Origin of the sequence: Bradyrhizobium elkanii WSM2783 (assembly GCF_000472865.1) — a bacterium.
GTDB classification, from domain to species: Bacteria; Pseudomonadota; Alphaproteobacteria; order Rhizobiales; family Xanthobacteraceae; genus Bradyrhizobium; species Bradyrhizobium elkanii_A.
On the sequence record NZ_AXAP01000004.1, the window covers coordinates 57,672 to 113,863 of the forward strand.

The 56,192-nt window shown below is 62.9% G+C and carries 53 protein-coding genes, 1 tRNA gene and 2 pseudogenes (2 of these 56 cut by a window edge); 22 read left to right on the forward strand and 34 right to left on the reverse strand.

Annotated features, from left to right (window positions below; all coding sequences use genetic code 11):
- Positions 1-1,903, forward strand: the 3' portion of a protein-coding gene (locus tag YY7_RS0105645; RefSeq protein WP_028162373.1) for a S9 family peptidase. It extends 212 nt beyond the left edge of the window; 1,903 of the gene's 2,115 nt are visible here — the last part of the coding sequence; its start codon lies off the left edge, out of view; its stop codon occupies positions 1,901-1,903.
- A gap of 298 nt (positions 1,904-2,201) precedes the next feature.
- Positions 2,202-2,762, forward strand: a complete 561-nt coding sequence (locus YY7_RS0105650) for a flavin reductase family protein (protein WP_028162374.1) — start codon at positions 2,202-2,204, stop codon at positions 2,760-2,762.
- 34 nt (positions 2,763-2,796) lie between these two features.
- Here the strand turns inward: YY7_RS0105650 and YY7_RS0105655 are convergent, their stop codons facing one another.
- The 6 genes from YY7_RS0105655 to YY7_RS0105680 all read right to left on the reverse strand — a co-directional run bounded on the left by YY7_RS0105655 (position 2,797) and on the right by YY7_RS0105680 (position 9,569).
- The gene (locus tag YY7_RS0105655) at positions 2,797-4,239 is read right to left on the reverse strand and encodes an aldehyde dehydrogenase family protein (protein WP_035689383.1); all 1,443 of its coding nucleotides are present in this window, start codon (positions 4,237-4,239) and stop codon (positions 2,797-2,799) included.
- Positions 4,240-4,291: 52 nt separating this feature from the next.
- The gene (locus tag YY7_RS0105660) at positions 4,292-5,011 is read right to left on the reverse strand and encodes a ribonuclease activity regulator RraA (protein ID WP_028162376.1); all 720 of its coding nucleotides are present in this window, start codon (positions 5,009-5,011) and stop codon (positions 4,292-4,294) included.
- A 164-nt stretch (positions 5,012-5,175) separates the two neighbouring features.
- The gene (gene araD / locus YY7_RS0105665; RefSeq protein WP_028162377.1) at positions 5,176-6,921 is read right to left on the reverse strand and encodes an L-arabinonate dehydratase; all 1,746 of its coding nucleotides are present in this window, start codon (positions 6,919-6,921) and stop codon (positions 5,176-5,178) included.
- Positions 6,918-7,781, reverse strand: coding sequence for an ABC transporter permease (locus YY7_RS0105670; RefSeq protein ID WP_028162378.1), 864 nt, complete (start codon positions 7,779-7,781; stop codon positions 6,918-6,920). The genes araD and YY7_RS0105670 overlap by 4 nt, the downstream gene beginning before the upstream one ends.
- Positions 7,782-7,792: 11 nt before the next feature.
- Complete coding sequence (locus YY7_RS0105675) at positions 7,793-8,557, reverse strand: ABC transporter ATP-binding protein (protein ID WP_028162379.1); 765 nt, start codon at positions 8,555-8,557, stop codon at positions 7,793-7,795.
- A 4-nt stretch (positions 8,558-8,561) separates the two neighbouring features.
- Entirely contained in the window at positions 8,562-9,569 is a 1,008-nt protein-coding gene (locus tag YY7_RS0105680; protein ID WP_051396567.1) for an ABC transporter substrate-binding protein, read from the reverse strand.
- A 330-nt stretch (positions 9,570-9,899) separates the two neighbouring features.
- Here YY7_RS0105680 and YY7_RS0105685 point away from each other — a divergent pair, with 330 nt between their 5' ends.
- Complete coding sequence (locus tag YY7_RS0105685) at positions 9,900-10,619, forward strand: GntR family transcriptional regulator (protein ID WP_035689386.1); 720 nt, start codon at positions 9,900-9,902, stop codon at positions 10,617-10,619.
- Positions 10,620-10,931: 312 nt separating this feature from the next.
- Entirely contained in the window at positions 10,932-14,060 is a 3,129-nt protein-coding gene (locus tag YY7_RS0105690) for a PAS domain S-box protein (protein WP_028162382.1), read from the forward strand.
- Positions 14,061-14,142: 82 nt separating this feature from the next.
- On the opposite strand, the gene YY7_RS0105695 is transcribed toward YY7_RS0105690, so the two are convergent.
- A complete protein-coding gene (locus YY7_RS0105695; protein ID WP_028162383.1) occupies positions 14,143-14,790 on the reverse strand; it encodes a response regulator transcription factor in 648 nt (215 codons plus the stop codon).
- Positions 14,791-14,940: 150 nt separating this feature from the next.
- Here YY7_RS0105695 and YY7_RS0105700 point away from each other — a divergent pair, with 150 nt between their 5' ends.
- Positions 14,941-15,252, forward strand: coding sequence for a hypothetical protein (locus YY7_RS0105700; RefSeq protein WP_028162384.1), 312 nt, complete (start codon positions 14,941-14,943; stop codon positions 15,250-15,252).
- A 98-nt stretch (positions 15,253-15,350) separates the two neighbouring features.
- On the opposite strand, the gene YY7_RS0105705 is transcribed toward YY7_RS0105700, so the two are convergent.
- From YY7_RS0105705 to YY7_RS0105725, 5 genes are all read right to left on the reverse strand, one after another.
- The gene (locus tag YY7_RS0105705) at positions 15,351-15,680 is read right to left on the reverse strand and encodes a hypothetical protein (protein ID WP_028162385.1); all 330 of its coding nucleotides are present in this window, start codon (positions 15,678-15,680) and stop codon (positions 15,351-15,353) included.
- Between the two features lie 2 nt (positions 15,681-15,682).
- Entirely contained in the window at positions 15,683-16,558 is an 876-nt protein-coding gene (locus YY7_RS0105710) for a CheR family methyltransferase (RefSeq protein ID WP_028162386.1), read from the reverse strand.
- Positions 16,559-16,591: 33 nt separating this feature from the next.
- Complete coding sequence (locus tag YY7_RS0105715; RefSeq protein ID WP_028162387.1) at positions 16,592-16,975, reverse strand: response regulator; 384 nt, start codon at positions 16,973-16,975, stop codon at positions 16,592-16,594.
- A gap of 244 nt (positions 16,976-17,219) precedes the next feature.
- Positions 17,220-17,600, reverse strand: a complete 381-nt coding sequence (gene flbT / locus YY7_RS0105720) for a flagellar biosynthesis repressor FlbT (protein WP_028162388.1) — start codon at positions 17,598-17,600, stop codon at positions 17,220-17,222.
- 169 nt (positions 17,601-17,769) lie between these two features.
- Entirely contained in the window at positions 17,770-19,350 is a 1,581-nt protein-coding gene (locus YY7_RS0105725; protein ID WP_028162389.1) for a flagellin, read from the reverse strand.
- Positions 19,351-19,957: 607 nt separating this feature from the next.
- Here YY7_RS0105725 and YY7_RS0105730 point away from each other — a divergent pair.
- The 3 genes from YY7_RS0105730 (at position 19,958) to YY7_RS0105740 (ending at position 22,039) form a co-directional block, all read left to right on the forward strand.
- Positions 19,958-20,665, forward strand: a complete 708-nt coding sequence (locus YY7_RS0105730) for a Crp/Fnr family transcriptional regulator (RefSeq protein WP_028162390.1) — start codon at positions 19,958-19,960, stop codon at positions 20,663-20,665.
- A 268-nt stretch (positions 20,666-20,933) separates the two neighbouring features.
- Positions 20,934-21,674 carry a Crp/Fnr family transcriptional regulator gene (locus YY7_RS0105735; RefSeq protein WP_155255055.1) on the forward strand — a complete coding sequence of 247 codons (741 nt, stop codon included), beginning with the start codon at positions 20,934-20,936 and terminating at the stop codon, positions 21,672-21,674.
- Between the two features lie 116 nt (positions 21,675-21,790).
- Positions 21,791-22,039, forward strand: coding sequence for a hypothetical protein (locus tag YY7_RS0105740; RefSeq protein WP_028162392.1), 249 nt, complete (start codon positions 21,791-21,793; stop codon positions 22,037-22,039).
- A 362-nt stretch (positions 22,040-22,401) separates the two neighbouring features.
- Here YY7_RS0105740 and YY7_RS0105745 read toward each other — a convergent pair whose 3' ends face one another.
- Entirely contained in the window at positions 22,402-23,022 is a 621-nt protein-coding gene (locus YY7_RS0105745; RefSeq protein ID WP_028162393.1) for a helix-turn-helix transcriptional regulator, read from the reverse strand.
- Positions 23,023-23,592: 570 nt separating this feature from the next.
- On the opposite strand from YY7_RS0105745, the gene YY7_RS0105760 reads away from it, so the two are divergent.
- Complete coding sequence (locus YY7_RS0105760; RefSeq protein ID WP_245287212.1) at positions 23,593-23,982, forward strand: hypothetical protein; 390 nt, start codon at positions 23,593-23,595, stop codon at positions 23,980-23,982.
- Positions 23,983-24,037: 55 nt separating this feature from the next.
- On the opposite strand, the gene YY7_RS0105765 is transcribed toward YY7_RS0105760, so the two are convergent.
- From YY7_RS0105765 to YY7_RS0105780, 4 genes are all read right to left on the reverse strand, one after another.
- Positions 24,038-24,238, reverse strand: a complete 201-nt coding sequence (locus tag YY7_RS0105765; RefSeq protein ID WP_155255056.1) for a hypothetical protein — start codon at positions 24,236-24,238, stop codon at positions 24,038-24,040.
- A gap of 23 nt (positions 24,239-24,261) precedes the next feature.
- Positions 24,262-24,579 (reverse strand): hypothetical protein, encoded by a 318-nt coding sequence (locus YY7_RS0105770; protein WP_028162396.1) that lies wholly within the window; start codon positions 24,577-24,579, stop codon positions 24,262-24,264.
- A gap of 89 nt (positions 24,580-24,668) precedes the next feature.
- Positions 24,669-25,124, reverse strand: a complete 456-nt coding sequence (locus tag YY7_RS0105775; RefSeq protein ID WP_028162397.1) for an Hsp20 family protein — start codon at positions 25,122-25,124, stop codon at positions 24,669-24,671.
- Between the two features lie 387 nt (positions 25,125-25,511).
- Positions 25,512-25,694, reverse strand: a complete 183-nt coding sequence (locus tag YY7_RS0105780; protein WP_028162398.1) for a hypothetical protein — start codon at positions 25,692-25,694, stop codon at positions 25,512-25,514.
- A 220-nt stretch (positions 25,695-25,914) separates the two neighbouring features.
- Between YY7_RS0105780 and YY7_RS0105785 the strand changes: the two genes are divergently transcribed.
- Together YY7_RS0105785 and YY7_RS0105790 are read left to right on the forward strand one after the other, a co-directional pair.
- Positions 25,915-27,810, forward strand: a complete 1,896-nt coding sequence (locus YY7_RS0105785; protein ID WP_035689390.1) for an alpha amylase C-terminal domain-containing protein — start codon at positions 25,915-25,917, stop codon at positions 27,808-27,810.
- A gap of 111 nt (positions 27,811-27,921) precedes the next feature.
- Positions 27,922-29,976: an acetoacetate--CoA ligase gene (locus YY7_RS0105790; protein ID WP_028162400.1), complete on the forward strand. Its 2,055-nt coding sequence runs from the start codon at positions 27,922-27,924 to the stop codon at positions 29,974-29,976.
- 78 nt (positions 29,977-30,054) lie between these two features.
- Here YY7_RS0105790 and YY7_RS0105795 read toward each other — a convergent pair whose 3' ends face one another.
- Together YY7_RS0105795 and YY7_RS0105800 are read right to left on the reverse strand one after the other, a co-directional pair.
- Positions 30,055-30,693: an alpha/beta hydrolase gene (locus YY7_RS0105795; protein ID WP_028162401.1), complete on the reverse strand. Its 639-nt coding sequence runs from the start codon at positions 30,691-30,693 to the stop codon at positions 30,055-30,057.
- On the reverse strand, positions 30,690-31,625 hold the full coding sequence (locus YY7_RS0105800) for a ring-cleaving dioxygenase (protein WP_028162402.1): 936 nt from the start codon (positions 31,623-31,625) through the stop codon (positions 30,690-30,692). Before YY7_RS0105800 ends, YY7_RS0105795 begins: the two co-directional genes overlap by 4 nt.
- A 131-nt stretch (positions 31,626-31,756) precedes the next feature.
- On the opposite strand from YY7_RS0105800, the gene YY7_RS0105805 reads away from it, so the two are divergent.
- Positions 31,757-32,650 carry a LysR family transcriptional regulator gene (locus YY7_RS0105805; protein ID WP_028162403.1) on the forward strand — a complete coding sequence of 298 codons (894 nt, stop codon included), beginning with the start codon at positions 31,757-31,759 and terminating at the stop codon, positions 32,648-32,650.
- Here YY7_RS0105805 and YY7_RS0105810 read toward each other — a convergent pair.
- Positions 32,647-33,195, reverse strand: a complete 549-nt coding sequence (locus tag YY7_RS0105810) for a cysteine hydrolase family protein (protein WP_028162404.1) — start codon at positions 33,193-33,195, stop codon at positions 32,647-32,649. The two genes, YY7_RS0105805 and YY7_RS0105810, sit on opposite strands and share 4 nt — an antisense overlap.
- Before the next feature lie 111 nt (positions 33,196-33,306).
- Between YY7_RS0105810 and YY7_RS0105815 the strand changes: the two genes are divergently transcribed.
- Positions 33,307-34,287 (forward strand): GlxA family transcriptional regulator, encoded by a 981-nt coding sequence (locus YY7_RS0105815; RefSeq protein WP_028162405.1) that lies wholly within the window; start codon positions 33,307-33,309, stop codon positions 34,285-34,287.
- Positions 34,288-34,391: 104 nt separating this feature from the next.
- Here the strand turns inward: YY7_RS0105815 and YY7_RS0105820 are convergent, their stop codons facing one another.
- Together YY7_RS0105820 and YY7_RS0105825 are read right to left on the reverse strand one after the other, a co-directional pair.
- Entirely contained in the window at positions 34,392-35,366 is a 975-nt protein-coding gene (locus YY7_RS0105820) for a quinone oxidoreductase family protein (RefSeq protein ID WP_028162406.1), read from the reverse strand.
- 208 nt (positions 35,367-35,574) lie between these two features.
- The gene (locus YY7_RS0105825; protein ID WP_028162407.1) at positions 35,575-36,564 is read right to left on the reverse strand and encodes an NADPH:quinone oxidoreductase family protein; all 990 of its coding nucleotides are present in this window, start codon (positions 36,562-36,564) and stop codon (positions 35,575-35,577) included.
- 144 nt (positions 36,565-36,708) lie between these two features.
- Here YY7_RS0105825 and YY7_RS50855 point away from each other — a divergent pair, with 144 nt between their 5' ends.
- The 3 genes from YY7_RS50855 (at position 36,709) to YY7_RS0105840 (ending at position 40,649) form a co-directional block, all read left to right on the forward strand.
- Positions 36,709-37,767, forward strand: coding sequence for an AraC family transcriptional regulator (locus YY7_RS50855; protein WP_051396555.1), 1,059 nt, complete (start codon positions 36,709-36,711; stop codon positions 37,765-37,767).
- Between the two features lie 108 nt (positions 37,768-37,875).
- A complete protein-coding gene (locus YY7_RS0105835; RefSeq protein WP_028162408.1) occupies positions 37,876-39,402 on the forward strand; it encodes an acyl-CoA synthetase in 1,527 nt (508 codons plus the stop codon).
- 35 nt (positions 39,403-39,437) lie between these two features.
- Positions 39,438-40,649: an ABC transporter substrate-binding protein gene (locus tag YY7_RS0105840; protein ID WP_028162409.1), complete on the forward strand. Its 1,212-nt coding sequence runs from the start codon at positions 39,438-39,440 to the stop codon at positions 40,647-40,649.
- A 204-nt stretch (positions 40,650-40,853) separates the two neighbouring features.
- Here YY7_RS0105840 and YY7_RS50860 read toward each other — a convergent pair whose 3' ends face one another.
- Positions 40,854-42,035, reverse strand: coding sequence for an acyl-CoA dehydrogenase family protein (locus tag YY7_RS50860; protein WP_196237227.1), 1,182 nt, complete (start codon positions 42,033-42,035; stop codon positions 40,854-40,856).
- Between the two features lie 198 nt (positions 42,036-42,233).
- The gene (locus tag YY7_RS57815; protein ID WP_080663596.1) at positions 42,234-42,476 is read right to left on the reverse strand and encodes a GDCCVxC domain-containing (seleno)protein; all 243 of its coding nucleotides are present in this window, start codon (positions 42,474-42,476) and stop codon (positions 42,234-42,236) included.
- 810 nt (positions 42,477-43,286) lie between these two features.
- On the opposite strand from YY7_RS57815, the gene YY7_RS0105855 reads away from it, so the two are divergent.
- The 3 genes from YY7_RS0105855 to YY7_RS0105875 all read left to right on the forward strand — a co-directional run bounded on the left by YY7_RS0105855 (position 43,287) and on the right by YY7_RS0105875 (position 46,745).
- Positions 43,287-44,051, forward strand: coding sequence for a response regulator transcription factor (locus tag YY7_RS0105855; RefSeq protein ID WP_028162410.1), 765 nt, complete (start codon positions 43,287-43,289; stop codon positions 44,049-44,051).
- Positions 44,052-44,654: 603 nt separating this feature from the next.
- Positions 44,655-45,236: a MarR family winged helix-turn-helix transcriptional regulator gene (locus YY7_RS0105860; RefSeq protein WP_028162411.1), complete on the forward strand. Its 582-nt coding sequence runs from the start codon at positions 44,655-44,657 to the stop codon at positions 45,234-45,236.
- Positions 45,237-45,599: 363 nt separating this feature from the next.
- Positions 45,600-46,745: a DUF2336 domain-containing protein gene (locus YY7_RS0105875; RefSeq protein WP_196237228.1), complete on the forward strand. Its 1,146-nt coding sequence runs from the start codon at positions 45,600-45,602 to the stop codon at positions 46,743-46,745.
- A 5-nt stretch (positions 46,746-46,750) separates the two neighbouring features.
- Here the strand turns inward: YY7_RS0105875 and YY7_RS0105880 are convergent, their stop codons facing one another.
- The 5 genes and pseudogenes from YY7_RS0105880 to YY7_RS0105900 all read right to left on the reverse strand — a co-directional run bounded on the left by YY7_RS0105880 (position 46,751) and on the right by YY7_RS0105900 (position 50,052).
- Positions 46,751-47,092 (reverse strand): tRNA-binding protein, encoded by a 342-nt coding sequence (locus YY7_RS0105880; protein ID WP_028162413.1) that lies wholly within the window; start codon positions 47,090-47,092, stop codon positions 46,751-46,753.
- 198 nt (positions 47,093-47,290) lie between these two features.
- Positions 47,291-47,677, reverse strand: a pseudogene (locus YY7_RS50865) (methyltransferase domain-containing protein); the annotation flags it as partial.
- A 55-nt stretch (positions 47,678-47,732) separates the two neighbouring features.
- Positions 47,733-48,566, reverse strand: a complete 834-nt coding sequence (locus YY7_RS0105890; RefSeq protein ID WP_028162414.1) for an alpha/beta fold hydrolase — start codon at positions 48,564-48,566, stop codon at positions 47,733-47,735.
- Positions 48,567-48,598: 32 nt separating this feature from the next.
- Entirely contained in the window at positions 48,599-49,243 is a 645-nt protein-coding gene (locus YY7_RS0105895; RefSeq protein ID WP_028162415.1) for a glutathione S-transferase family protein, read from the reverse strand.
- 62 nt (positions 49,244-49,305) lie between these two features.
- Positions 49,306-50,052 (reverse strand): SDR family NAD(P)-dependent oxidoreductase, encoded by a 747-nt coding sequence (locus YY7_RS0105900; protein WP_028162416.1) that lies wholly within the window; start codon positions 50,050-50,052, stop codon positions 49,306-49,308.
- A gap of 172 nt (positions 50,053-50,224) precedes the next feature.
- Between YY7_RS0105900 and YY7_RS62970 the strand changes: the two are divergent.
- Both YY7_RS62970 and YY7_RS0105905 read left to right on the forward strand, forming a co-directional pair.
- Positions 50,225-50,401, forward strand: a pseudogene (locus tag YY7_RS62970) (LysR family transcriptional regulator); the annotation flags it as partial.
- 33 nt (positions 50,402-50,434) lie between these two features.
- Positions 50,435-51,127, forward strand: a complete 693-nt coding sequence (locus tag YY7_RS0105905) for a LysR substrate-binding domain-containing protein (RefSeq protein ID WP_245287213.1) — start codon at positions 50,435-50,437, stop codon at positions 51,125-51,127.
- A gap of 154 nt (positions 51,128-51,281) precedes the next feature.
- Here YY7_RS0105905 and YY7_RS0105910 read toward each other — a convergent pair.
- Positions 51,282-51,371, reverse strand: a tRNA-Ser gene (locus YY7_RS0105910).
- Between the two features lie 122 nt (positions 51,372-51,493).
- Between YY7_RS0105910 and YY7_RS0105915 the strand changes: the two genes are divergently transcribed.
- Positions 51,494-52,357: an alpha/beta fold hydrolase gene (locus YY7_RS0105915; RefSeq protein WP_028162418.1), complete on the forward strand. Its 864-nt coding sequence runs from the start codon at positions 51,494-51,496 to the stop codon at positions 52,355-52,357.
- Between the two features lie 272 nt (positions 52,358-52,629).
- On the opposite strand, the gene YY7_RS0105920 is transcribed toward YY7_RS0105915, so the two are convergent.
- The 4 genes from YY7_RS0105920 to YY7_RS0105935 form a co-directional block, all read right to left on the reverse strand.
- Positions 52,630-53,763, reverse strand: coding sequence for an ROK family protein (locus tag YY7_RS0105920; RefSeq protein WP_028162419.1), 1,134 nt, complete (start codon positions 53,761-53,763; stop codon positions 52,630-52,632).
- Positions 53,764-53,901: 138 nt separating this feature from the next.
- The gene (locus tag YY7_RS0105925; protein ID WP_028162420.1) at positions 53,902-55,062 is read right to left on the reverse strand and encodes an iron-containing alcohol dehydrogenase; all 1,161 of its coding nucleotides are present in this window, start codon (positions 55,060-55,062) and stop codon (positions 53,902-53,904) included.
- A 31-nt stretch (positions 55,063-55,093) separates the two neighbouring features.
- Positions 55,094-55,870, reverse strand: a complete 777-nt coding sequence (locus tag YY7_RS0105930) for an enoyl-CoA hydratase-related protein (RefSeq protein ID WP_028162421.1) — start codon at positions 55,868-55,870, stop codon at positions 55,094-55,096.
- A 21-nt stretch (positions 55,871-55,891) separates the two neighbouring features.
- On the reverse strand, positions 55,892-56,192 hold the 3' end of the coding sequence (locus tag YY7_RS0105935; protein WP_028162422.1) for an SDR family oxidoreductase. It continues 437 nt past the right edge of the window; only the last 301 of its 738 coding nucleotides appear in the window; its start codon lies beyond the right edge, outside the window; it ends in the stop codon at positions 55,892-55,894.

Below are 56,192 nucleotides of genomic sequence, written 5' to 3' on the forward strand. Positions count from 1 at the left end.
CGGCCACACCGCACCGTTGCAGAAGAAGCTGGTTGCGGAGATGCGCGGGCGGATCAAGGAAGACGATTCCAGCGTCCCCTCGCCCGACGGCCCGTTCGCCTATTTCCGCAAATTCCGCGAGGGCGGACAGCACGAGATGTTCGGCCGCATGCCGCGCGACGGCGGCGAGGCGCATGTCGTGCTCGATGGCGACGAGCTGGCGAAAGCCACCGAATATTTCAGGTTCGGCGGCAGCCGGCATTCGCCCGACCACAGGCTGCATGCCTGGAGCGCCGACACCAAGGGCTCGGAATATTTCTCGATCCGCGTGCGCGACTGGGCAAGCGGCGCCGATCTCGACGACCTCGTCGAGGAGACCGATGGCGGTGTGGTCTGGAGCGCGGATTCCAGGAGCTTCTTCTACGTCAAGCTCGACGACAACCACCGCCCGATGCAGGTCTGGCGCCATCGGCTCGGCACCAAACAGGCGGACGACGTGCTGGTCTATGAAGAGCAGGATTCCGGCTGGTTCACCCATCTGCATGAGAGCGCGAGCGGGCGCTTCTGCGTGATCGCGGGCGGCGACCACGAGACTTCGGAACAGCGGTTGATCGACCTCCGAAATCCCGAGGCGGCGCCGCGGCTGATCGCCGAGCGCGAGGAAGGCGTACAATATTCGATCGCCGACCGCGGCGACGAGCTGTTCATCCTCACCAATGCCGATGACGCGATCGACTTCAAGGTGATGACGGCGCCGCTCGCCGCGCCGGAGCGCAAGAACTGGCGCGATCTGATCCCGCACCGCGAAGGCATCTACATCCTCGATCTCGAACTTTTCTCCGGCCACATGGTGCGGCTGGAGCGCGCCAACGCGCTGCCCGCGATCGTGATCCGCGATCTCGCCACGGGCGAGGAGCATGCGATCGCCTTCGACGAGGCGGCCTATTCGCTCGACACCATGGGCTCCTACGAATTCGAGACGACGAACCTGCGCTTCTCCTATTCGTCGATGACGACACCGTCGGAAGTCTACGACTACGACATGACGAAGCGGACACGGGTGCTGCGCAAGCGCCAGGAGATTCCCTCCGGCCACGACCCGGCCGATTACGTCACCACGCGCATCATGGCGACCTCGCATGACGGCGCAGAGGTGCCGGTCTCGATCCTGCACCGCAGGGATTTCGTCCGCGACGGCACAGCGCCGCTGCTGCTCTACGGCTACGGCTCCTACGGCATGGCGATGCCGGCCTCCTTCAGCACCAACCGCTTGTCGCTGGTCGACCGCGGCTTCGTCTACGCGATCGCACATATCCGCGGCGGCGCCGACAAAGGCTGGGGCTGGTATCTCGACGGCAAGCGCGAGAAGAAGACCAACAGCTTTGATGATTTCGCGGCCTCCGCCCGCGCGCTGATCGATGCAAAATACACGAGCACTAAACGCATCGTCGGCCATGGCGGCTCGGCCGGCGGCATGCTGATGGGAGCGGTCGCGAACCGCGCCGGCGAATTGTTCGGCGGCATCGTCGCCGAGGTGCCTTTCGTTGACGTGCTCAACACCATGCTCGACGACACGCTGCCGCTGACGCCGCCGGAATGGCCGGAATGGGGCAACCCGATCGAGAGCGAGAAGGACTTTCGCACCATCCTGTCCTATTCGCCCTACGACAATGTCGCGGCGAAGGACTATCCCGCGATCCTCGCCATGGGTGGATTGACCGATCCGCGCGTCACCTATTGGGAGCCGGCGAAATGGATCGCGCGATTGCGCGCCACCATGACCGGCGGCGGGCCGGTGCTTCTCCGCACCAACATGGGCGCTGGCCACGGCGGCGCATCGGGACGATTCAACCGGCTCGATGAAATCGCGATCGTCTATGCGTTCGCGCTGTGGGCAGTGGGATTGGCGGACGCGGCGGTGTAGATATCGTAGGGTGGGCAAAGCGCAGCGTGCCCACCTTCTCTTGCACCGAGCGTGGATGGTGGGCACGCTCCGCTTTGCCCACCCTACAGGCCTGAGATGAGCCCCACTCTCTCCCCAGATCGTCCCGGGCTTGACCCGGGACCCATCACCACCAAACATCGTTGTTGAACTACGCTGTAACTCCGAGTCTTCATCACCATAACTGCCTGCGGTTATGGGTCCCGGCTCGCGCTTCGCTTGGCCGGGACGACGGCGGAGTTTGAAGCGCAAACGAGGACGACGACTGAGAGGAGGCCCGATGCCGCGCTACACCAAGACGGATTTTCCTGTCGACAACGTCCGCCGCTTTCTCGAGCCGGGGCCGATCGTGCTGGTCTCCTCCGCGCACAGGAATGAGACCAACATCATGACCATGGGCTGGCACATGATCATGGAGTTTCAGCCCTCGCTGATCGGCTGCTACATCTGGGACGCCAACCATTCCTTCGAATTGATCCGGCGCAGCAAACAGTGCGTGATCAACGTGCCAACCGTCGAGCTGGCGCCGACGGTGGTCAAGATCGGCAACAGCTCCGGGCGCGACATCGACAAGTTCGCCGAGTTTGGCCTGACGCCCAGGTCCGGCGAGCAGGTGCGCGCGCCGTTGATCGAGGAGTGTTACGCCAATTTCGAATGCCGGCTGATCGATTCAAATCTGATCCGGAAATACAGCCTGTTCGTGCTGGAGGTGGTGAAGGCGCATGTCGCGACCTCGCCGAAATATCCGAAGACCATCCATTATCGCGGCGATGGCGAGTTCATGATCTCCGGCGAGAACACACGCAAATATCGCAAGCTGTTCAAGCCGGAGATGTTGTAGCGGCGGGACCGAGCCCCGCCGCCCGAATGCGTTCTTACGGATTCGTATAGGCGGTCTTCACCGTCGTGTAGAACTCGGCCGCGTATTTTCCCTGCTCGCGCGGGCCGTAGCTCGAGCCTTTTCTGCCGCCGAACGGGACGTGATAGTCGACGCCGGCGATCGGCAGGTTGACCATCACCATGCCGGCCTCGGCGTTGCGCTTGAAGTCGCTGGCGTATTTCAGGCTCGTGGTGCAGATGCCGGCCGACAGGCCGAACTCGGTATCGTTTGCAGTCGCCAGCGCCTCCGCATAGTCGTTGACGCGAATGACGCCGGCGACCGGTCCGAAGATCTCCTCGCGCGCGATCCGCATCTTGTTGGTCACCTCGGTGAACAGCGCCGGCTGCAGATAAAAGCCGGGCGCATCACGCTTCAGCCGTTCGCCGCCGAACACCAGCTTGGCTCCCTCGTCCTTGCCGATCGAAAGATATTTCAGGTCCTGATCGAGCTGGTTCTGGTCGACGACCGGGCCGATGTCGGTGCCGGCCTTCAAGGCGTCGTCGACCTTGAGGCCGCCCAGACGCTCGGTGAGCGCGGCGACGAATTTGTCGTGAATGCCCTTGGTGACGATCAGGCGCGAGGCTGCCGTGCAGCGTTGGCCCGTGGAGAAGAACGCGCTGTTGACGGCACATTCGACCGCGACCTTCAGGTCGGCATCGTCGAGAATGACCAGCGGATTCTTGCCGCCCATCTCGAGCTGGAATTTCTTCATCGGCCGCGATGCCACGCAGGCCGCAGCGACCTTCTGGCCGGTTGCCACCGATCCGGTGAAGCTGATCGCCGTGACATCGGGATGTTCGAGCAGCGCGGCGCCGACCTCCGAGCCGCGGCCGATCACGAGGTTAAGCACGCCCTTGGGCAGGCCGGCGCGCTGCAGGATATCGACCAGCGCCCAGGTCGAGCCCGGCACCAGGTCGGCCGGCTTGATCACGACCGTGTTGCCATAGGCGAGCGCGGGCGCGATTTTCCAGGCCGGAATCGCGATCGGGAAGTTCCAGGGCGTGATCAGGCCGACCACGCCGAGGGCCTCGCGGGTGATCTCGACGTCGATGCCAGGCCGCACGGAAGACAGCTTCTCGCCGGCCATGCGCAGGCACTCGCCGGCAAAGAACGCGAAAATCTGCCCCGCACGCGCGGCCTCGCCGATGCCCTCGGGCAGGGTCTTGCCTTCCTCGCGCGACAGCAGGCGGCCCAGTTCATCCTTGCGCGCCAGGATTTCATCCGACGCTTTCTTGAGGATGTCATAGCGGACCTGCGGCGTCGCGCGCGACCATGCCGGGAATGCCGCCTTGGCGGCCGCGACCGCGGCATCAAGCTCCGCGCGGGTGCCGCGCACGGCCTCGCCGACGATGTCGTTGGTATCGGACGGATTGACATTGGGCGAGCGCGCGCCGTCCGACATCCATTCGCCGTCGATCAGATTGTTGAACATCAGCATGGCTTTCCTCCGTCTTGATCGGGCTTGGCGCCGACCATATGCGTGAAGTGGATCAACGCCCGTTCTTTTTCCGCCATGCCGCGAAATCGGTCAATGTCTGCGGATCAGTGGCGGGATAGAGGCCGAAGATGCCGCGCCCGCTATGGACTTCCTCGGCGACGAAATCCTCGAATGCGGTCATCTCGAAGGTTTCCTCGGCGATCTCGTCGGCGAGATGCGCGGGGATGACGATGACACCGTCACTGTCCCCGAGGATCACATCGCCGGGGAACACCGGCGCGTCGCCGCAGCCGATCGGGACGTTAATCTCGATCGCGTGGTGCAGCGTCAAATTGGTCGGCGCGCTCGGCCGGTGATGATAGGCGGGAAAGCCGAGCCTGGCGATCTCGGCGGAGTCGCGAAAGCCGCCGTCGGTGACGACGCCGGCAACGCCGCGCTTCATCAGGCGCGTCACCAGGATGGCGCCGGCTGAGGCGGCGCGCGCATCCTTGCGGCTGTCCATCACCAGCACCGCGCCGGGCGGACAATCCTCGATCGCCTTGCGCTGCGGATGTGAACGGTCGCGGAAGACCTCGAGCTTGTTGAGGTCCTCGCGCGCCGGCATGTAGCGCAGCGTGAAGGCTTCGCCGACCATGGTCGGCCGGTCCGGGCTCAAGGGGTGGACGTCCTGGATGCACTGGATGCGGAAGCCGCGCTTGTACAGCGCGGTGGCGACGGTGGCCGTAGAGATGGCTTTCAGCTTGTTGCGGGTGGTGTCGCTGAGTTTGGACATGTGAACTGCTCCTTCGTCATTCCGGGAGAGATGCTGCGGCTCCCTCTCCCGCTTGCGGGAGAGGGCTGGGGTGAGGGTTCTCTCCACGAGTCCCCCAGCGGAGAGAGCCCTCACCCGGCGCTATGCGCCGACCTCTCCCGCAAGCGGGAGAGGTGAAAAAAGAGTTAATAAATCGACGGCTCATCGACCGGCTTGCCGAAGCCGGTTTCAAGAAAATCGAAATCGCAGCCTTCGTTGGCCTGCTTGATGTGGCGCGTGAACATCCAGCCATAGCCGCGCTCGTAGCGGCGCTCCGGCGGCTTCCAGGCGGCGCGGCGACGTACGAGCTCTTCCTGCGGCACATCGAGGGTGATGCTGCGGGCGGCGACGTCAAGGGTGATAAGATCGCCGTTCTGCACAAGCGCGAACGGACCGCCAATATAGGCTTCAGGCGCGACATGCAGGATGCAGGCGCCATAGCTGGTGCCGCTCATCCGCGCGTCCGAGATCCGCACCATGTCGCGCACGCCCTGCTTCACGAGTTTTGTGGGGATCGGCAGCATGCCCCATTCCGGCATGCCCGGACCGCCCTGCGGCCCCGCATTGCGCAGGATCAGCACATGATCGGCCGTCACATCCAGATCGGGATCGTCGACCGCCTTCTTCATGGAGGGGTAATCGTCGAACACCAGCGCCGGGCCGGAATGCTTCAGGAAGCGCGGATCGCAGGCGCTGGGCTTGATCACGCAGCCGTCGGGCGCGAGATTGCCCTTGAGCACCGCGAGCGCACCCTCCTTGTAGATCGGGTTGGCGACGCTGCGGATGACATCGTCGTTGTGGACTTCGGCGCGGGCGATATTCTCCCCCAGCGTCTTGCCGGTCACGGTCAGGCAGTCGAGATGCAGATGATCCTTGATCTGGCTCATCAGCGCCGGCAAGCCGCCGGCGTAGAAGAAATCCTCCATCAGATAGAGATCGCCACTCGGGCGGACATTGGCGATCACAGGCACCTCGCGGCTCGCCCTCTCGAAATCGTCGAGGGAGATGTCCTGGCCGGCGCGGCGGGCCTGCGCGATCAGATGGATGATCGCGTTGGTCGAGCAGCCCATCGCCATCGCCACCGTGATCGCGTTCTCGAACGCCTTCCGGGTCTGGATCTGTTGCGGGGTCAGATCCTCCCAGACCATCTCGACGACGCGGCGGCCGCATTCGGAGGCCATGCGGATGTGACCGGCATCCGCGGCCGGAATCGAGGAAGCGCCCGGCAGCGTCATGCCGATGGATTCGGCGATGGCGGTCATGGTGGAGGCGGTGCCCATGGTCATGCAGGTGCCGTAGCTGCGGGCGATGCCGGCTTCCATGTCGACCCAGTCATCATCGGAAATCTTGCCGGCACGCCGCTCATCCCAATATTTCCAGGCGTCCGATCCCGAGCCCAGCGTGCGGCCCTTCCAGTTGCCGCGCAGCATCGGACCGGCCGGAAGATAGATCGTGGGCAGGTTCATGGAGGTGGCGGCGAGCAACAGCGCCGGCGTGGTCTTGTCGCAGCCGCCCATCAGCACGACGCCGTCGACCGGATGGCCGCGCAGCAATTCTTCCGCGTCCATCGCCAGCATGTTGCGATAGAGCATGGTGGTCGGCTTCAGGAACGATTCCGACAGCGACAGCGCCGGCAGTTCCATCGGAAAGCCGCCGGCCATCAACACGCCGCGCTTGACGTCGTCGACGCGGCTCTTGAAATGCATGTGACAGGGCTGGGCGTCCGACCAGGTGTTGATGATCGCAATCACCGGCCGGTCCTTCCATTCCTCCGGCGCGTAGCCCATCTGCATGGCGCGCGAGCGGTGGCCGAAGGCCCTGAGATCATCGGGCGCGAACCAGCGCGCGCTGCGGAGCTGGTCGGGGCGCTTCTTCTTGCTTTTGTCGCTCATGTCTGGGTGCCCCACTTCTGGACCGTGTTCCGCTCGATGGTGCGGAAGATCAGGTTTTCGACGATCAGGCCGATGATGATCACCGTCAATAATCCGGCGAACACGGCGGGAATGTCGAGCAGGTTGCGGTTCTCAAAGATGTACCAGCCGAGCCCGCCCTGTCCCGACGACACGCCGAACACCAGTTCGGCGGCGATCAAGGTGCGCCAGGCAAAGGCCCAACCGATCTTCAGCCCGGTCAGGATCGAACTGAAAGCCGCGGGGATCAGGATGCGCGCCACATAGGGTAGTCCGCGCAGGCCATAATTGCGGCCGACCATGCGCAGCGTGTTGGATACGCTCTTGAAACCGGCATGGGTGTTGAGCGCCACCGGCCAGAGAACGGAATGAATCAGCACGAACACAAGACTGCCATTGCCAAGCCCGAACCAGATCAGTGCAAGCGGCAAGAGCGCAATCGCCGGCAACGGGTTGAACATCGCCGTAACAGTCTCGAGGAAATCCGTGCCGATGCGGGTCGAGATCGCGAGGATGGTCAAGATCGAGGCCAGGGCGATGCCAGCGGAATAACCCATGAACAGTACTTTTAGCGACGCCCAGGCCCGCATCGGGATGGTGCCGTCGCGCACCTTCTCGAACATGGTGACGACGGTGTCATGGAAGGTCGGGAACAACAGGGGATTGTCGAGCCACAGACCGTAAGCTTCCCACGCTGCCGCCAGGAAGACAATGATGAGCCCCTTGCGCACAAAGCCGTCGTCCCAGAGCAGCTCCCACACACTCAGCTTGCGCTCGACCTCGCCTGCGGCCGGCGCGGCCACTGCATTGCTCTCGCGCAGCAGGATCGTTGCTTCTCCCATCGCGCCTCTCCTCAGTGTGCGGTTGCCGGCTCAGCGAACAGCAGATCGTGGATCTGCTTCTCCAGCCGTGCAGCGCTGCCGTCTTCGCTGGAGACGCGGTCGACGTCAACGACTTCGGCCTTCACCCGCCCCGGATGCGGCGACAGCAGCAGGATGCGGTTGCCGATCTTGATAGCTTCCGCGATTGAATGGGTGACGAACAGCACGGTGAACTTGGTCTCAGACCAGAGCTGCAGCAATTCGTCCTGGCAAGTCCGACGCGTCAGCGCGTCGAGCGCCGCGAACGGCTCGTCCATCAGCAGAATGTCCGGCTCCATCGCCATGCCGCGCGCGATCGCGACGCGTTGCTTCATGCCGCCAGACAGCGTATGCGGATAGCTATCGACCACGCGAGTCAGCCCGACCTTCTCGATATAGGCCCGAGCCTTCTCCTCGGCTTTCTTGCGAGGCAGCCGCCGCGCGGTCAGGAGCGGAAACATCACATTCTCCAGCACGGTTTTCCACGGCAGGAGTTGATCGAACTCCTGGAAGATCATCATCCGATCGGCGCCCGGCTCGACGATCTCGCGGCCATCAATCCGCATCTTGCCCTCGCTGGGCCGCAAGTAGCCGCCGACCGCCTTCAGCAGCGTGGATTTGCCGCAGCCGGACGGCCCGAGCAGCACGAAGCGATCGGAGCGATCGACCGTGAAGGAGACGCGTTCGGTCGCTGTGATGACCGCGTTCGACGTCTTGTAGCGCAGCGTCACATCGGAGACGTCAAGGAGCGGCGCCATGGGATCAACTGCCCTTCAGGTCATGCGCGACCGGCAGGTAATAGTCGGTCCACGCCTTGGGCTGCGTCTTCAGCGTGCCCGCCTTGAAGAGATGGTTGGCGAATTTCATGGTGCCCTGCGGCTCCAGATTCCACTCCATCATGCCGGGCTCCTTCAGCCAGGCCAGCAGATCTTCAACTGACGTCTTGTCGCCAGTGATCTCCTTGTAGATTTCGACCGCGAGCTTGGGATCGCTTCGGATCAGGTCATGCGCTTCCTTGGTCGCCAGCCGCACGGCCTGGATGATTTTTGGATTGGCGTCGGCGAATTTCGTCGTGGTGAAGAATTGCGCCTGGCTAAGCGGGCCACCCATCACGTCAGGCGAGTTCAGCACGACATGCGCGCCCGGCACATTCTTCAGCTCAAGGAAGGTGTAGGGAGGGATCGAGAAATGACTGCGCACCTCATGCTGCGGATTGGACATTGCGGCATAGGCATCGGGGTGGCCGAGCTGCACGGTGTTGGAATCGAGCTTCGACCATTGATCCGAGCCGAACAACTCGCCGGCCGCGATCTGCAGCACGATGGCCTGCGTCGAGACCTTCACGGTCGGCAACGCGATTTTATCGTTCGGCCCAAAATCCTTCAGCGACTTGATGTTGGGATCGCGGCTGATCAGCGTCATCAGCTGCGCGGAAGTGGCGACAATGCCTTTCACGCCGCCGCGGGTCCGATCCCACAGCAGCAAGAGATTGCCGGTGCCGGTATTGAGGATGTCGACGCCGCCCGCAAGCAGCGCATCGGTCTGCGCGCCGCCGCTGGAGAATGTCAGCCATTTGGTGGTGATGCCGGGCACGCCAAGCGCTGCGGCGTGTTTCTCGATCAGCTTCTGCTTCTCGATAATGTGGCTCGGAATATAGAAAATACCCGGCTGCCGCGACAAGGCGATTTCCGTCTTTTGCTGCGCCAGTGCCGCCGGTCCCTGCAGTAAACCAAACGCCACGGCGGCGCCCGCAAGCGTCCGCCACATCATCCTGTTCATTACGCGCTTCCTCTCAGGGTTGCGGATTGACCACTAGCCTCGAAAAGGACGATGCGCAGGCCGACCCGACGACCCTTTCGGGGAAGGCTGATACGGCTGGGGGGATGAGCGAAGCAGTACGCCCAGCCGCTGCGCCGGGGTAGTGGCGACAGCATGCACACAAGGAAAGCGTACGCAACACGGGAGGCCCCACGACGTGGTCAGGGATGATCAACCGGACGCCCGCGAGGGACAGGCCGGGCGCCGTGGGGATGCGTGTGGAAATGCACTAATGTATTAGTGATCGTTGGCAAGCCTCTCGCGGGCGTAACGGCAATTCAAATGGATCCACCGGTCATCGGCCAGCGTCGTGTCGTCCCGCGATCGAGCGGGCTGCTCGATCGCGACCGTCAGGCGGCGCCGCAAGTGTTTGAGCGCCTGCGCGGCATGATCATCGCGCTGGAACTGCCGCCGGGCTCACCGTTGTCGCGCGCCGCGCTGGCAGAACAGTTCGGGGTGTCCTCGACGCCTATCCGCGACGCGCTGAAGCGGCTCGAGGAGGAAGGTCTCGTCGAGGTGTTCCCGCAATACGCGACGGTCGTCAGCCGGATCGACCTGCGCCGCGCGCAGCAGGCACATTTCCTGCGCCAGGCGGTCGAGCTGGAGATCGTGCGCGTGCTCGCGCTGCAACCGGACGATGCGCTCGTCGCCGAGCTCAACTCCACCATCGCGCGGCAACAGCAGTTTGCAAAGGCCGGCGCGTTCGAGAAATTCATGGCCGCCGACAACGAGTTCCACGCGCAGCTATACGAGGCCGCCGACAAGCAGGAAATCTGGACCCTCATCCGCAGCCGCAGCGGCCATATCGACAGGTTGCGCCGGCTGCATCTGCCCTCGCCCGGCAAGGCGCAGGATATCGTCCGCCATCACAAGCTGATCGCCAAGGCTATCGCCGGCGGCGAGCCGGAGGAAGCGCAAAAACATCTGCGAACCCATTTGTCGCGGACGCTGAGCGAGCTCGCGCAGATTCGCGCGCGGCATCCGCACTATTTCAGCGACTAGAGCTTCGGTCCTGATGGAATCAGAACCGAAGCTCCAGGTTTTGTTTTGACGCGTTTTCTTCACGCGAACCGGTGGCCACTTCGCTCGAAAACGCTCTAATGCGCGGCGCGCAGGCGTCGAACCGACTTTTCTTCAAATCGTCATCCCGCTTCGGCTCTTTGTATGAGCATGATCTCCGCGCAAACGCTTTTGCGTTTGTCGCGAGCGAAAAACCGATTTCCACTTTTCCGGATCATGCTCTAGCATCGGCCACCCGGGCCATGGTGACACCCCGTCGCATGGTCCGGACAGAGGAAGGCCGCGACCGCACAGATGACGCTCACAACCAGACTCGCCATCGCCATGATTGCGCTGGTTGCGATCACAGTGGGCGCGGTCGCGTGGCTGAGCCATCGCAGCCTGGAACAGGAGATCGTGCCGCGCGTGCTCGATCGGATCGAGGCGCATTCGCGCTTCGTCGCGGGCGACCTGGCCACCTATACCGACAGCGCGCGCGCCGACATCGTGATCTTTCGCGATTTTGCCGCGGTGATCGGAATGATGCGGGCTCGTCTCAACGACGGAACGGACCCGGTCGATCATGTCGGCGAGGCGGTGTGGCGCGAGCGGCTGGAAGGCCGCCTCGCCGCGCAGCTTGCGATCAAGCCGGCTTACGCGCAGCTGCGCTATATCGGCGTCGCCGATGGCGGGCACGAGATCGTCCGCGTCGACCGTTCGGGGCCGCATGGCGCCGTTCGCGCCGTGCCGGAAGCAGAGCTGCAGCGCGCCGGCGACGCGCCCTATGTCCGCGACACGCTCGCGCTTGGCGTCGGCGGAATCTATGTCTCGCCGGTCGAACTGGACAAGGATGCCGGCGCGGCGCAGCCGGCGCCGATCCTGCGGGTGGCGACGCCGGTGCCGGCGACCGACGGCAAGCCGTTCGGGATCATCCTGATCGAGATCGACATGCGCAGCGAGTTGGACCGCGCGCGAAACTCCGTACGGCAGGGCGAAACGGCCTATGTGGTCGACGGCAGAGGCAACTACCTCGTCCATCCCGACCGCACGCGCGAATTCGGCGGGCAGACAGGATCGGGAGCCGACTGGCGGCGCGACTTCCCCTATCTGGCGTCGGCGCAGGGGACCACGCAGGGCTTCTCGCGCATGGTCGAAGGCGCGGGCGGACGGCCGAACGGCGTCGCGCTGGCGCCCGCGCTGCTGGTCGACAATCAATGGATCGCGGTGATCGAGACGGTTCCGAACGCGGTGTTCATGGCGCCGGCGGCGACGATCCGCAACAGCTCGATCGTGGTCGGCCTGCTCGCCGTGCTGGCCGCGGCGGGACTGGCGATCCTGATCGCGAGATCGCTGATGCGGCCGATCCGGCAATTGACGGCGGCGGTCGAGAGCGTCGCACAAAAGGGCACGGACGCCATTCCGGTCGACGCGCCGGGCGAGACCGGCGTGCTGGCGCGCGCCTTCGTGCGCGTGATCAGTGAGGTGAATGCCAAGACGGTTGCGCTCGAGCGCGAGGTGGTCGAACATCTGCGGACCGAAGCCGCGCGCGACCGCCTCGCCGGGCGCGAGCGCCTGTTCAGCGCCGCGGTCGAATCCGCCAACGACGCCGTCATCACGGAGTCGCTGGACGGCACCGTCACCGGCTGGAATCCGGCCGCGGAGCGCCTGTTCGGCTACACCGCGACTGAGGCGGTGGGCCGGCACATCTCGCTGATCGTGCCGCCCGAGCGCGCCGCGGAGACCGACGACGTGCTGCGCCGGATCGGCTGGGGCGAAACGATCGCAAATAACGAGACCGTGCGCCTGCGCAAGGACGGCACGCTGGTCGAGGTCGCGCTCTCGATCTCGCCGATCAAGTCGGCATCCGGCGCCATCATCGGCATCTGCAAGACCGCGCGCGACATGACCGAAAGCCGCAAGGCGCAGGAAAATTTGCTCGAGAGCGAGCAACTGGCGCGCGGCATCATCAACAGCGCGCTCGACGCCTTCGTGCAGATCGATCAGAAGGGCATCATCCGCTACTGGAATCCGCAAGCCGAGAGCCTATTCGGATGGCCCCGCGACGAGGCGCTCGGCAAGAACGTGTTCGAGCTGCTCGGGCGGCCGGACGGCCCACTCAAGGCAGCGCTGGGGGCCTTCCTGCACTCAGGCGGCGTCCAGTTGCAACAACCGCGCCGCGAGGTGCAGGCACGGCGGCGCGACGGCACCGAGTTCACCGCGGAACTGAGCATCGCCGCGCTGAAGACCCGCGACGGTTTCGTGTTCAACGGCTTCGTCCGCGATCTCACCGACAAGATCGCCGCCGAAGAGCGCATGAGGCAGGCCGAGAAGATGGAAGCCGTCGGCCAGCTCACCGGCGGCATCGCGCATGATTTCAACAATATCCTCACCGTCATCACCGGCACGATCGAGATCCTGGCCGATGCGGTTAAGACCGAGCCGCAGCTTGCCGCGATCACCAAGATGATCGACGAGGCGGCCGCGCGCGGTGCCGAACTCACGCAGCATCTCCTTGCATTCGCCCGCAAGCAGCCGCTCGACCCGCGCGAGATCGACGTCAATCTCCTGATCGTCGAGACCACCAAGCTATTGCAGCGAACGCTCGGCGAGCATGTCGAAATCGAATCGATCTTCGAGGACGAGACCTGCCTTGCCATCGTCGATCCCAACCAGCTCGTTACCGCGATCCTCAACCTCGCGCTCAACGCCCGCGATGCGATGCCTGATGGCGGCAAGCTCGTGCTCGAGACGGGAACCCTGTTCCTCGACGAAACCTACGCGAGACTGCAGGGCGACGTGCGGCCGGGGCGCTATGCGATGATCGCGGTGAGCGACACCGGCACCGGAATTCCCTCCGACATCATCGACAAGGTGTTCAATCCGTTCTTCACCTCGAAGGGGCCCGGCAAGGGCACCGGGCTCGGCCTCAGCATGGTCTATGGCTTCATCAAGCAGTCGGCGGGGCACATCAAGATCTACAGCGAGGAAGGCCACGGCACCACGGTCAAGATGTACTTGCCGCCTGCGACCAGCGCCACGGCCATGATCGAGCCGACGCTCACGGCGAAACTGCAGGGCGGCAACGAAACCATCCTCGTCGTCGAGGACGACAAGCTGGTGCGCGACTATGTGCTGACGCAATTGCACTCGCTCGGCTATGTCACGCTGGATGCCGCAAACGCTGCCGACGCGCTCGCCATCACCCGCGCCGGCAAACCGTTCGACCTCTTGTTCACCGACGTGATCATGCCCGGCATGAACGGCCGCCAGCTAGCGGAAGAGATCCACAAGCTGAAGCCCGACGTGAAGGTGCTGTTCACCTCGGGCTACACCGAGAATGCCATCATCCATCACGGCCGGCTCGACGAAGGCGTGCTGTTGCTGGCGAAGCCCTATCGCAAGTCGGACATGGCCATCATGATCCGCAAGGCGCTGGCTGGATAGCGACGCAATCGATTGCATCAGACGTCGCAATTAGCCCGCGCAAAAAAGACGATGTCGTCCCGGCCTTGAGCCGGGACGACGGCTAGGCCGAGCGCTGCTGTTGCTGCTGCGCGGTCATGACGATGCGCACGAGGTCGGCGGCGTTCCTGGCGCCGAGCTTCTTCATGATGTTGGCGCGGTGATCCTCGATCGTGCGCGGGCTGATGCCGAGGTGACGTCCCGCTTCCTTGTTGGAAGCGCCCGCCGTGAATTGTTCCAGCACCTCGCGCTCACGCCGCGTCAATGGCTCGCGTCCCGGGAAATGCAGCGTCGCTATCTGCGATGCGGAACTGTCGGCCTGGCGCCGCGTATAGGCGCCGATCGCCTCGTCGAGGCGAGCGACGATCTCGCTGCCACGGAACGGCTTCTCGATGAAGTCGAGCGCGCCGTTCTTGATGGCGCTGACGGCCATCGCGATGTCGCCCTGTCCCGAGATCATGAAGATCGGCGCCGGATACTCCTCGCCGTGCAGTTCCTTGAGAATGTCGAGGCCGGATTTGCCGGGGATGTGGACGTCGAGCAGGATGCAGGCCGGCGTCCTGGTTCGCGCCACCGACAGCAGCGCGGCGCCGTCGGCAAAACAGATCACCTGATAGCCGGCTGCGGACAGCACCATCGAAAGCGTGTCGCGGACGGCGGGATCGTCATCGACTACGAAAATCTCCCCGCGGGAGGGGGCACTCTCAGCCATAGGTCATTCCGTCCCTACTGGTGAAACCGGCAACCGAAACAATGGCTCCGACTGACATCGCATCGCATTGGCCCGTATTTGTACGGGACGACGGCTTAACGCACAAGTAGCACCGCGGTCCCTAAAGATAGGCTCCCGTGGAGAATGCGCATGCAGAAAGCTGCAGGAAACAATATCGCCGCCAAGGCCGTCGATGGAAACGACGCCTATGAATCGATCGTCTCGGACCTGATGTGCCTGATCGGGCAGGTGCAGGCGAGCCTGTCGCGGATCGAGAACGCAATCGTCTGCGAGACCTCGCTTGCTTCCGTGGAAGCCGCCGACGCCGACATTTTCGTGCTTGATGACGTCACGCCCCGCTATGCCGTAGCGGGAGCGGCGCTGAAGGCATGCGACGCCGGCCTCGGCGCGGCCCTCGAGTTCCTGCTCGAGGCGAAGGCAATGGAGCACCAGCTAAACTAGAGCATGATCCGAAAAAGTGGAAACCGGTTTTCCGAAAAAGATCATGCTCAAACAAAGAGCTAAAGCTGGATGACGATTCGAGGAAAAGTTATCGCGCTTTAGCCGGCCGTCTTGGGGCTTTCAGTTCCCGACGCCGCGGCGAGGCGCTTTCTCACAGGCTTGCCCCGGATGAACTGGATGTCGATCTCGGTGCCGTTGACGCGGACCAGTTCGCAGCGGCGGTAGGCAAGCCCGGTCGAGGACAGCAGCAGGAAGAATTCCTTAAGGTTGAGGCCCTGGATGGAGCCTTCGACGTTCAGGGCCGCGTCGTTCTCGGAGATGGCGTTGAGCACGCAATTGCGCCGCCAGGTTCCATCGATGGCCATGATGCACACCTCATAGCCGCGACTGAATGTCACCCGCTCCGCTGCCCTGCTGGTCTCCTTCATCGTCAGCGTCCTCCGATCGCGGCCATCCTGGGCATTGCGGCAGCCGCCATCGGGGCGACCGCGGGACGGGTGCCGGTCGGCCGATAGAGGCCGCGCTTTTCAGGACAGGGTTTGAAGACGTCGGTCAGGCCGACGACGGTTTCGGCCGCGCCGAGCACCAGGAAGCCATCTCCTTCGAGCGACCTGGTGAGGCGGTTGAAGATGTTGATCTTGGTGTCCTGGTCGAAATAGATCAGGACGTTGCGGCAGAAGATGACGTCGAAAGTGCCGAGCTGCGCGAAGTCATGCAGCAGGTTGAGCTGCCGGTGCTGCACCATCGCGCGGATGTCGGCGTTGACCTGCCAGAGCTCGCCGTTCTGCTTGAAATACTTCACCAGCAATTGGATCGGCAGGCCACGCTGCACCTCGAACTGGCTGTAGATTCCGGCCTTGGATTTCTCCAGCACATCCTGCGACAGATCGGTCGCGAGGATCTCGGTGCGCCAGCCAGCAAGCTGCGCGCTCATCTCCTTCAGGCACATCGCGAGCGAATAGGGCTCCTGCCCGGTCGAGCCGGCGGCGCACCAGATCCGGATCGTCCTGCGGCCCGCCCGCGCCTTCAACAGCTCCGGGATGATCGTATCGCGGAAATGATCGAACGGCGCCTTGTCGCGGAAGAAGAAGGTCTCGTTGGTGGTCATGGCCTCGACCACCTGCGCGATGTGGCGAGCCGATCCGCCCTTCATCTTCTGCACGAGATCGTCGATGCCGGAGAGGCCGCATTTGCGCGACAGCGGCAGCAGGCGGCTTTCGATCAGATATTGCTTGTCCGCGAACAGATCGAGACCGGAATGGTCCTTGAGCAATTTGCGCAGATACTCGTAGTCGGAAGCGTTCACGATGGCCTCTTAGCGCAAGGGATTTTCGAATGATCAGGCGGGCATCGAGGCCGCACACAGGCCGACTTCGTGGAACTTGGCGGCGATGATGTACTTGTCGAACGGCTTCATGATGTATTCGTCGGCGCCGGCCTCAAGCGCGCGCGAGATGTGATCCATGTTGTTCTCGGTCGTGCAGAACACGACCTTGGGCAGGTCGCCGCCGGGCAGCCGGCGCAGATGGAGCAGGAATTCATGGCCGTCCATCACCGGCATGTTCCAGTCGAGCAGCACCGCTGTGGGCATGGCACGACGACAGGCGTCCAATGCCCGCTCACCGTTCTCGGCCTCGATGATCTGGAAATTGAGTTCTTCCAGGAAGCGGCGCGCGATTTTCCGCACCACGCTGGAATCATCGACGACAAGGCAGGTCCGCACCTGCTCGTCGACACGGGGATCGTCCATCTGAATTCGCCTCTCGATTGTTCTTGTAGATGCTGATCAATCGATAGGCCTTGGCGGCTCACAACCACTTAATTTTACCGTCCGTGCGAATACGGATGGCATGTTGATACCGTGCGGCAGGGAACCGCCGGAGGCGCGTCATCGACGGCTTCGCGCGCCCAGACACGAAGACAATGAATTCGCTGGAGTTTTCGCGTGTGAGGCGGAGCCGGCAGGCTCAGGCCGCGGCGCGCTGCTGCTCGCGCTGCATTAGCTTGCGGATTTCCTTGAGCGCCTTGTAAAGCGCGCCATCCGCGACATGACGGTTAACCAGATCGAGCGCCTCGCGCGTGCTGGCATCGGCCTCCCGCAGCTCCTTGACGAAGCCCAGATAGGCGGTCCGATAACGCTGGACCTCGTTCTTCAGATACATGGTCTGGACGCAGTGATAGAGCCGCCTCGCCGGGGTGTTGGCGGTCTCCGCGGTCACGGTGTCACGTTCGCGCAGGATTGGCGCTTCGCCGTCGATCAGGAAGGACGTGCGGGTGCCGGAATTGATCAGCACGGTCTCGCCGATGACGATCCGTTCAAACGGCTTCAGCTCGACGCGTAACGGCATGATCGTCTCCTTTTCTAGGCAACGGCGCGGGGGCTTGCTCGCCCTCAATCTTCGAAATCTTCGTCGCGCAAACCGGCAGCAGGTGCGACGCCATCCGGTCTCGCAATTCGTCAGTCCGGAAGCGGCGGAGTTGCCTCCGCCGCTTCCGTGTTCGGTTTTGTCGCAGGGCTCAGCGGAGGAGCTGGAGCACGCTCTGCTGGCTCTGGTTGGCGAGCGCCAGCGCGGACACCGCGATCGACTGGCGGGTCGACAGCGCCTGGCTGTTGGCCGCTTCCTCGTTGGTGTCGGCAAGCGTCAGGTTGGACGAGCCGGTCTGCAGCACGTTGATCAGGTTCTTGGAGAAGTCCTGACGGATCTGCACGATCGACAGGTTCGAACCGAAGGCCGACGCCTGCGAACGCAGCGTGCTCGAGGCATTGTTCAGCGAAGTGAGAACCGTCTGGGTGGTGTCGTTGTCGATGAAGTCGGTCCCGGCAGTCAACGACGACAGGCCGAGGCCGGCCGGATCGTCGGTCACGCCGTTGATCGTCAGCGTCGACTTGCCGGTTTCGTTGAACACCAGCTTGAGCTGATCGCCGTTCAGCAGATTGATGCCGTTGAAGGACGCATCCTGCGCGGTCGTCTTGATCTGATCGATCACCGTATTGTACTGGCGGACCAGATCGGCGCGGGTGTTCTGCGCGTTGACGTCCTTGACAGGCGCGGTCGTGGTGAGAGCTCCGAGCAGAGTGCCGGCACCCGTGGCGCTGCCGGTGAGCTTGCCGGTCAGATCGATCGACGCATCGTCGTTCGCGGTCGTGATGGTCAGCTTGCCATCGCTGGAAAGCGACGCCGACAGGTTGCTGTCTGCGAGCTTCTTGTTCAGATCGTCAAGGGTGTTCACCGCACCGGCGCCGGTTCCGATGGTGATGGTCTGAGCCGCCTTGGTGCCGATCGCAGCGATATTGAGGACCTGGCCATCGGTGGCATCGGCCGGCCTCGTCGTACCTGCCGAGAGGCCGAGCTTGGCGAGGACGGTGCTGGACCCACCAAGGGTGATGTTGTTGGACTTGTCAGTGGCGGCGTTGTTGATGGTCAGTTGGTTCGTGGCGATCGACGTGGTGCCACCAGTGATACCGTTGATTGCGGCAGTAACATCCGCCACGGTCGTGTCGGTGCTGCCTGCGCCCCACGTCAGGTTGATCGTGACGTTGCCGTTGGCGTCCGTGCTCGAGGCGGCGGTGGCGCTGGTGCCGCCCGTCGCAAACGTGATCGTCTTGCCGTTGATCGTGAACGAGTCACCGTTGGCAAATCCAGCCGCGGTGGTGGTTGTAGCGGCGGTGAGGCCACCACCAACCGCAGTGCCCGTCACAGTCGCGGCCGTATCGCCATCGCCGAGCAGGTTCGTGGCGGTCGCGCCGGTGATGGCCGCCGACGTGGCAGTCGACTTGGACGAATAGCCCGAGGTCGCCTGCAGCGCCTGGTTGGCGATCGACTTGGCGCTGTCGACGAGCTTCTGCAACGAGGTGATGCCGGTGTTGGCTGCCTGCAGCACCTGCACGCCATTGCCGATGCCATCGAGCAGGTTGTTGATGTCGCTTGCGCGGTTGTCGAGCGAGGCAGCGGTGAAATAGTTGGTGGGGTTGTCGAGGGCCGAGTTGACCTTCTTGCCGGTCGAAAGGTGGCTCTGCGTGGTGGCGAGCAGATCAGCGGTCGACTGCAGCGAGAGCAGGTTCTGGCGAACCGAAGCCGAGAGAATAATGCCGGACATAGTTTGATACCCTTCTGGATGAACACACGATTGACGCAGCCGCCGGAAACTTCACTCCGGCGACCGTGCCACACTGTTCCGGCGGCGCTACCCGTTCGTTAAATCGCTCCTCAGTACAAATACCCAGAAACTCCGCGCGCGGACGCATTTCTCAGTAGTTCTACTGAGATGATCGCAAGTGTGAACGCGCAGATCGAAACAGCAGCACGCATGATGGATTGCGATCGCGGATCGCACAGCAGCAACTCTCGTCGTCGACAGACAAAGCGAGCGTGATGGATTTGGAATGTTTCGTGCTCGTCTCGTCGGAGAAGACAGCCACGTTGCGCGAACAAGTTCCTTTCGATCGTGCGTGGTATTTCGCATACACACAGGGCCGCCATTCGCACAGCCGTTTCGCCGTTGATCGCTTGTCCCACCTCGCACGAATCAGCGCGCGATTTTTGGTTCGGTCGCAAACGAAAACGTCTATCTGCCCGGTAAGGTGTATAGCCACGCGCGTGTAGCTCTTGTGCAATCGTGAGGGAAAGCTATTCTTCGCGCTATCCGACATGCCATGAGTAGGTGACGCGAGACGGTGAGCTCCCGCCTTTCGGCAGGAGAGGGAATGTCTGGATCATCGCGTCCGTCCAATCATCTGTTGCAGACTCTGCCAGCGGCGGAAATCGAGTTGCTGCGGCCGCATCTCGCAATCGTCGAGCTGACGAAAGACGCCGTGCTGTTCGAGGCCGGTGCGCCGATCGGCGATGTCTATCTGCCGCATAGCGGTGTGGTTTCACTGATCGTCGGCTTCACGGAAGGTGAAACCGTCGAAGTCGCCAAGATTGGACGCGACAGCATTGTCGGCGGCACTGCCGTGCTCCATGACGGACCATCGCTGGCGGATGCCGTCGTCATCATACCAGGCATCGCCTCGGTTCTCGCAACCGATCGCCTGCGCGCCGCGATGGAGGCGAGCGGCACTCTGCGGCAAGTTCTGGTCAGGCACCAGCAGGCGCTGTCCGTGCAGGCCCAGCAAGCCGCGACATGTCATGCATCTCACACGGTCGAATCCCGGCTGTCACGCTGGCTGCTGCACGCGCGAGAGTTGTGCGGCGGAGAACCACTCCCGTTGACGCAGGAATGTCTGTCGCAGTTGCTCGGCGTCCGGCGCAATGCCATTTCGATCGTGGCACACGCATTCCAGGAGGCTGGGCTGATCCGCTACAGCCGCGGGAATATCGAAATCATCGATCTCGAAGGTCTGCAGAAAACCGCCTGTGAGTGCTACGCCGTGGTGAGGACGCAATGCGGTCGACTGCTCAAGACGGAATGAGAAGCCTCTGGAGCACTTTCGGTTCTGATGGAATCAGAACCGAAGCTCCAGATTCTTGTTCTGACGCGTTTTCTTCACGCGAACCGGTCTCCGCTTCGCTCGAAAACGCTCTAAGCAGCGGAACCTGCGTCGCTGAGGCCACAGTCGCCGACGAGTATCAAACGACATCAGTCAAATGGACAGGTTTTCCTTGCCCGCGATGCGCGGCAAGGCCATCTTGCAACTCGGTCAGCGTGTGTCAGCTGCCAGGCCGAGATACGCTCTAGCAATGAGGCAGGAGACTGCTTTGGATTCGGTTCCTCGTTCGCTGAACGGATTCTTGTCCGCGCTGTCGGCATCCGATTTCGAACTGATCCGCCCCCATCTGCGCACAGTCGATCTCATCCAGGACATGGTCCTGGTCGAGGTCGATGAAGTGCTCAAGCGAGCCTACCTGCCGCAGAGGGGTGCGATTTCCCTGGTCGTGAAGCTCGCGCGCGGCGAGCACGTGCAGATCGCCTTGGTCGGGCGCGACAGCATCTTCGGCGCGTTCGCCGCGCTGGGGGACGCGACCGCGCTGAACTGCGCGGTGGTGGTGGTGCCCGGCATCGCTTCGACCATCGAGCTCGAGCAGCTTCGCCTCGCCGCCGACCGCAGCGCGACGTTGCGCTACGCGCTGGCGCGGCACGGGCTTGCGGTCGATGCGCAGGTCCAGCAGACCGCCGGCTGCAACGCTTCGCATCCCGTGGAATCGCGGCTCGCACGATGCCTCCTGCACACCCGCGACCTGTCCGGAAGCGACAAGATCGTGCTGACGCAGGAAGCGATGGCGCAGATGATCGGCGCGCGCCGCAACAGCGTCTCGCTGGTGGCGCACACGCTTCAGCAGGCGGATTTCATCCACTACAGCCGAGGCCATATCGAGATCACCAATCTCGACGGCCTGATGAAGACCTCTTGCGAATGCTACGCGACGGTGAAAGCCCAATACACCCGCCTGATTCAGGGGTACGAATCGGTTACGCCATAAGCGCGACCGCGCGCTCGCTTCCCGCGTGGAAACCCGGCCGTACCTCTACGGCTCTCAATTTTCACGGACGGCTAAGCTTAACCCGCGATAATCGGAGTGCACACGGGAGAGCTGACATGTTCACGTTCGAAACGACGGACCAGAAGGAAGCCAGGCGTTTTCGGATCGCACAGTTCAACGGCAGGACCGCAACCGCGCATTCGGCCGGCGCGACGGTCACGGGCCGCGTTCGATCCATCGTGGAAAACAAGTCGCGCGTTCCGGCGGCCTGGACCATCACGATCATCCCGGAAACGCCGAAGCCTGCCGCGGTAAACCTGCGGCCAGCCCCGCGCATCCGCACCTTCGCGGAAGATTACATCTGAAGCACCTCGTAGCCCGGTGACGCGAATGCGTAAGCCGGGAGATCTGTGCCGATGTCGACCAGCGGCCCCGGATTACGCCGGCGCTTCCTTATCAATTTGAATCGAATCGTTGTTTGCTCAAGCGCAAGCTCGGCGCAAGCGCATCGTGCTTTGTTGCGCTTTACTGCTTCGACCTGCCGCAGGCATAGGCCGTGCCCGGCGGCCGTCGCGCGCCCAGCGCGAATTCGGTTCTGATTGAATCAGAACCGAAGCTGTAGATTCCTGTCTTGACGTGTTTTCTGCGCAGATAGGTCTACGGAATCTGCGTAAACTTGATTGCGACGCGGGCCTGTGCCCGCTTCGCTCGAAAACGCTTCCAGGGCTCAGGACGACTGCATCAGCGCCTTGCGGACGAGATCGGCGGTGTTGCGTGCGCCGAGCTTGCGCATCGCTTCGGCGCGATGGCTTTCGAATGTCCGCGGGCTGATCTTCATGCGCAGCGCGCCTTGCTTGTTCGAATAGCCCTCGCTGATGAGACGGAGCACCTCGCGCTCGCGCCTCGTCAGCGGCTTCTGGCCGGCCTTGGATACAACCGTCACCTTCGGCGGCGGGCTTTCGTCCTTGATGCGCGCAGGCGGACTGTCCCATCCCGCCTTCTGATCGATAACGGGAGCGGATCCCGGATGAATCTCCGAAATCTGCTTCAGCATCGCGCAGACGCGCTCGGTCTGCTGCAGGGCGTTCTCGACCACCTGCTGCAGGTAGATTCGGGCTGCCGGCGAATGCGCGAACTGATGACTGTGCTGCTTGATCTCGTTCATGTAGAGCAGGAGCGCCGTCATCGGACCGTTGAACTGGCGCGCGATCGCAGCGCCCGCCTCTTCCGTAGCGCGCGCACGCTGTGCGGCGAGTTCCACAATCTCACGATTGCTCTCGAATGGGGCGCGGTCTTCCATCCACTTCGACAGATGTGACCCGTCGGCTCGATGCTCGTGCTGTGTCATGCGACCGATCTAGCGACCCTAAGGCTGTTCCCGCGTTAACTCGGCACTCAGTAGGAATACTGAGAACGCGACCATGTGTTGCCAGCTCACAAGGAAATAGAGGCAGACGCGCCTAGAGTTTGCAACAATTCTCGCAGGAATGTGGCAAATCTCAGTATTTCTACTCATCGGGAAAATACTGAAATTGTGGCGGAATGGCGTACTTTCACGAGCATCTTTGTGAGTTCCATGTGGCGGTTCCCGAACGCGCAGCGAATCACCGATGACGCGAATGGCAGCGCACCATCGATGCGCTGGTTCGAGAGCTTTCCAGAGGACGCTTATGCGGGCCTGTCGACGACCACGCGGCGCTTGCACTGACATGACACGAACATGAGGTCGGCGCGCGATGCATGCGCGAGAAGTCAACCCGCTACAGTGCATTGCTGCATGATTTGTGATCGATGCGCGGCGCCTCGCACCGAGGTTTGCGATTTACAGCTTTCACCGGCATCGCGATGATCGCGATCTCGATCTTCACAACAATGAAGGGAGACCGTGATGGCGCGAGTAACCGGATCGTGGCTTGCGATGGCGACACTTGCGTGCGCCTTGGCGTTCGCATCGGCTGCGAATGCGCAGACCGCGCCCGCGGAGAGCGCGGCGCCGTCGACCGCCGACAATGCGGTGATGATCACGGTGTTCCTGAAGCACGATCAGTCGCGCCCACTCAGCGAACTCAACGCACAGCTCGAGAAGCAGGGCTACTACAAGGCCTTTCCGCCCGCGGGCGTCGAGGTCGTGAGCTGGTATGTGATGATGGGCATCGGCCAGGTGGTGACGCTGCGGCTGCCGGCATCGCGGCTCCGCGAGGTCAACCGCGTGCTGGAGGACAAGGCCTGGGGCGCCTATCGCACCGAATTCTATCCGACCTATGATTACAAGGCCGTCGGCATGGCCGCGCACGAGAAGGCGCAATAATTAGCAATAGTTGATTGTCCGTCTCGGCGTGGCGCCAGCGAGGGCGCGTCACGCTTCATGGCAACGCACCCTTGCTCTCAGCTTGCGCCATGGCGGTCAGCTCGGCTTCGTTGATCGTGGCCCCGGATGCATCGAGCACCGAGACCGTGAGGAACCCGTCGTCGCGAAACTCCTCCATCTTTCGCTGCGCCGCCGCCGCCGTCGCGAGGATGACGGAGACGCCGCCGGGACCGTTCCTCGCAAATACCCGGAACATGATCCCCCAGCCCCTCACGTGCTCTACGCCGCCAGCGCGACGCGCGAGGTCGATTTCCGCCGGTACGGCTTGCCGCCCGGCGATCCCGATGGATCGGGGTCGAGCGCCGACAGCGCTTCAAGTACCTCGTCGATGCTGACAGCGCTCTTGGCACCCGGAAGTTCACGCAACGCCGGATTGGACGAAACCGCAGCCGCATCCGACGCCCATGACGCCAGCACGGCGCGCTTTTCCGCCACCGACAGCCGGGCATCCGCCAACACATCGCGCGGATGGTCGTAAACCGATGCCGGGTGCAGGATGACATTCAAATCGACGATATTGTCAGTGCGATCGATCATTGGTTGCTCCCGTTACTTGTTCAGGCACGTGTCAACAGTCCCGCCCGGCAGGTACACCGGGCGGGGCATCCGTCTGCGTCGCGAACGCGTTACGCCGCTTTCGCTTCGAGTTGCTGCACGTTGGCTGCCGTCGCGCCATCGATGGCGATCCGCCGCGGCTTCATGGCCTCGGGCACCTCGCGGACCAGTTCGATCTTCAGGAGTCCATTGTCGAACGCGGCGCTCTTCACCTGCACGTAATCGGCGAGATTGAAGTGCCGCTTGAACGGCCGCGCCGAGATACCGCGATAGAGGTATTCATGTTCGACCTTCTCGGACTTGCTGCCTTCGATTGTGACCACGTTGCTCTCGGCGGTCACCGAGATCTCGTCGGGCGAGAAGCCCGCGAGCGCAAGCGATATCTGGTAGCGATCTTCACCAAGCCGTTCAATGTTGTAGGGCGGGTAATTGTCCTCGCCCGTGCGTGCCGCTGCGTCGACGAGATCGAACAGGCGGTCGAAGCCGATGGTCGAGCGCCACAGGGGAGCAAAGTCGTAGCTGCGCATAGCCAAATCCTCCAATGAGCAAGTTGGATACGAGCGGCACCGGACAGAACCGGCGCCCGTTCTGGTCCAGACCCATCAGGCGTCCGGACGCCATCCGTCGGATGGCGAAAAAAATCTTGGAAAAGGCCGATCCAGTTTCAAGGGGAGGCTACAAAAAAATTTTTGGCCCTTCGACGCAAGGCGATGACCCCCGATGTGCGCGGCTCTCTCCGCGTTTGTGAGCGCAGGCGACTTGCCCAGCTCAGCGGGTAAAGGTTGGAAGCAATCGACGGTGCTACTTGTCGCGATATGGATCGCTTCGTCGCGTGCACTCGTCGCAATGATGCCAGACAACCCCTCGCGCTCGTCTGGGGCGCGGCGAGTCCGGGGACACGACCGATCAAGGCCTCAGGCGTGCGCCCTCGGCTGCTGGCTCAGCTTCTTGGCCAGCGTCTTCAAATCTTCGACCCGCCGGCTGCACAACAGCCGGGCGAATTCGTCGGCATCGATGGAGGATTGCGGGAAGACGGGCGGTTGGCGCAGCTCCCGGCGCCGCCAGAACAGCCGAGAGAGACGCTGCAGCAGCTTCATTTTCTTGAGCCTCGATGAGAGCCTGCGCGGATAAGTCGCCGAACCGGTCCTTGGTTCCGCGCGTTGCCTCTTTCCCCGTTCTTTTCCGCAAAGAGCAGCCGCCCCGCTCCCGCCGAGGCTCCCCGCTTTCGCATCCGCGTAATAATGGTGGGCGACAACCTTGCCGGCCGCTGCCGCCAGGCTCATTCTCCCGGCGCCACGCGTTCAGGGGGGAAGACAGATGCCTGAGCCGGACCTCACCGGCGCTCCGATGGGCGGCACGCTCGTGCCCGGCGGGGCGATATTCCGCGTCTGGGCGCCGCGGGCCAGCGCGGTCCATGTCTCCGGCGACTTCAACGATTGGAGGCAGGATGCCGGTTCGCTGATGTCGGAGATCGGCGGCGGGCACTGGGCGAGCTTCGTGCCCGGCCTGAAGGACGGCGACGCTTACCTGTTCTACGTCGAGGGCATCGGCTCGTCCGGCTTCAAGCGCGACCCGCGGGCGCGGCTGCTCAGCGTCCAGCCGTCCTTTCCGGCCTGCAATTCCGTGCTGCGCGATGCCGGGCGATTTCCCTGGCGCCTCGAGCGCTTCGTGCCGCCGGCATTCAACGACCTCATCGTCTATCAGCTTCACGTCGGAACGTTCGCGCCGCATCCGGACAACGGGGATGGCAAGTTCTTCGACGTGATCGAGCGCGTGCCGCACCTCGCCGCGCTCGGCGTCAACGCCATCGAGCTGCTACCGATCCAGGAATTCCCGACCACGTTCAGCATGGGCTATAACGGAGTCGATCTCTATAGCCCGGAGAACCAATATGCCGAGGCCGACGAGGCAAAGCTCGGCCGCTATTTGCATCACACCAACGCGATCCTCCAGGCGGCCGGCCACGCGCCCTATCCCGGCGTCGACACCCTCAGGCACAGCGACGACCAGCTTCGCGCGCTGATCGACGTCTGCCATGTCCATGGCATCGCCGTGATCTTCGACGTCGTTTACAACCATGCCGGCGGCGGGTTCGACGACAAGAGCATGTGGTTCCTCGATCGCCACCTGCCCGGCGACAACAACAACAGCCTCTATTTCACCGACAAGGGCTGGGCGGGCGGCCTGGTGTTCGCGTTCTGGAACGATGGCGTCAAACAGTTCCTGATCGACAACGCCACATTCCTTTATGAGGAGTATCGGATCGACGGCTTCCGTTTCGACGAAGTCAGCGTGATCGATCGCTTCGGCGGCTGGGGCACCTGCCAGGACCTGACCTCGACATTGCGCGCGCAAAAACCCGAGGCGATCCAGATCGCCGAATATTGGCCGGTCAATGCGTGGATCGTGAAGGATCGCAGCGAGGGCGGCGCGGGCTTCGACGCCACCTGGAGCGACGGCATCCGCAACAGCGTGCGGGCGGCGATCGCGAGCGCCTCACAGGGCGCCAACGCACGCGTGCCGATGTCCCCGATCGCAGACGCGATCGCCGCGATCAGCCTGGGTAGCCGCTGGCGCGCGGTGCATGCGATCGAGAACCACGACATCGTCTATACGGGACGCGACGAACGGATCGCGGCGCTCGCCGACGGCAGCAATCCGCGCTCCTGGTATGCGCGCAGCCGCAGCCGCGTCGCGCTTGGCCTCCTGCTGACCGCGCCGGGCATTCCCATGCTGTTCATGGGCCAGGAGATGCTGGGGTCGAAGCCATGGAGCGACACGCCGAGCACGGATACCGAAATCGACTGGGCGGCGTTCGACCGTGGCGATGAGGTGATGGCCGGCTTCGTGCGCTTTGCGCGCGAGCTGATCGGCCTGCGCCTGAGGACGCCGGGGCTGCGCGGCGAAGGTTGCGCCGTCATCCACGTCCACGACGACAACCGCGTGCTGGCGTTCCAGCGCTGGGTCGAGGGCGACGGCGGCGATGTCGTGGTGGTCTGCAGCCTGAACGAAAGCCCGTTCCACAACTACGCGATCGGCTTTCCCGTCGCGGGCCGCTGGCGCGAGATGTTCAACAGCGACATCTACGACCGTGAGGTGACCGTCACCGCCGATGGCAGCGTGCACGCCGACGGCCCTCCGCTGCACGGCTTGCCCGCGTCCGCCGCAGTGACGATCCCGGCGAACGGGCTGTTGGTTTTCGCGCGGGGCTAACGCCATCGCTGGCATCTGTCCGGCGCCGGGCGATGACATTCCCGCGCGGGTTCCGTTATGCTAGGCCTTCGTTCGAGCGGCGCTCCCCGCCGCGATGCAAGTCGAAGAGCAATGGCCGCACCTCACGTTCCGCAGATCGCCCTTTATCGCCGCTGGCTGCAGGAGCAGCGCGGCCTGAGCTTTTCCAGCTTTGAGGACATGCGCCAGTGGTCGGTGCGCGACCTCGACGCCTACTGGCAGAGCATCTGGGACTATTTCGACCTGCGCTCGCCGACGCCGCACCGCGCGGTGCTGGCGGAACGGAAGATGCCGGGCGCGCTCTGGTTTCCCGGTGCCTCCGTCAATTACGCCCAGCAGGTGTTCCGGCACGTCGAAGCCGCCGATGCCGCGGGCCTGGCGGCGATCGTGAGCAGCGGCGAAGATGGCGTGCTGAAAGCGACGAGCTGGCCCGAACTGCGGCGACAGGCGGCCGCGCTTGCGGTTCATCTACGGGAAAAAGGCGTCAAGCCCGGCGACCGCGTCGCGGCCTATCTGCCCAATATCCCCGAGACCATCATCGCCTTCCTCGCCACTGCGAGCTTGGGCGCGATCTGGAGCGTGTGCGCGCCCGACATGGCGGCGCCGGCGGTGATTGATCGCTTCAAGCAGATCGAACCGAAAGTGCTGATCGCCTGCGATGCCGTCACCTATGCAGGCCGGCGGCATGACCGCCGCACCGTGGTCGATGAGCTCCGGCGCTCGCTGCCAACGGTCAAGCATTTCATCCTGCACAGCGACGCGGAGAGCGCCGAGACGGCCGATCCGCTGCTATCAGCGATCTTCGCCCGCCGCAGTCCCGCGATCGATACGTTCGAGCCGGTGTGGCTGCCGTTCGATCATCCGCTCTGGATCGTCTATTCCAGCGGTACCACCGGCTTGCCGAAGCCGATCGTGCACAGCCATGGCGGCATCATCATCGTGGTGCTGCCGCTGAACACGCTGCACAACGATATCGGCTGCAGCTACCAGCCGAACTCGTTTGGCGAACGCTTCCATTGGTACAGCTCGACCGGCTGGATCATGTGGAACTGCCAGGTCAATGCGCTCCTGGGCGGCACCACCTGCTGCATCTTCGACGGCAGCCCCGGCGGCTCCAAGGACAAGCCGGACTGGACCACGCTGTGGCGCTTCGTGGCCGACGCGCAGGTGACAGTGTTCGGCGCGGGCGCAGCGTTCTTTGCCAACTGCACCAAAGCCGAGATCGATCTCGCCGCCGTCGGCGACCTCTCACACCTGCGCGCGCTCGGCTCGACCGGATCGCCGCTCAGCGCCGACACGCAAGCCTGGTTCAACGAGCGCTTCGCCGCGCTCTCAAAGGTCAATGGCAACGCCGCGCAGGCGGACATGTGGTGGGCGAACATTTCCGGCGGCACCGACTTCGCCGGCGCCTTCATCGGCGGCAACAGGGAATTGCCGCAGACGCCGGGCACGATGCAATGCCGGATACTGGGCTGCGCCGTGGAGGCATTCAACGAGCAGGGACGGCCCGTGATCGACGAGGTCGGCGAACTCGTCTGCACCGAGCCGCTGCCGTCGATGCCGCTGCGTTTCTGGAGCGATCCTGGTGATACGCGCTACCGCGCCAGCTATTTCGAGACCTATCCGGATAATTTCGACGGCAGCGGACGCGGCCCGGTGTGGCGGCATGGCGACTGGCTGAAGGTCGCCGCCGACGGTTCCTGCGTGATCTATGGCCGGAGCGACGCCACCATCAACCGGCACGGCCTGCGCATGGGGACGAGCGAACTTTACTCGGCGATCGAGGCGCTGCCGGAGATCCTGGATTCGATGGTCGTCGACCTCGAATATCTCGGGCGCGAAAGCTACATGCCGCTGTTCGTGGTGCTGCGCGACGGCATCGCGCTCGACGAGGCGATGAAGGCAAGGATCAACAAGGCGATCGAAGCCGGCCTGTCCCGCCGCTTCCTTCCCAACGAGATATTCCAGGCGCCCGAAATCCCGCGCACGCTATCGGGCAAGAAGCAGGAGCTGCCGATCAAGAAGCTGCTGCTCGGCCATCCGATCGAGAAGGTCATCAACAAGGATGCGATGGCCAATCCGGGTTGCCTGGAGTGGTACCTCGCTTTTGCGGGCGACTATCTGCAGAAAAATACGGGCGCCGCTTGAGGCGGCGCCCGCATTCTAGGTTTTTGTTTTGACGCGTTTTCTTCACGCGAACCGGTGTCCACTTCGCTCGAAAACGCTCTACGTGGACTGAAGCGTCCGCTTCTTCACCCGCTCCAGCCACTCGCGCGTGAGCACGAGGTCCGCCTGCGAGAGCTGGTGTCCGGCCGGCAGGGTCCGATGCGTGACATCGGCGCCGGCATCGCCCAGTATCTCAGCCAGCTTCGCCGAGTTGGAGGCCGTTACGATCGGGTCCATCTGTCCCGCCGCGACCAATACCGGCGCGCCGGCCAGGTCGGGGCGCGGTGGATCGGACAGCGGCACCATCGCGCGCAGCAGTATCGCGCCCGAAAGCGTGCCGGGACGAAGCAGCATCATGGCTGCGGCGATGTTGGCACCGTTGGAATAGCCGACCGCCACTGGCGCGCCGATGCCGAGACGCCGCCGCATCGCGTCAACGAAGTCGGCCAGTTCGGCGGCACGCCGCCGAATGTCGTCCTCATCGAACACCCCTTCCGCAAGACGGCGGAAGAAGCGCGGCATCCCATTCTCCAGCACGCGGCCGCGCGGCGACAGCAGCGCCGAATCCGGCGACAACATCTTGCCGAGATCCAGCAGGTCGTTCTCGTCGCCGCCGGTGCCGTGGAGCAGCAGGAGGGGCGGAGCGCCCGCCCCTTCCGCCGGCACGAAGCGATACACGAAGGGTGTCTCGTTCGTCATGCGACTTCTCCCAAATCAGGCAGCACGCTTTCGATCTCCTTGCGATGCCGCTCGAGGAACGCCGGCAGCTTCAAGGTGTGGCCGAGGCTCTCGACGGGCTCATCCACCGCAAAGCCCGGAATGTCGGTCGCGATCTCGAACAGCACGCCGCCGGGCTCGCGAAAGTAGATCGAGCGGAAGTAGTTCCGATCCTTCTGCTCGGTCGGATGCAGGCCGTGCGCCGAGACCAGCTTCTGCGCCATCTGCCCCTGCTCCGCATCGTCAGCCGCGCGGAACGCGATGTGATGCACCGAGCCGACGCCCTGATGACCGCGCAGGAAGCCCTTGGCCTCGTAGATGTCGACGATGCCCCCTTGGGCGTCACCGGGAGCAGCGAAGCGGATCACCGAACCCTCGCGCGCGACCTCGCGGAAGCCGAACACATCGGTCAGGATGGCCGCGGTCTTCTCGGCAGTCTCGAGCAGCAAGGTCACGCCGTGGAAGCCGCGGATCGCGTGCTCGGCTGGGACGTCGCCATTGCTCCAGGCCGGCTCATCTTCCGCGCCGGCAACGCCGACGACAGCGAGCGCCATGCCATCGGGATCGGTGAACGGCAGCACCGACTCACCAAACCGCTTCTCCAGCGGCTGATGTGGGATGCCCTTCTCGACGAAGCGCTGCACCCAATAGCCGAGCGAGCGCGCCGGCACGCGGAAAGCGGTCTGATGGGTCTCGCCGACGCCACGACGGCCGGCGGGGGCGCCCTCCCACGGGAAGAACGTCAGGATGGTGCCGGGATGACCGACCTCGTCGCCGTAGTAGAAATGATAGGTCGTGGGATCGTCGAAATTGACGGTCTTCTTGACGAACCGCAGGCCGAGGTCGCGCGTGTAGAAGTCGAAATTCTTCAGCGGGTTGCCGGCGAAAGCGGTGACATGATGGATGCCAGACATTGGTCTCTCCTGGTTAATTCGGGAACCCGATCGGGCTCGTCGAGCGCAATATCGGCCCGCTATGTTCCGAGAACAATCCATGCTTTCATGGCGCCACTGTCTACGAATTGAGGACAATCGGCGGAGGCAAGATGGACAAGGTCGCGAGCTTGCGGGCGTTCGTGAAGGTCGTGGAGACCGGCAGTTTCGCCGAGGCCGGCCGACAGCTTCGCCTCTCCCGCTCCGCCGTCAGCAAGTATGTGGCCGAGCTCGAAGAGAGCCTGGGCGTGCAGCTCCTCAACCGCACCACCCGCCATGTCAGCACCAATGAGAGCGGCCAGATGTATTTCGAGCGCGCGCTCTCGATCCTGTCCGAACTCGACGCGGCGGATCAGGCGGTGTCGCAGGCGCAATCGGCGCCGCACGGACTGCTTCGCGTCAACGCGCCGATGTCGTTCGGCACGTTGCGGCTCGGACCGGCGGTCGCGGACTTCATGGGGAAATATCCGAAGATCCAGCTTCAGCTCGTCCTGAGCGACGACCTGCTCGACCCTGTGCAGGACGGCTTCGACGTCACCTTACGGATCGCGGAGCTGGAATCATCGAGCCTGATCGCGCGCAGGATCGTGCCGGTCGACCGCATCGTCTGCGCCTCGCCGGATTACCTGACCGAGCACGGCACGCCGACCCATCCGCGCGATCTTCGCGAGCATGTCGCGCTGACTTACGGCTTTCTGCTCACCGGCAACCAATGGAAGCTGACGGGTGCGGATGGCGATCACTGGATCCAGCCATCCTGGTCGCTGTGCGCGAACAACGCAGAGGTGCTGCGCGACGTCGCCGTGAAGGGGCACGGCATTGCGCTGATCCCGACCTTCATCGCCGGCGATGCGCTCCACACCGGAACGCTGAAGACCATCCTTTCGGACTATCACGCACCGCCGCTGACGCTCTACGCGATCTATCCTCCGACCAGGCACCTTTCGGTGAAGGTGCGGCTGTTCATCGACTTCCTGGTCGAACGCTTCGGCGCGGGAGCGGATTAGCGCGGGAGATAATCCGCCGTGCTCACCAGCATGCCATATGACGACCCCAGCGCGGCCATGAAGGCAGCGTGGACCTGCGCGGCGGGAACGTTGACGCCGCCGAACGCAAGTTCGCGCGTCGCGCAGGCGTCGTGCACGACGGTGGCCTTGTAGCCGAAATCCGCCGCCGCGCGAGCCGTCGCGTCGATGCACATATGGCTCATTGCGCCCACGATCACGACGTCCTCGATGGCTTTCGCATCGAGCGCCTGCTTGAGCGGAGTGTCGCGAAACGAGTTGGGATAGTTCTTCACGATCACCGTCTCGCCGTCGGCCGGCTGGACGGACCCATGGATTTGCGCGCCATCCGATCCCGCGACAAAGAACGGCGCATCCGGCCGCACGAATTCATGCCTGATGTGAATGACCGGATCGCCGCTGGCACGGGCAGCAGCGATGACCCGCGCCGCGTTGGCCGCGGCCGCGTCGATCCCGACCAGCGGCAGCCTGCCGGAAACAAAATAGTCGTTCTGAAGATCGACAACGATGATCGCGCGCTTGCTCATGGCCGGACCGTCCTTTCCGCAGATTGGTCTGTATCTTTCTGGACAAGGTTAGGCCCGCCATCGCATGCTGCAAATTGGCGATACCGACATAAAACGGGTTGATACCGACAGATGGTTTCCCGAGGCCCCACCGAGATCGGACTGGTGCATTATCCCGGCGCGCAGCTCGCCGCGATCCATGGCCTGACCGATCTGTTCGGCGTCGCCGACCGGATTGCGACCCGACATCGCAAACGCAAGTCCGCTCTGTTGCGGATCAGCCATTGGCAGCAGGCGGAGCCGAACAAGCCGCCGGCGCGGGTCTTCGACAGCGTCCCGGACAGCGATGCGAAGGCAGCGCCTGCCGCGCTGATCCTGCCGCCGAGCCTAGGCGAGCCGCCCACGACGGAGAAGGCGGCGCCTTTCGTGCGATGGCTGCATGGCCATCACGACGCCGGCGTCACGCTCGGCTCGGTGTGCGCGGGTGCATTCCTGCTCGGCGAGACCGGCCTCTTGGCAGGACGATCGGTGACGACGCACTGGGCCTACGCCGAGCAATTCCAGAACCGTTTCCCGGAGGCGCGCGTCGATATCGACCGGCTCATCATCGACGATGGCGACATCATCACCGCCGGCGGCGTGATGGCCTGGACCGATCTCGGCCTGAAGCTGGTCGACCGCCTGCTCGGGCCGACGGTGATGATCGAGACCGCACGCCTCTTGCTGGTCGATCCGCCTGGCCGCGAGCAGCGCTATTACAGCGCGTTCGCGCCGCGGCTGACCCATGGCGACAAGGCCGTGCTCAAGGTGCAGCACTGGCTGCAGGCGACCGGAGCAAAGGACATCGCGCTGGCAACACTCGCGGCGCGTTCCGGATTGGAAGAGCGCACGTTCCTGCGCCGCTTCCAGAAGGCGACGGGCCTGACGACAACGGAATATTGCCAAAGGCTGCGCGTCGGCAAGGCGCGCGAATTGCTGCAATTCAGCCGCCTGCCCGTCGAGCGGATCGCCTGGGACGTCGGCTATGGCGACCCGAGCGCATTCAGGAAGGTGTTCATGCGCATCACCGGCCTGACGCCGGGCGACTACCGGCGCCGCTTCAACGTGGAGTGAGGGGCGCATAGGCTCGTAGCCCGGGTGGAGCCAACGGGTCGCGCGAACGCGCGCCCCGTTGGCTCCACTCGGGCTACGACGTTGTTCGTGTCAAGTGAGCGCACTCACACCAGGAACACGGTCGATCCCGTGGTCTTGCGGGCGGCGAGATCGGCGTGGGCCTTGGGGGCGTCCTTGAGCGGATAGGTCTGGTTGATCTCGATCTTGACCGCGCCTGATTTCACCACGTCGAACAGTTCGTTCGCCATCGCCGCCAGATTCTCTCGCTTGGCACCATAGGTGTTCAGCGTCGGGCGGGTCACGTACAGCGAGCCCTTCTGTGCCAACAGGCCGAGATTGAGCGGCTCGATACTGCCGGAGGACTGACCGAACAACACCGCGACCCCGAGCGGCGCGAGGCAATCCAGCGATTTCAGAAAGGTGTCCTTGCCGACGGAGTCGTAGACAACAGGCACCAGATTGCCTTCGGTGATCTCCTTGACGCGGGCGACGAAATCCTCGCGCGTGTAGACGATCGTGTGCGCGGTGCCGTGGGCTTTGGCGAGTTTCGCCTTTTCGTCGGTCGAAACCGTGCCGATCACGGTGGCACCGAGATGCTTCGCCCATTGGCCCAGGATCAGCCCGACGCCGCCGGCCGCGGCATGCAGCAGGATCGTGTCGCCGCTCTTGACCCGATAGGTCTGGCGAATGAGGTACTGCACCGTAAGACCCTTGAGCATCATCGCGGCGGCGGTCTTGTCATCGATGCTGTCGGGCAGTTTGAGCAGACGGTCGGCAGGGATCAGCCGCTCCTCGGCATAGGCGCCGAGCGGCGAGTTGCCATAGGCGACACGATCGCCCGGCTTCAGGTCGGTGACGCCGGGCCCGACTTCCTCGACGACGCCTGCTCCCTCGCTGCCAAGGCCGCTCGGCAGCGGCACGCCATAGACGCCCGCGCGGTTATAGATATCGACAAAGTTCAGGCCGACTGCGGTGTGACGGATCCGCGCTTCGCCGGGACCGGGCTTGCCGAGCTTGACCTCCTCCCATTTCAGAACCTCGGGACCACCGGCCTGATGGAAACGAAAGGCGTGTGTCATGAGAAACTCCTGCAGCACGGGATGATTGTGAATCTCAGCGAAAGCGGCGAATGCAATCCATTTCGCCGGCCGCAGACCATATCAGCGTGCTGCATGGCGGCAAGCAGCGCCCGCGGTCATCTTGCCGTGAGCTCGTGACGCAGTGCAAAATTCTTCCAATCAGATCGGACGCAGCAGAGATAATCTAGTCCTGCAACGGATGGTCGAGTCAGATCACCACGACGACCTTGCCCAGCGCGCGGCGGTCGGCAAGGTGCTGGATCGCCTTGCCGCCCTCCTGCAGCGGGAATTCGGCGCTGATGCCTGATGACAGCATGCCTTGCGAATAGCAGGACTGGAGCGCCCGCCGGTTCTCGGCGAGGCGTGAATCCTGCGACAGCGTGAAGGTGCGCCAGTTGATCCCGAGCACATCGCAATTCTTCAGCAGCGGAAGGTTGAGCGGCAATGACGGAATGCCGGCGGTGAAGCCGAGCACGAGATAGCGCCCGCCCTCTGCGATGCAGCGAATGGCTGCTTCCGAGAGCCATCCGCCGACGGGATCGATGATCACATCGGCGCCGTGCGGCCCGACCGCCTGCTTCAGCCGCGCAGCGAGCTCGCGACCATCTCCTGTTGTCTCAGCCGAATAGATCACGCCTTCAGAGGCGCCATGCTGGCGTGCGAAGCCGAGCTTCTCTTCCGATGAGGCCGCAGCGACGACGCGGGCGCCGAGATTGCGCGCGACCTGCACGGCGGCAATGCCGACGCCCCCTGCTGCGCCGAGCACCAACACGGCTTCGCCGGCCCGCACACCGGCGCGGGTATGCAGCGCGTAGTAGGCCGTCTCGAAGGTGAACTGCATGACTGCGGCATCGACGAACGACATGCCCTCGGGAATCGGGCTGCAGCGCGTGGCATCGACGGCGACGAACTCCGCCATGCCGCCGGTTCCGGTCCGCGCCGCGACCCGCTCACCGACGCGCAGCCCGGCAACCCCTTCCCCCACCGCGGCCACGACGCCGGCCACCTCGGCGCCGGGCGCGAAGGGCCGCGGCGTCTTGACCTGATAGCGATCCTGGATCGTGAGAAGATCCGGATAGTTCACGCCGCACGCCTTCACCGCCACCAGCACCTGCCCGGGTGCGGGCACCGGCTCCGGTACATCGAGCAGCCGCAGGGTTTCGGGCCCGCCCGGCTCGCAACTCATCAACGCGCGCATCAAATGTCCTCCGGTGGTACCCCCGTCAGCGACAAATGAAAAGAAGTCCCGCACCCGCAATGACGAAAACGATCAGTTGCGTTGACCTTGCCTGCCACAGGAATGGTGGCGACGGAACAATCCCGGCGCTAACATGCCAATGCCATGCCGGGAGCCTCCGCCGCACTTCGATCATCACGCGCTGCACCGTCGCGTTCAGCGATCGACTCCGGCTATGTCGGCCTGGTCCTGAGCGGCGTGCGCGAGGCCGGCTTTGATATCGACCGGCTGTTGGCGCGCGCCGGCATCGCGCCCGAGCAACTCGAGAAGCCGGGCGCCCGGCTGCCGCAGGACCAGTTCGCCCGCCTGATCGCGATCCTGACCCGGGAAACGCGCGACGAACTCTGGCTCTTGTGCAACCGCCCGATCAAGCCCGGCACCTTTCGCATGATGTGCCGGCTATTGATCCGCTCTGCCAATCTGCGGGAGGCGATCCGGATCGGCTGCCAGTTCTATCATCTGGTCGCCGACGATTTCGTGGTGCGGCTGGCGGAAGGCAGGGATGACGCTTCGCTCTACGTCACCGACACCATCGCCCAGCCGAACCGGCGGCGCATGGTCAACGGCGCGATCCTCTTGTTCGCCTATGGGCTGATGTGCTGGCTGGTAGGCCGCCGGCTGCCGTTGATCACCGTTCACTACGTCTTCCCGGAAGAGCCGTTCAGCTCGGAGCTCGAGCCGTTCTATAGGGCGCCGATGCTGTTCGACCAGCCGCGCACCGAAATCCGCTTCGATGCCGAATTGCTCGATCTGCCGATCATGCCCGACGAGGAGCGGCTGCGGCGCTTCCTCGCTTCGATGCCCAATGCGCTCCTGGTGCGCTACCGCGACGACAGCAGCATGGCCGAACGCGTGCGCGGCATTCTCCGCCGCAACCTCAAGCGTCCGTTGTCGTTTGAGGACATCGCCGGGATGCTCGCCGTCTCGCCGCAGACACTGCGCCGCCGCCTGCTCGACGAAGAGAACTGCGGCTTCCAGGATATCAAGGACCGGCTGCGGCGCGACCTCGCCACCCACCTATTGCAGAAGTCCCGCCTGTCGCTGGAAGAAATCGCGGTCTCGCTTGGCTTCTCCGAGCTCAGCACCTTCCATCGCGCGTTCCGGCGGTGGACCGGCGTAACGCCCGGCGAGTTCCGCGAGCGCCGCGGCCCTGCCGCAAAATAGTAGCGTCGGATTCCGCCAATCGGATTGGCATGCGCGGTCATTCAATGATGCAGCCTTGATGCGGATAATCCCGGCAAGGCCGATGTTCTCGGCCAACACGGGGAAGAAATGCCAATCCTGCGCCAATGGGCTGAACGTCATCCCGACAAGACCGCCGCGCTCGTCGCCTTTTCCGACCAGGCGATGACCTATGGCGAGCTCGATCGCCGCGCCAATGCCGTCACGCAGCTCCTGATCTGGATGGGGCTCGCCGCCGGCGACGGCATCGCGATCATGCTCGACAACGACCCGGCTTATTTTGAGCTGATCTGGGGCGCGCGCCGCCACGGCGTCTATTACACGCCGGTCAGCACGCATCTGAAGCCCGAGGAGGCGGCCTATATCGTGCGCGACAGCGGCGCCAAGCTGTTCTTCGTCGCCGCGCGTTTTGCGGACGCGGTCCAGGCGCTGCTCGCCGACAATCCGCACCGGTGCACGGTCTACGCGCTCGGCGGCGCGTTGGATGGCAGCTTTGACTATGGCGCGGAGCTTGCCCGCTTCGATCGCCTGATCGAGATTCCCGACGGGCCCGTCGGCAAGGATTTCTTCTATTCTTCAGGCACGACCGGCAGGCCCAAAGGCATCAAGCAGCCGCTGTTCGCCAATCTTCGCCAGGCGCAGGCCTCCGGCGACTGGGTGCGCGACAATTTCGGCTTCGCGGAGGATACGGTCTATCTCTCTCCGGCACCACTGTACCATGGCGCGCCTCTTCGCTTCACCATGCGCACGCTGGAGAGCGGCGGCACCGCCGTGATCATGACGAAGTTCGTACCGGAGCAGGCGCTGGCCGCGATCGAGCATTACCGCGTCACCCACAGCCAGTGGGTGCCGACGATGTTCTTCCGCCTGCTCGCGCTGCCTGACGAGATACGCGCCCGCTACGATCTCGCCTCGCATCGCTGCGCGATCCACGCCGCCGCGCCTTGTCCGCCCGAGCTGAAGGAGCGGATGATCGACTGGTGGGGGCCGATCGTCTGGGAATATTACGCGGGCTCGGAGCGCAACGGCGCCACCTGCATCTCGACCGCGGACTGGCTGACCCATCGCGGCTCGGTCGGGCGCGCCTGCGTCGGCACCATCCATATCCTCGACGAAGCGCAGAACGAGCTCGGCCCCGGCGAGATCGGCGACGTCTATTTCGACGGCCCGCAATTCGTCTACCACAACGATCCCGAGAAGACCGCGCGCTCGCGAAACGCCAAGGGCTGGTCGACCATCGGCGATGTCGGCTATCTCGATCACGACGGCTATCTCTATCTGACCGACCGCCGCTCGCACATGATCATCTCCGGCGGAGTCAATATCTATCCCGCCGAGATCGAAAATCGCCTGGCGCTGCATCCCGATGTTGCCGATGTCGCCGTGTTCGGAATCCCCAATCCGGAGTATGGCGAGGAGGTCAAGGCCGTGGTGCAGCTCAGGGAGCCATCGAAGGCATCATCGGCGCTTGCGACTGAGCTGATGGCGTTCTGCCGGGACGGCCTGTCGCACGTCAAATGCCCGCGCTCGATCGATTTCGCGGCCGAGCTGCCGCGGCAGGAGAACGGCAAGCTGTTCAAGCACGTGCTGAAGCAGCGCTATCTGCAGCCGGCCTGATCAGAGATCATCAACAACGAAGACAGGAAAAGAGCATGAAGAAGCTCATGGTGGCGACCTGTGCGATCGCATGGGCGGGGTTGTCGTTCTCCGCGTTCGGACAGGAGAAGAACTACGGACCGGGCGTGACCGATAGCGAAGTCAAAATAGGTCAGACCATGCCGTATAGCGGCCCGGCGTCGAGCTTCGCGGCGATCGGGCGTGCGATGACCGCTTATTTCCAGAAGGTGAACGCGGAAGGCGGCGTCAACGGCCGCAAGATCAACCTGGTCTCCCTCGATGACGGTTATAGCCCACCCAAGGCCGTCGAGCAGACGCGGCGATTGGTCGAGAGCGAGGAGGTGCTGGCGATCGTCGGCACCTTCGGCTCGCCGACCAACTTCGCAACGCAAAAATATCTGAACGCCAAGAAGGTGCCCGGCCTGTTCCTCGGCACCGGCGCCAACCGCGTCTCCGAGCCCGCGACCTATCCATGGTCGATGGGTTGGCAGCCGAACAACCATGCCAAGGGCGTGATCTACGCCAAATACCTCCTCAAGGAGCGGCCCAATGCGAAGGTCGCGGTGCTGTTCCAGAACGACGATTTCGGCCGCGACTACGTCAAGGGCTTTCGCGACGGGCTTGGCGACAGGGCCGCGACGACGATCGTCAAGGAGCTCAGCTACGAGATTGCCGAGCCGACCATCGACTCGCAGATCCTGATCCTGAAAGCGACCGGCGCCGACGTGTTCCTCGACATTTCGACGCCGAAATTCTCCGCGCAGGCGATCAAGAAGATGGCGGAAACGAAGTGGGATGCGCTGCACCTGCTCAGCGATGCCGCCGGCTCGATCTCCAGCACGCTGGTGCCGGCGGGGCTGGACAATTCCAAGGGCGTCATCACCGTCGCCTTCCGCAAGGATCCGAACGATGCGGCATGGGCCGATGATGCCGGCGTGAAGGAATATCTCGCCTTCATGAAACAATACATGCCCGAAGCCAATCCGTCCGAGACCTATCACGTGTTCGGCTATGCGACGGCGCAGACCTTCGTTCACGTCCTGAAGAATTGCGGCGACGACCTGACGCGCGAGAACCTGATGAAGCAGGCGACCAGCATCAAGGACCTCGTCCTCCCGATCATGCTTCCCGGCATCAAGCTCAATACCACCCCGACGCGCTACACGCCGATGAGCCAGGAACAATTGATGCAGTTCGACGGCGTGAAATGGAAGCCGATCGGCGAGGTGATCGACGCGGAGAAGTAGGACGACTACCTCGCCCCGCCCTTGCGGGGAGAGGTCGGAATTCAAGCGCAGCTTGAATTCGGGTGAGGGGCTGCTTCCGCGAACTCATCTGACGCCGTCTTCGTGGAGACAACCCCTCACCCTACCCTCTCAGAGCGAGCTCCGCTCGTCTGGGCCCCGTGGAGAACGGGGAGAGGGAGGCGCAGGGCACTTGCGCTCTTCAGTCTATTCACACTCGCGCAGCACCTCCCGCGCGATGGTCATCTTCATCACTTCGGTGGTGCCCTCCGCGACCTGCGCGATGCGGCTCTGGAAATAGAGCTGGCCGAAGCGGTTTTCCCTGAGCACGCCGAGCCCGCCATGGATCTGGATGGCGCGATCGATGACCCGGCAGGCCGCGAGCGGCGCGAAGCATTTCACCATCGCGGCTTCCTTGCGTGCATCGAGGCCACGATCGAGCATCCAGGCGGTCTTGTAGACCATCAGCCGCGACTGCTCGAGGTCCATCTCCGATTCCGCCAGCATCCATTGAATGGCCTGCCGTTCCGCGAGCGGTTTGCCGAACGTCTCGCGCTCACGCGCCCGTTTCGCGGCCTGCGTCTGCGCCCAGCGCGCGGTGCCGGTCAGGCGCGCACCGATCACGGTGCGGTTACGGTTGAGCTGGTCCATCATGTAGCGGAAGCCCATGCCCTCCGCGCCCAGCATGTTCTTCGCTGGGACCACGCAATCCTTGTACTGGTAGTCGCAGCTCCGGCCGAGATAGGTGCCCGGCGCCATGGTCTCGTATTCGCGCAGCACCGACACGCCGGGATTAGGATAGTCGACCAGGAACAGGCTGATCCCCTCATAGCCCTTGCTCGGATCGGTCACGGCGTAGCAGAGCAGATATTTCGGCGTGATGGCGGGATGGTTCGGCGGCGGCGCCCAGCGCTTGATGCCGTTGATGATGTAATTGTCACCGTCACGAACGGCGGTGGTCTTTATCCCGGCCGCGTCGGAGCCCGCGCCCGGCTCCGAGATGTTGATGTGGTAGAACTTGTCCTCTTTCAGGATCGGATAGAGATACGCTTCCTTCTGCCATTCCGGCGCGACGTGAAGCGCGGGATGCGGATCGAGAAAGCCCGACCAGGTCGCGAGCAGGCCATGCATCACGGGCGACCTTACGATCTCCTCGTAGACCAGGCACTTCGCGACCGTGCCTAATCCCTGCCCGCCGGCTTCCTTCGGCACCGCCAATCCCCTGAAGCCGTATTCGCGGAATTTCCGCACCACGCCCATGAAGATGTCGTGCGGCACGGCGTAGTCGTCCGTTCCCCAGTCATGCTCGAGCGGGCGGCAGACTTCCTCCACAAAGGCAGCGGCCCGCGCCTTGATGTCGCGTTGTTCCCTGGACAGTTCAAAATCCACTGTGATCTCCAAGCCTTGTTTTGCAAGGCTGGAGACTAGGTCGGCTGCGTCAGGGCGATTATGGCGTGGAGAGCCAATCTGGTTGGCTGATTGCATCAGGCCGGGAGACCTTGCTGGCTTCGTCCTTCGCGTCGCTCGATCAGGCCGCGGTGTCTAGCGCGCGGAACTCGCGAAACAGGTCGGCAGCTCCCCAGTTGCTCAGCCATCTCTGGCTGAGCAAGCGCAAGTCGATGCTCCACGGCTGGCCTGAACCGGCGGGCATGGCACCGTCCCATAGGAACAAAAAACGCAGCAATCGCCTGGCTTGGGCTTCAGGTGGGCACCGCATGCCTTGCAATCATAGAAGAACCTGCAAGCATCTAGCGGCATGATTTCCATCTGACGATATCCGCAGTGTGGACATGTGACGATGGATTGCAGAATAAGTGAGTTGTCCTGCATCGCCGCATCCCGCCAGAAATAGTCTCGAAATCAGCGCCATGAGTATAGCGCCGATACGGCCTCCAGGGGACGAAAACGAGATTGCGGATAACGCGGGAAGGGACGGTGTCCCGCAAGGTCGCTTCTCCCGAGCAGAATTCGACCAGTTAGATTTTGTCTAATCGGCACGATGACGTCTGCGTCGTCGTGCCACGTGGGGGGTTCCGTGGCGACAACCTGCCAAGCGTCACTTTTCCGGCCAGCAATGGACAATGCTTGATCTTGGCGCGGCGGGATTCATGATCGCGCCTTCCGATAGCTCCAGATCTTGAGCAAAAGTAGCATTGCTACAAAATCATCTAATGATTGCTTCAAAACTAATTGCTTCAATAATCTCAAAACAAATGGTCGGCCTGCGTACCAACTACTCTCGGGGCAAGCTTGATTGCATTTCTGCATTTTGCCAACGTCAGGACGAGCGATTCACGTCGCTTATCTAAAAGAACGGCAAATTTTTGGAGCGCTCGGCATGACAAAGGCGCTCCGACACAACTGACATAGCCGTTCTGCATTCGGGGTGACCACCTATGTCTTGGGGGCACCTTCACGATTGTGTGCGTGTGCGTTTGTGGCGTCTCGTCGAGTCCGAACCTCAAAAACATAAATCCACGACGCGCTGAGCTCACGCTACAACCGCTGAATCTGCAAGTGACTCATCCGGAAAACAAAGAACTGCGTGCGCAGGGCAATCTCTGCTCGCGCTGTCAGCATCACCACGGCACACGCCGAACGAAAAAATTCAACAGGCTAGGCGAATGGGGCAAATACCGCATGTACGTCATCATCGATGATCGAGAGAACGTTGCCACCGGCTACATCGGCGGTTTCGATCGTGAAGGCATTTCTTCTGTTGGATTTTCGCCAACGGAGTTCCTTGAGTGGCTGGAATCTGCGGGCGACGATGAGCTGTCGGCCATTGACGCTTTTCTTCTTGGAGATTGTGATACTCGCGCCACCTTGCCTCGCACTGTCCGCAAGCGCTGCCGTGCACCGATCATCGCACTCAGCAACCAGAGAATGCTTAAGCACACGGTCGAGCTCTTTGAAGCTGGCGTGGATGATGTCGTCCATATTCCAGTCCACCCACGCGAGATCCTGGCAAGAACTGCCGCGATCTCCCGCCGCAGCCTCGGAATATCGACCCATGGCAGGCAAGGTGCGATTCGAGTCTTCTTTGACGGGAGAGATCCGGAAATTGGAGGAGCAGTCATGATGCTGCCGCGTCGCGAGCTCCGCATCCTGGAACACATGGTTGGTCAGCAAGGAAAATGGCTGACCAAAACGCAGATATTCAATGCGGTTTATGGGATCTTCGAGTCAACGTTCGATGAAAACGTGATCGAAAGTCACGTCAGCAAGCTGCGCAAGAAGCTGCGTGACCGTCTCGGCTACGACCCGATCGTCTCGAGGCGATATAGCGGCTACCGGCTCGATTCCTCGACAGGAGCGCCCGAAGACGACGCGACGCGAGATCTCCAAACCCTTGGCATCCTGGCCAAGCAAGCACCATCGAGGCCACGACCCATCTTCACTTGAGAGAACGAGATCATCATTCAGAACAGGTAACGCATCGCCACGAAAGTAGCCGCATGACCAACGACCGCGTGGCATCTGTGCAGATTTGGTAACGAGCTAGCGCATGCCTGCCCGTCACGACAGCAGGCGCAGCCATCCCATTCCGGATGACGGGTCTGCGCGACGCGCAGGCCCGCCGCTTACCTGTTGGCATCGCGTACCGCCTCGATAATGCTTCGATAGAGCAGCACGATTTGTCGGATCGCGCGCGAATCCTCTGGAGACGGTTCGAAACGTGAAAATCATTCTTCGAATGCATCGCTGAACCTTTCGCCTTGTGACAGCGACAATCTCGTTGTCACTGACGATCCAGGTTGCGTTGCCGCGCTGTGTAGTCCGATCCAATCGGCGGATGATTAATGAAGTCAGTGTTGCTTGCGGGGAAATTCAAACGATCAGCAGACAATTTCTTAATGGCCGACGCATTAGTGGGCTAAACGACATGCAGTTGAGTTGAACCTCGAACCAAAGCGCTCAGGGCGCTCATGAGGTGCACGCCGAGAAACTGCTCGCAAATCGTTGAGCCGAGAAACTGCTCGCAAAATCTTTTGAATTGGGTTGATCATGACGTTAGCACGCGAGACGGTTGAATTATTGGTTCAGACGGCGAGGATTTGGCACTTCGAAGGTAGTCGGCACGGGCTGCGCGATCGCGAATGGATGGCCCTGCGTTTTCTTGCTCGCGCGAATCAGTTCTCCCGGACTCCGTCGGCATTGGCCACTTTTGTCGGCACTACCAGGGGCACCGCATCTCAAATCGTCAAGGTGCTCGAAAGAAAGGGATTCCTCGTTCGCAAACCTGCTGCGGAAGACAAACGCTCGGTGATCCTTTATGTGACCGCGCAGGGTGAGAAATTTCTCGGGCATGATCCGGTCAATGTACTCGTAAAGGCGATAGGCGTGCTCAGCGTCGATCGCCAGACCAGCTCTCGCGATGCGCTCCGCCAGGTGCTCGACTGGTTGGATATTACCCAGCAACGACATCATGCGGACATTTGCAGGGAGTGCACGTTCTTGACGGAGAATAGTGCCGACGGCGCGACAGGCAACGCCCGCCCACAATTCACATGTCGCTTCTTTCGTGCAGCGATCACAGCGGACGAAACTATGCTGCTATGCGCGACCTTCGAGCGCGGCCGGCGATAGATTCATCCGACGCTGGCGCTGCGGACGTCCGCTAAAGCGTGATGACTTTTCTTCGAATCGTCATCCCGCTTTAGCTCTTTTTGTTTGAGCATCATCTCCGCGCAAACGCTTCGCGTTTGTCGCGAGGGAAAACCGGTGTCCACTTTTCCGGGTCATGCTCTATTTCGTTTCGTGATGCTGTATGCCGAGAGAGCAGGCGAAGCGCACGGCAGCTTCGAGCTGCAACCAGACGATTATTGGAATGCCGACAATTTTAATCATCTATGAGGCAGCTCGAATCAACAATCTTCATTGCCTGCATGATAGCTCGTCACCATCAACTCCTCGCCGCCAAAGGCGAACGTGCCGACGAGACCCATGATCATGACGACGTTCTATTCGTTAATCAATGAAGTGCAAAATACAACGACATCCGGGTCGACGAAACGGCAACTAAGGGCTCTCACCCGCATTACGGACTTGTTCCTTGCCGGGTCTGGTCGCTACTCCAAGCAGCAGATCAAACTGTTTGACGAGATATTCAAAACCCTCGTTGCCGTGATCGAGTTGAAAACCCGCGTCAGGCTGGTCCGCCATCTCGCGACTGACTCGAATGCGCCGGCAACGCTGGTCAGGGCACTTGCATCGGATGATGCTGTTGCCGTGGCGGCTCCGGTTCTCAGTCAGTCGGATGCCCTTAGCGAGTCCGATCTTGTCGCCTGCGCCAGCACCCAAGGTCAGGGCCACCTTCACGCAATCGCGCAACGTCGAACAATCAGCGAGGCGATCACGGAGCTGCTGATTCTGCGCGGCGAAGCCGGCGTGGTCCATGCGGTTGCGAGCAACCCGGGCGCCCGCTTTTCGGATGGCAGCTTCGGCGAGCTCGTCGCGCGATCGAGCGAAGATACCCAGCTTGCCCTCCATGTCGGGACGCGGCATGACATCCCCAGACATCATTTCCTGAAGCTTATGGAAACTGCCTCGGCTTCCGTACGCAACAAGATCGCCGCGGCAAACCCGCAATTTTCCGACGCCGTGCATGACGCCGTGACAGAGGTCATCGACGACATAAATCTGGAGGTCCGCAATCAGTCTCCGGATCACGCGCGGGCAAGGAAGAAGGTAAAGCGCCGCAAATACTGGAAGGAGCTCGGAGAAGCGGATGTTCACGCGGCCGCCCGAGCGCAGGATTTTGAAACGGCGGTGATGGCGTTGTCCGTCCTTGCAGCCTGTCCTATCGAACTGGTCGAACGGGCGGTTCTCAATGAGAATCCTGGCACCGTGCAACTTGTCGCAAAAGCCGGCGGATGTTCCTGGGCAACGGCCAAGGCTTTGCTGCTGATGAGAGTAGCGGACCGCAGGCTAAGCAAGATCGACCTTGATCAAGCGCGAGAAAACTTCGAGCGGATCGAGCTCCGAACGGCGAGACGAGTGCTTGAGTTCTACAGGGCACGCCGTGACGCGCGCACAAGCGAAAGCCATCCCATCACGCCGAGCGAAACCGGCTCCCTAGCGGTCGCCATGATATAGGTCCGCTAGAACAGGCGCCCGCCATTCGGAACTGGCCGCTCAGGCGCAACGAGCACCACACGGCCTTGTTCATCGGGAAAGCCCAGCGTCAGCACCTCCGAGAGGAATGGGCCGATCCTGCGCGGCAGCAGATTGACCACGCAGGCCACCTGCCGACCAATCAATGACTCGGCGGAATACAGCTCGGTAAGCTGCGCGCTGGACCGCTTCGTTCCAAGCTCGCGGCCGAGATCAATCGTCAGTTTCCACGCCGGCTTCCGCGCTTCCGGAAAATCAGCCACGTCAACGATCGTGCCGACCCTGATGTCGATGGCCAGGAACTCGTCGATCCCGATCGTTTGCGTCATGTAAACCTCGCGCAGCAAGTGTGTTTCGTTCGTGCTGTTGGCGTGACCAAAAAACGGTCATGCAAATCACGAACCGACGTTGGATACGCCAGTGATGCGATGGCTGCCAGCGGCAATATCGGATGTGAGTACGAACAGCACTCGGAGTTGCGTCGTAAAGCGGGACAGGGCAGGTTTTTCACGCAACCTCGGCTCGCATCACCTCTTGCGAGCCACGATGTAAGGACGGTTGTCGTTGCCCTTGGTTGCGTGGCTTTCAGTGGCGAGAATGTCGAAGCCTGCCGCACATATTTCCCGACCCAGCTCCGCTACCCGAAAGACGCCTGCATAGGGTGCTTTTCCGATCGCGCGCATCGCGGGCAGCAAGGCAAACGAGATGAGTGGGTTCATGTCCCCGACGCAGGGTGTCTTGGAGATGAACAAGCCTTCGGCTGCAAGCAAGGCGTGGATGCAGCGTAGCGTGCGAGGCAGGTCGCGGACCAGATGGAGATAGTTGAATCCCAGAACCACGTTGAACGGTGCTGCATCAGGCGTAAGCGCTTCTGCGGTCGCGGTGCGGAAGACAAGGCCCGGAATGGGCCCAGCGGTACCCCGCTATCGCCGCCACGAGACAGCGGACAGCCATTTGTGGGTGATGGACTTAGGCGTCAAGGAAGAGCGCCGCATGGGCCCGGAATAGCTCCGGATATTGGTAGATGGAGCCGTGACCCGAGTCCGGGTAGATTATGAGTTGCGCGTTCGGCAGGTTCTGCTGGAGCGTGAGAGAGTGTGCGGTCGGGATGATGGCGTCATCGCTGCCTTGCACGATCAGCGTGGGCTGCTCGATCGATTTCAGATAGTCGAGAGCGTTCTCGTCGGACATGATCCACTTGCCGATGGCCTCACCCTGAGCGGCGATGGTTTGAGCGCTCACCTCGGGATCACGATCCTGTCGGCGCAGTTTGCGCTCCAGGAAAGCGAGACCGGCTTTCCGGCTGGTCTCGGTCGGCTTGAAATGGACGGCCAGCCAAAGGTGCTCGGGCGGATCATAGCTGGCGGCGAAGATCTCAGCCGAACGGCTCGCCGTCATGTCGTTTCCGCGATGGCCTGTCCCCACCAAGATGAGCTTTCGGACGAGACGGCCGCCTTGCAACGCGATCTCCTGCGCCACGAAGCCTCCAATGGAGATGCCGAGCACATCGACCTGTTCAAGCCCCAGCGCGCGGATGAAGGCGATCGCATTGGCTCCCATCTCCTGGAAGCTGGTCGGCGTCTCGCCGGAGGAACTGGAGACGCCGGCGTTGTTGAACAGGATGACCTCGCGGTCCTTTGCCAAGCCGTCGGTCACGGCCGGGTCCCAGTAGTCCATTGTACCGATGTAGTGCTGGTTGAAGATGATGGGCACGCCGCCTGCCTTGCCGAAGCGGCGATAGGCGAAGCGGATGCCGTTGGCCTCGACGAACTGGGTCGGGGCGGTCTGGTGCGTGTGGGGCATGGCGCTCTCCTCTCTGATCGAGCGGACCGAGATCAGGCTGAAAAGCCGGGGCGCGCCGAAACAGCGTCGTACCAGCGACGGGTCGCGGTGTGGTTATCGGGGATCGGCATCGACAGCGCCTTGGTGGCGAAGTCGACGGTGACGACGGCGGTGATGTCCGCGGTCGAGAAGGTTTCACCGGCCACCAAGCTGTTGGCGGCCAAGCGTCCCTCGAGATCCGCATAGAAATCCCGGATGCGCAGAGCGCCGCGTTCCACCAGCGCCGGGATCTGATCGTAGCCGTGCGGGCCGGAGATGGCCCGTCCGGCGAGCCCCTTGGCATTGTTGCGCACGGTTTCCATCACGGCGGCAAAGCCTTCCTGCTCCATACGCCGCTCCCACATTGCGACCAGCGCCTTCTCCTTAGGAGTCGTGCCGCCGATCGGACGGTCGGAATAGGCTTCGTCGAGATACCGGAAGATCGCCTGTACCTCCCCGATCGCGGTGCCGTCTGCCAGGACCAGCGTCGGCACGACCCGGCGCGGGTTGATCGCTGCGTAAGCGCTGGAGAACTGCTCCTTTGCGCCCAGATCGACTGGCACCGTGGTTGCGCAAATGCCCCGTTCGGCGAGGTAGATGCGGACGCGGCGCGAATTGGGCGACGCACTCGACTGATAGAGCTTGAGTTCGTTCTTCATGGCGTTTTCCTGTCGGAGAAAAGATGCGGGCGCAGCCTGCCGCCGCGCCCAAAGGAGGAGGGTCAGCCAGCGGTCTTGCCGCCGTCAGCGGTCAGAATCTGGCCCGTGACGAAGGAGGCCGCGTCGGAACTGATGAACAGGATCGCGTTGGCGATCTCCTCGGGACGGCCGGTGCGGCCGAGCGGAACGCCGGCGGCGAGCTTCGCCTTGACCTCCGCGGAGCCGGTGAAGCGGTCGAGCATGCCGGTGTCGGTCGGTCCGGGTGCGACCGCGTTCACGCGGACGCCAGAACCGGCCAATTCCAGCGCGATCGACTTGGTGATCCCCTCGACCGCATGCTTGCTGCCCGCGTAGAGCGAGGCATAGGCCGCACCTTCATGGCCGTAGGTCGACGAGATGTTGACGATGCTGCCGGAACCCTGTCCCTGCATCACCCGGGCCTCATGCTTCAGGCTGAGCAGCACACCCAGGACGTTGGTATCGAAGGTGGCGGCATAGGTCTCGGCGCTTTGTGCGGTGATCGGGCCGGGCTTGCCTTCGGTGCCGGCGTTGTTGACTGCGATGTCGATACGGCCGAAGCGCGCGACGGCGCCATCGACCACCGCCTGCACCTCCTCATCCTTGCGCACGTCGGCGCGGATGAATTCAGCTTCGGCGCCGAGGCCGCGCAACTCTTCGGCCAGCGCGTGGCCGGCTTCCGGATTGCGGCCGGACACGATCAGGCGATGTCCAGCGCGGGCCGCCGCGACGGCGGTAGCGCGGCCAATTCCAGTGAGCGCGCCGGTGATCAGAGTGACTTTGCTTTCCATTTTCAGTCTCCTTGTTGCACTGAAGGCAAGCCGGGGGCGTTCACGAAAACCCGTTTTTTCGGGGCCGTGCTGCTGTCTCGTTCGCGCTTCGATGATTGAGATCTAGGCTTCGATTGCCTTGAGCGGAAAGACTTTGTACGCTCTTAGCTATACTTCAAAGGTATGGCCGGCCATGGAGCTGCGGCACCTTCGCTATTTTGTTGCGGTTGCTGAAGAAGGCAGCGTCTCGCTCGCCGCCGAGCGGCGCCTGCATACGGCGCAGCCGTCGCTCAGTCGGCAGCTTCGCGATCTTGAACTTGAGATCGGCGCCCGGCTCATGACGCGTGGATCACGTGGTATCGAGCTGACGGCAGCCGGCCGAGTATTCCTCGATCACGCGCGGGTGGCGCTGCTGCAGGTGGAAGCCGCCGCCGAAGCGGCGCGCCGCGCGGCGCAGCCGGCCAAATTCAGATTCGTCGTCGGCTTCCTGACCGGAATCGAAATGGAATGGATGTCACCCCTTATGGCGGTGTTGGCCGACGCGCTCCCGACCACGGAGGTGACGATCGTCAGCCAGCAATCGCCCGATCTCGCGGCAGGGCTCATGCGCAACACGATCGATGTCGCATTCCTTCGCCCGGAGAAGAACGCGCCAGGTTTGTCATTCCGGCTCCTTCGTCAGGAGCCGCTGATCGTGCTGCTTTCGGCAGAGCACCGACTGGCGCAGAAGACGGCGATCCGGCCCGAAGACTTAAGGGGCGAGACGCTGGTTGGTGTCCCCAACTCCAATTCTCCCGCGCTGCGTGCGGTGACGGATCGCTATGGCAGGGATATCGGCATCGACCTGACGCCGGATCACGAAGCGCTGAATATCGCGATGGCCATATCGCTGGTCGCTTCGACGAACGGGGTGAGCCTGCTCCCCCTCTATGTGCGCAACATGCTGCCGCCTTCCGTTGTCAGCCGCCCGATCGAAGGCGTCGCACCTACGATCGATCTGGTGCTGGGCTTCAACGAGGCCAATGGCTCGCCCCTGCTCAAGTCATTGCTTGGTCGCGTTGACGATCTGAAATTCAGGGTGACTGAGGTTAATTGAAGATGGCCGCTCGCGACAATAGCAGCCACGCCTGTCAGCTGTGCTGAATGGCAGCGTCCGTAGTGTTTGCCACAGATATGGAACACGACAGATTCAGCGAACGGCGGGCAAGCAAAGGATAATAGGAAGGGCTACAGGACACTGTAGCGTAGGATGGCGGAGAGGGAGGGATTCGAACCCCCGATAGGCTTGCACCTATGCCGCATTTCGAGTGCGGTGCATTCAACCACTCTGCCACCTCTCCCGGTGCCAAAAAGGTGATTCCTCACCCTCTGCGGTCGGGGCGTGTTCTAGGCGAGGATGCCGGGGGAGACAAGGCGCCGGGAGAAGATTTCCGCAGCGCCGAAACGGCCAAAGGAGGGCGAAATGGAGCATTTCACGGTGAAAGCCAATGGGGCGGCGTTCCATGTCGCCCGGATCGGGGCCGGCAAGCCGCTGCTCTTGCTGCATGGCTGGCCGGAATTCTGGCTCACCTGGGAGCCGGTCATGGCGCGACTTTCCGACCGTTTTGCGCTGATCGCCCCCGACCTGCGCGGCTTCGGCGACAGCGACAAGCCGGACGGCCCGTACGGGCCGGAGCAGCACACGGACGACATGCTGGCGCTGATGGATGCGCTCGGGATCGAACGGGCCGGCGTGGTCGGCCATGACGTCGGCGGCGCCGTGATGCAGCCCTTGGCACGCAAGGCACCCGAGCGGATCGTGGGGCTTTTCTTCTTCGATTTCGTCTATCCCGGCATCGGGCCTCGCATGGCGGCGCCGGATCGGCTGAACCACATCTGGTACCAGTCGTTCCACCAGATGGAGATGGCGCCGAAGCTCGTCGGCGCGACGCGCGAGAGCTGCGGCCTCTATATCGGGCATTTCCTCAAAGGCTGGTCGCATCGCCAGGATGCGTTCGACGATGTGCTGGACGCCTTCACCGACAACTTCCTCAAGGCGGGCAACCTCGCCGGCGGCTTCGCGCATTACCGCGCCGCGCACGCCGCGCGCGTGAAGATGATGCAGGGCGAAGCGCCGTCATTGCCTGCGATCACCGTGCCGACCTGCATCCGCTGGGCCGAGCACGATCCGCTGTTTCCCTATGCCTGGACCGACCGGCTCGGCGAGACCTTCGCGGACCTCGATCTGAAGATGTTCGAAGACGTCGGGCATTTCCCGCATCGCGAAGCCCCCGATCGCGCAAGCAACGAGATCTCCACGTTCTTTTCGCGCATCGGATGGATCTGAAGCGGGAGAATCAGGTTAGAAATTGGGTGGGACCGCCAGACGCGACAAAAATAACTGGCGGTCCCGTGCCGCTTCATCAAAATGCTGGCCGGGGAAGTGCGGCTTCGCCGGTCAGCGGAGGCGACGCGATCACCGTAGCAACGGGCGCCGCAACGGCCAACGCAATGTCGGCCTTAACCTAACCTTTAAACCTTACTGCACCCGGATTTCCGAGAAATCGCCCGTAAACCTACGGGAAGGTGACGAAATCAAGGGTAGGCATATACCCAGCGTCACGCACTCTTCTTTGCTTTCTTCTCGCCGTTGTCCTTCTCGTCCTTCTCGCCATTCTTTGCGCCTTTGCCGTTCTCCTTGCGGCGGATGGTGAAGCGCGCATTGCCGAGGCCGGTGCCGATCGTCAGCACGCCCCAGCGCTCAACGTCCTGCATGAAGGGGACTTCGGAAAGCCCCTGCACCACGCCGTCATTATGCATGACGATCGCGGTGTCGTGGTCGCCGATTTGCGGGATCGCCTCGACCAGGCTTGCCGGCAGGTTGAACTTGCTGCTCTCCCAATTGCCCGGCAGGTTCTGCGCGCCCTTCTCGATCGAGCCGTCCTCATTGATCACGCCGGGACAGGCGATCCCGATGAAGGGCGCCAGCTTCAGCCCATCGGTCTCGGCTTCCGCGATGAGGTCCTGCAGCATCTCGACCAGATGCTCCACCGCGGCTTCCCGCGTCGGGGTTTCATCGGCATGGCGCCAAAGCTCGGATTTCCAGACCGTGGCCTTGGAGAGGTCCGGCGCCTTTTTCCAGCGCGTCTCGACCACGCCGCAGCGGATGTTGGTGCCGCCGATGTCGACCGCCAGGATGCTATCATGAGCTTCGAAGATCCATGACGGCGCCAGATGCAGGCAGCCGATCAGCCCGGCTTCGTCGGGGTGATGGCGGATCGGCTGAAGATCAACCTTGAACTTCTCGTCCTTGAGGATGATCTCGGTGCGCGCGATCGCGAGCTCGCCAAGCCTGGAGTCACGGAAGCCACCACCGACCACGATGCGCTCAGTCTTGGCCCAGGCCTTGGTCTTGAGGAAACGCCGAGTCACATAGGCAAGCTCCAGCGCGAACTCCTCGATCGCGCTGTGAACCACGGCGGAGGCTTCGGTGTCGTCGCCGATCAGGATCGCGTCCAGCGTCTTCTTGCTGACCTGGTCGGACGGCTCATCGCCGAACGGGTCCTCGCCGGTCTTGCGCAGCGGCTTGCGCCAGCGATCGAGGATCTTGCGGAACGCGCTCTTGCTGGCGCGGTCGCCGAGGAAACCCTCGTCGTCCTTCAGTTCGATGTTGAAGCTGTCGACGTCGACAGACGGCAGCCGCGTCGCACCGTGGTGGGCGATCCCCGTTGTCAATACCAGTTCGTCGGCCATGAAATCCTTGCCCCGGTTGGAACCCGGGGATAACGGCCTGGAACGGGTTTGGTTGCGCCCACGACGGCGGCTAGATCTTCTTGTTTGAGCATGATCTTTTCGGAAAACCGGATTCCACTTTTCCGGATCATGCTCTAATCAGGCCGCGAGCTGCAGGATCTTGACGACGTCGGCCGGCTCGCGGATCGGCTGCGGATTCGAGCGGGTGAAGATCGATAGCATCGCATTCTTGCCGATCAGCTCGAAGCGGTCCTCGCCCACCCCGACATCGGCCAGCCGCCGCGGCAGGCCGAGCCTGGCGATGAAGGCGGCGAAGGCCTCGCCGGCATCGAGCTCGGGCGCGCCAAGCGCTGCCGCGATCTTCTTCTGCGCCTGCTCGGTCGCGGGGCGATTGTAGCGCAGCACGCTCGGCATCATCACCGCCGTGCAGAAATAATGCGGCACATCACAGGTGCCGCCGAGCACATGGCCGATCGCGTGGCTCGCGCCCATCGGCACCCGCCCCTGCAGGCCGAACGCCGACATCCAGGAGCCCAACTGGCAATTGATGCGTGCCGCTTCGTCGTTCGGATCCTCCTTGGTGCGCAAGAGCCCGTCATGGAGATAGCGCAGGCCCTGCAGGCAGACGGCATCGACCAGCGCATTGCCGCGGATCGAGCAGATCGCCTCGATGCCGTGATCCATCGCGCGGGTACCGGAGCCGAGCCATAGCTTCTCCGGCGTGTAGCGCGTGATGGCGGGATCGAGGATGATGGTGCGCGGCATCATCATCGGATGATTGAAGATCTGCTTCAGCTTGCGCCGCGTGTCGGTGACCAGCGTGCCGGAATTGTATTCGCCGCCGGACAGCGTGCTCGGAATCGCGATCATCCGCACCTTCGGCGTGCGGAACGGACCGAAGCGGCGCTCGGGCGTGGTCTCGAAACCATCGAGCCCGGAAGGATCGAAGATCTCGTGCTCCATGCACATCAGCACGATCTTGGCCGCATCCACCACCGAACCGCCGCCGATCGCGACCACGAGATCGGCGCCGGCCTCCTTGGCCTGCTTTGCGGTCTGCACCACGACGTCGCGCGTGGTGTGCTGCGGAATGCCGTCGAAGGTCGCGGCATAACGATCGCCGAGAGCGGTGCGGATCTTCTCGATTTCGTCGGTCGTGCTGTTGAGCGTGCGGCTGACGATTAGATAGACGCGTTTGGCGCCGAGCCTTTCTGCTTCCTCGCGCAGCGCCTCAGCCGCGGGCTTGCCATAGATAACCGAGTCCATTGGGGGATATTGATAGCTGCCCGCGGCATGCATGTTCGTCTCCTTGTCTGGTGCGTATCAGACGTCAGGCCTGGAACTTGGTGAAGTCGGGTGGCCTGCGCTCGGCGAAGGCTGCAAAGGCTTCGCGCGCTTCTGGCGTCTTGAGGCGCTCCTTGAACAGGCTGCCTTCCTCGGCCATCCGCGCCGCGATCCGCTCATGGTCGCGCATCAACTGCTTGGTGAGGCTGAGCGAGCCGGCCGGCCGCTTGGTCAGCGCGATGGCTGCATCGCGCGCCTTCTTGCGCAGCTCCGCCTGTGGCACCACTGCATTCACGAGCCCGCAGGCCAGCGCCGCGGATGCCTCCATCGGCTCACCGAGCGCGAACATCGCGTAGGCCCGCGCATGGCCGATCCGAAGCGGCAACAGGAAGCTCGAGGCCGCTTCCGGCACCAGCGCGAGATTGACGAACGGCGTGATCAGCCGCGCATTGTCGGCGAGATAAACGAGGTCGCAATGCAACAGCATCGTGGTGCCGACGCCGACGGCATTGCCCTGCACAGCGGCAACCAGCGGCTTCTTGGCCTTGCCGATGGTGGCGATGAAGCGATGCGCTCCGCCCTCGATGGCGGAATTGTCGCCTTTGGACTGGCTAGCGAAATCGGCGAGGTCGTTGCCCGCCGTAAAGCTGTCGCCGTCGCCCTGGAACAGGATCACCCGGACCAAGCCATCGGTCTCGGCGCGATCGAGCGCATCCGACATGGCGTCATACATCGCCACGGTGAGCGCGTTCTTCTTCTCGGGACGCTGCAAGGTCACCGTCATCACGCCGTCGACGATCTCGGTCTTGACATGCTCGCTCATGATTTGTTCCCTACCTCGCCGTTACCACTTTTCGCCGAACGGGCGGATTTCCAATTCGAACGTCCAGGCGCTCTTCGGCTGCTGGTAGAGCTGCCAATAGGAGGCAGCGACGGAGGACGGCGGCATCAACAGATCGGGATTGTCGAGCGCGTTGGGGCCCAACGCTTCGATGCGCCGCTGCCGCACCCATTCGGTGTCGACGCCGGAGTCGATGATGAGATGGGCAACATGGATGTTCTTCGGCCCGAGCTCGCGCGCCATCGCCTGCGCGACCGCGCGCAGGCCGAACTTGGCGCTCGCGAAGGCCGCGTAGCCCGGCCCT

Bases quoted from the DNA above. Each gene is read 5' to 3' on its own strand.
- YY7_RS0105650 (WP_028162374.1), top strand. From the start codon at position 2,202: ATGCCGCGCTACACCAAGACGGATTTTCCTGTCGACAACGTCCGCCGC.
- YY7_RS0105655 (WP_035689383.1), bottom strand. From the start codon at position 4,239: ATGCTGATGTTCAACAATCTGATCGACGGCGAATGGATGTCGGACGGC.
- YY7_RS0105660 (WP_028162376.1), bottom strand. From the start codon at position 5,011: ATGTCCAAACTCAGCGACACCACCCGCAACAAGCTGAAAGCCATCTCT.
- araD (WP_028162377.1), bottom strand. From the start codon at position 6,921: ATGAGCGACAAAAGCAAGAAGAAGCGCCCCGACCAGCTCCGCAGCGCG.
- YY7_RS0105670 (WP_028162378.1), bottom strand. From the start codon at position 7,781: ATGGGAGAAGCAACGATCCTGCTGCGCGAGAGCAATGCAGTGGCCGCG.
- YY7_RS0105675 (WP_028162379.1), bottom strand. From the start codon at position 8,557: ATGGCGCCGCTCCTTGACGTCTCCGATGTGACGCTGCGCTACAAGACG.
- YY7_RS0105680 (WP_051396567.1), bottom strand. From the start codon at position 9,569: ATGATGTGGCGGACGCTTGCGGGCGCCGCCGTGGCGTTTGGTTTACTG.
- YY7_RS0105685 (WP_035689386.1), top strand. From the start codon at position 9,900: ATGGATCCACCGGTCATCGGCCAGCGTCGTGTCGTCCCGCGATCGAGC.
- YY7_RS0105690 (WP_028162382.1), top strand. From the start codon at position 10,932: ATGACGCTCACAACCAGACTCGCCATCGCCATGATTGCGCTGGTTGCG.
- YY7_RS0105695 (WP_028162383.1), bottom strand. From the start codon at position 14,790: ATGGCTGAGAGTGCCCCCTCCCGCGGGGAGATTTTCGTAGTCGATGAC.
- YY7_RS0105700 (WP_028162384.1), top strand. From the start codon at position 14,941: ATGCAGAAAGCTGCAGGAAACAATATCGCCGCCAAGGCCGTCGATGGA.
- YY7_RS0105705 (WP_028162385.1), bottom strand. From the start codon at position 15,680: ATGAAGGAGACCAGCAGGGCAGCGGAGCGGGTGACATTCAGTCGCGGC.
- flbT (WP_028162388.1), bottom strand. From the start codon at position 17,600: ATGCCGTTACGCGTCGAGCTGAAGCCGTTTGAACGGATCGTCATCGGC.
- YY7_RS0105725 (WP_028162389.1), bottom strand. From the start codon at position 19,350: ATGTCCGGCATTATTCTCTCGGCTTCGGTTCGCCAGAACCTGCTCTCG.
- YY7_RS0105730 (WP_028162390.1), top strand. From the start codon at position 19,958: ATGTCTGGATCATCGCGTCCGTCCAATCATCTGTTGCAGACTCTGCCA.
- YY7_RS0105735 (WP_155255055.1), top strand. From the start codon at position 20,934: ATGAGGCAGGAGACTGCTTTGGATTCGGTTCCTCGTTCGCTGAACGGA.
- YY7_RS0105740 (WP_028162392.1), top strand. From the start codon at position 21,791: ATGTTCACGTTCGAAACGACGGACCAGAAGGAAGCCAGGCGTTTTCGG.
- YY7_RS0105745 (WP_028162393.1), bottom strand. From the start codon at position 23,022: ATGACACAGCACGAGCATCGAGCCGACGGGTCACATCTGTCGAAGTGG.
- YY7_RS0105760 (WP_245287212.1), top strand. From the start codon at position 23,593: ATGGCGACACTTGCGTGCGCCTTGGCGTTCGCATCGGCTGCGAATGCG.
- YY7_RS0105765 (WP_155255056.1), bottom strand. From the start codon at position 24,238: ATGTTCCGGGTATTTGCGAGGAACGGTCCCGGCGGCGTCTCCGTCATC.
- YY7_RS0105770 (WP_028162396.1), bottom strand. From the start codon at position 24,579: ATGATCGATCGCACTGACAATATCGTCGATTTGAATGTCATCCTGCAC.
- YY7_RS0105775 (WP_028162397.1), bottom strand. From the start codon at position 25,124: ATGCGCAGCTACGACTTTGCTCCCCTGTGGCGCTCGACCATCGGCTTC.
- YY7_RS0105780 (WP_028162398.1), bottom strand. From the start codon at position 25,694: ATGAAGCTGCTGCAGCGTCTCTCTCGGCTGTTCTGGCGGCGCCGGGAG.
- YY7_RS0105785 (WP_035689390.1), top strand. From the start codon at position 25,915: ATGCCTGAGCCGGACCTCACCGGCGCTCCGATGGGCGGCACGCTCGTG.
- YY7_RS0105790 (WP_028162400.1), top strand. From the start codon at position 27,922: ATGGCCGCACCTCACGTTCCGCAGATCGCCCTTTATCGCCGCTGGCTG.
- YY7_RS0105795 (WP_028162401.1), bottom strand. From the start codon at position 30,693: ATGACGAACGAGACACCCTTCGTGTATCGCTTCGTGCCGGCGGAAGGG.
- YY7_RS0105800 (WP_028162402.1), bottom strand. From the start codon at position 31,625: ATGTCTGGCATCCATCATGTCACCGCTTTCGCCGGCAACCCGCTGAAG.
- YY7_RS0105805 (WP_028162403.1), top strand. From the start codon at position 31,757: ATGGACAAGGTCGCGAGCTTGCGGGCGTTCGTGAAGGTCGTGGAGACC.
- YY7_RS0105810 (WP_028162404.1), bottom strand. From the start codon at position 33,195: ATGAGCAAGCGCGCGATCATCGTTGTCGATCTTCAGAACGACTATTTT.
- YY7_RS0105815 (WP_028162405.1), top strand. From the start codon at position 33,307: ATGGTTTCCCGAGGCCCCACCGAGATCGGACTGGTGCATTATCCCGGC.
- YY7_RS0105820 (WP_028162406.1), bottom strand. From the start codon at position 35,366: ATGACACACGCCTTTCGTTTCCATCAGGCCGGTGGTCCCGAGGTTCTG.
- YY7_RS0105825 (WP_028162407.1), bottom strand. From the start codon at position 36,564: ATGCGCGCGTTGATGAGTTGCGAGCCGGGCGGGCCCGAAACCCTGCGG.
- YY7_RS50855 (WP_051396555.1), top strand. From the start codon at position 36,709: ATGCCGGGAGCCTCCGCCGCACTTCGATCATCACGCGCTGCACCGTCG.
- YY7_RS0105835 (WP_028162408.1), top strand. From the start codon at position 37,876: ATGCCAATCCTGCGCCAATGGGCTGAACGTCATCCCGACAAGACCGCC.
- YY7_RS0105840 (WP_028162409.1), top strand. From the start codon at position 39,438: ATGAAGAAGCTCATGGTGGCGACCTGTGCGATCGCATGGGCGGGGTTG.
- YY7_RS57815 (WP_080663596.1), bottom strand. From the start codon at position 42,476: ATGCAGGACAACTCACTTATTCTGCAATCCATCGTCACATGTCCACAC.
- YY7_RS0105855 (WP_028162410.1), top strand. From the start codon at position 43,287: ATGTACGTCATCATCGATGATCGAGAGAACGTTGCCACCGGCTACATC.
- YY7_RS0105860 (WP_028162411.1), top strand. From the start codon at position 44,655: ATGACGTTAGCACGCGAGACGGTTGAATTATTGGTTCAGACGGCGAGG.
- YY7_RS0105875 (WP_196237228.1), top strand. From the start codon at position 45,600: ATGACGACGTTCTATTCGTTAATCAATGAAGTGCAAAATACAACGACA.
- YY7_RS0105880 (WP_028162413.1), bottom strand. From the start codon at position 47,092: ATGACGCAAACGATCGGGATCGACGAGTTCCTGGCCATCGACATCAGG.
- YY7_RS0105890 (WP_028162414.1), bottom strand. From the start codon at position 48,566: ATGCCCCACACGCACCAGACCGCCCCGACCCAGTTCGTCGAGGCCAAC.
- YY7_RS0105895 (WP_028162415.1), bottom strand. From the start codon at position 49,243: ATGAAGAACGAACTCAAGCTCTATCAGTCGAGTGCGTCGCCCAATTCG.
- YY7_RS0105900 (WP_028162416.1), bottom strand. From the start codon at position 50,052: ATGGAAAGCAAAGTCACTCTGATCACCGGCGCGCTCACTGGAATTGGC.
- YY7_RS0105915 (WP_028162418.1), top strand. From the start codon at position 51,494: ATGGAGCATTTCACGGTGAAAGCCAATGGGGCGGCGTTCCATGTCGCC.
- YY7_RS0105920 (WP_028162419.1), bottom strand. From the start codon at position 53,763: ATGGCCGACGAACTGGTATTGACAACGGGGATCGCCCACCACGGTGCG.
- YY7_RS0105925 (WP_028162420.1), bottom strand. From the start codon at position 55,062: ATGCATGCCGCGGGCAGCTATCAATATCCCCCAATGGACTCGGTTATC.
- YY7_RS0105930 (WP_028162421.1), bottom strand. From the start codon at position 55,870: ATGAGCGAGCATGTCAAGACCGAGATCGTCGACGGCGTGATGACGGTG.